Below are 55,843 nucleotides of genomic sequence, written 5' to 3' on the forward strand. Positions count from 1 at the left end.
CGGTACACCGCTTCCCAGCGCTGTGACCGAAAGACGGTGAGAGAATCCCCGATTGGGTTAGACGTGGCCGGTCCAGGGTTGCCCCACGCCCGTGCGCACCACGCTGCGCCCACACGGCAGGTCAAGAACATCGATCAGACTGGGATCCTCGTTGGCGGCATGGTGCAGGTGCCCGACTTTGCCGTTGCTGCCGCTCGCGTCGGAGGCCCCGATCAACTGCCAGACTCCGTCGTCCGCGTCGTGACTGACGAAAAGAACAGGCTCATGGCGTTCGAACACCTCGGGGGTCTGGATACAGACGGTGCCAAGCAGCCAGTGCCGCATCCACCAGGCTCGCCGATCGTGCTGCATGACGTGGTCGGTGACCCACCAAACGAACGGCAGATCCTCGTGGGCACGCGACTGCACCGCGGTCAGGTCCGGACCACCCTCCGGGACCCGCTCGAACGGCTCGTCGACGAGCGAGAACGCGTGAGCACCTTCATTCGCGAAGATGACGGCGTGGAAGGTGCCACCCCCGGGATTGCCGGCACCAATTCCCACGGACAGACGGGCGACGTGCGGGTCCGAGCCGGTGGTCCAGCCGAACGCGTATGAAGCCAGCTCACCGCGCGGCCCCACGAACTCGCCGAAAGCCCGCCGGTCCATGCCTCTTGCGTCGGCCGTCGGCGCTTCAACGAGCGCACCTTCCAGCACCTGGATCTCCACGGCGGCAACATATCTGAGCGAGAGAATCATGCCGCAGGCGCACGCCACCACCACCTAGCGCGCCGTCTCGGCGACGACCGCCGGCAGTGAACGGATCAAGCCCGGCCAACGGTGAATGATGGTGCGGCACCGGTCAGGGGCGGTCATGCAGGAACCATGCATCGCCCTGGGTAAGCGCGATAGCAAGTTGCCATTGTTCGCACTGGAAGCTGCCACCGATGGCCATCTGCTGCCCGGCGAGTTCCCACGCCTGTGTGCCCGGGCGCGGCCGGCGTTGGGCGGTGAACTGCAGCATGGTGCCCCAAGCCGCGATGAGGGCGGCGCCCCACCCCTGCTCCCACTGCCACATGGCCGCTGCCAACGTCGGAATACCGTTGACGCGGGTCGCTCCGAAGTAGGCACCCAGCCGGGGGCCAGCCACTGCGACGTCGTAGGCAGCAGCACCAGCTGCACCTCGGGCCAGGTGTTCCATCTGCTCGTGCCGACAAGGTATTCGGACACGCGGAAGTCCTGGAAGGCGAGTTCCGGATCGGCGAGTACGGGGTTCTCCTGGGCCAAGCGCAGCACCAGGTCAGGGATCTCATCGCTGATCCGTAGCCGTATCTGCTGGTTCGGGTAGGTCCAGCGTCGGCGGACCGGCCGGCGATGCCAGGGCAACAGAGTCGCCGGGTGACGATCCGGTGAGCCCTTCGCCGGGTTCGACCGGGTGAGGTAGCCGTTATCGGCGTTGGCTCTCGGTTCAGCGTAAGTCGATCTCGACCTGGTGCTCCGCGAGCAGGTCCAGCAGATACTCAAGGGTGGTGGCCGGATGCAGCCGACGGCGGTCGTAGCCAGCGACGAGGTGCTCGCGGGCGACGGCCGAGTTGTGCCACACCAGCAGAAACGGTGTCCGTGCGCCGAACCCTCCGCCAAGGCAGTCGTCGAGGGCGTCGAGGTTCCAACCGAAGTATCCGCCGGGGCCGTTGATCGCCTCGCCGATCGCGCAGTAGAACCCTTCAATGTCGGTGACGAACCGGCCGTCGAGGTCATACGTGGCGCAATGTGGACCGGCGAGTGGGCGGACCACCGGACCGTCGGCCACCAGTCAGCCCTTGAGCCATGACCCGGAGCACCCTCTTGTGACACGGGCACCGGTAGTACCAGCTCCTTGCCTATCCAGCAGGCCCCACTGGGGACCGCAAATCAGGCCACACAGCCGGTCGGTCATGGCGGGCTGAGCCAGACCCACCCGGCCTGCTCCCAATCTGCTCCCAATTGTAAGCCGCACATGCGGCAAAGCCCGTTACCGACCATCTCGGCAACGGGCTTCTGACCTGCAGAAACTAAGGGTGGGCGATGCTGGTATCGAACCAGCGACCTCTTCGGTGTGAACGAAGCGCTCTCCCACTGAGCTAATCGCCCTCAGCGACGATGACTCTACCCGATCGTGGAACCAGAACGGAAACCCGGGGTCACTGCGGCGCCAGCCGCTGCTTGACGATGGCGACCAGGTCGATGCCGAAGCTGTACTTGAGTGAGAGCCACACCACCGCGGCCACGAAGACCAGGCCGACGGAGCCGAGCACGATTCGCACCGGTAGCGACTGCCGCGTCACCCACTGCGTCCAACCGTGCACATGACGGCGGGTGAATTCGAGCAACTGTCGGGCCCAGTGGTATTCGACGGCCCAGATGCCCAGACCGGCGATGACCAGCAGCCAACCCGGCCCGGGCAGCGGGATGAGGGCGATGCCGATGGTCACCACCACCGCGCCGGCGATCGCGATGAAGATCTTGAGGGCGATCCGGCCGGTGGGGTTGGCGCGGATCAGGTCGAGGGTGGTGGCGATCCGTTCCCGCCAGCGGGGGCGTCGTGGGGGGTCGGCCACGACGATGAGGCCACCGGCACCACTGCCGGACCGGTCGGCACCGTTACCTCCGCCGGCCCGGTCGGCGCCGCCACGGCCGGAACGTCCGGCGTCCGGCGACGGTCGACCAGGCCGCTCGGGCTGCTCCATCGGCACTTCGTACCCCCGCTTTTCGGCTGCTCCGACCGCGACTTTCGGTGGGCCGGACGCCGCCGCCAGATCCAATGAGGATCGTTCCGTGACCATTTCACCCCCCAGTGTCGCCCGGGCCCGTCACTGCAACGGTCGACTGGACGTTACCGGAGTAAGTCGACGACTGAACCACCCGATGCCGGGCGGGATCACGCACTGGGCAGAACCGGAAATCCTACATGAATCCTCACATTCACGTGGCCTTTCCGTTCCCCTTCCCACCACTGGGTGAAGTCAGCGTATGGCGGAGCGTAGCCAGAGGTAGCACCTGAGTATGGGAAAAGCGGGACACGCGCGTTCCGCAGCGGTGCCGGGGGGAGAACGTCCATGAGTGTCATTCGACCGACGACCGTAGAGGTCGAGACGTCGCTAAGGCTCGTCGCGCCTGACGCCACCGCATTGCCGGTGCGTGCCAGTCTGCGTTACGACCCTGCTGACCCGTATGCGGTCCATGTCCTGTTCCACGCCGAATCGGCGGGTGGCGAGGCGGTGAGCTGGTCCTTCGCTCGCGAACTGCTGGTCACCGGCCTGGACGAGCCAGCCGGTATCGGGGATGTGCGGGTCTGGCCCTGGGCCACCCCGCGCGGCGACTTCGTCGCGCTGGCCCTCTCGTCACCGGACGGCAACGCCCTCTTCGAGGTGCCGCGCAGCGTCCTGGTGCGTTTCCTTCGACGGACCTACGTCGTCGTCCCGCGCGGCCGCGAGGCCGAACACCTGGACGTCGACACGGCGGTGAACCGGCTGCTCGCCGGTCGCTGAAACACCGGCCACGACCGGTGCCGCGCGGACCTGCCGAGTCCGCGCGGCTCCGGCACACCCGGGGGGTACGCGGACAGCGTCGCGCCCGGGGCGGTGCTCAGCCGTGCGTGGTGATGCCGCCGTCGACGGGGATGACCGCGCCGGTGAGGTACGCGCCGGCCCGCGAGGACAGGTAGATGGCCGTGCCGGCCATGTCGTCGGGGCGCCCGATGCGGCCCAGCGGCACCTGCTGCTCGATGGTGGCCCGGCTCGTCGGGTCGTCCAGCGCGAACGCCATCATCTTGCTCTCGAACGGGCCGGGCGCGATGGCGTTGACGGTGATCTGCTCGCCGGCCAGCTGGTGGGCCAGGCTGCGGGTGAGCATGTGCACGGCGGCCTTGGTGGCCGAGTACGCGTACACCTCCATCCACGGCACCCGTACGCCGTCGATCGAACCGATGTTGATCACGCGGGCCGGGTCGTCGGCGCTGGCGGCGGCGCGCAGGGCCGGCAGCAGCGCGGTCGTCAGCCGGAAGACGGCCTTGACGTTGACCGCCCAGAGCTTGTCGAACGCGGCCTCCGGGTAGTTCTCCAGCGGCGCGCCCCAGGTCGCACCGGCGTTGTTGACAAGCACGTCGAGGCGACCGACCCGCTCCCGCACGGCGGCGGCGAGCCCCTCGGCGCCGGCGTCGTCGCCGAGGTCGGCCGGGATGGCCTCGCAGCGACCCTCGGCGGAGAGCTCCTTGGCGACGGCCTCGCAGACATCCGCCTTCCGGGACGAGATGATCACTCGCGCGCCGGCCCGGACGAAGCCCTGGGCGATCATCAGACCGATGCCCCGTGATCCGCCGGTGACCAGGACCGTCTTGCCTTCGACCGAGAACAGCTGCGTCATGTCCATCCCATCGCGAGTCGGCGGGTCCGCCGGTCCGGCGGGCGGCGGGGCACCGGACGGATCGAACCCGGGCGGCGCTACCGCCGGGTAACGTAGCCCGGTTCTCGGGATCGCGACAAGCCCGCGAGGGCGCGCCGGGTCGGCTGCGACCGCAGCGGCGGCCAGGATGCGGTGACCTGCGGTTCGGGCTACCGTCGCAGGCGATGGCCTTCACCGATCCCTCCCCCGCGCCACCGATCGGAACAGCGCCACCCGCACCCGACGAGATCGCCACCTTCGCGCTGGCTGACCTGGCCAATGACCCGGGCTGGCGCCGACCGGTGCTCGTCGAACGGGAGTTGCTGATCCTCACCACGCGTGGCCACGGCGACGCCGAGCTGGACTTCCACCCGCTGTCGTGCCGGCCGGGCACGCTGCTGCGGGTCCGCGCCGGCCAGGTGCTGCGCTGCGCCGGCCCCCAGTTCGACGCGACGGTGGTCGGCTGGGATCCCGAGGCACTCCGCGGCTTCGACGTCGACCCGGACGCGCCGACCTGGCGGCAGCTGGCCGGTGAGGACGAGGACGCCGTGATCAGCGAGGTGAGTCAACTCTCGGTGGACTGCCAGCGGCACGGCCACCGCCCCTCCGCCCGCACCCTGCTCCGTCACCAGCTCGCCGTGCTGCTACTGCGCCTGGCCCTGCCCGACGAGGACCAACCCGCGTCGCGGCCCGAGGTGGAGACGTTCCAGCGGTTCTGCCGGGAGGTGGAGCACGGCTATCAGCACACCCGGCGGGTGGAGGACTACGCGGCCGACCTCGGCTGCTCGGTGCGGACCCTGACCCGGGCCTGCCTGGCCGTCACCGGGCGCAGCGCCAAACAGGTCATCGACGAGCGGGTCGCCCTGCAGGCCGGTCGGCTACTCGCCGCCACCGACGAGCCGATCGCCCGGATCGGCCGGAACCTCGGCTTCTCCGAGCCCACGAACTTCGGCCGCTTCTTCACCCGGGAGGTGGGGGTCAGCCCCGGAGCGTTCCGGGCCGCCCGGGACCAGCCGCCCGGTCGGGTCGTCCGGCCCCGAGCGCCCAGGGAGGCGACGAGCGCCAACGGCGGCAGATTCCGAGCCGGTGTTCCCGGCGAGCCCGCCAACGGTGGTCACGCCGCCCGACCCTGGTAGCCCACCGGCCAAGGGAGCGGCGGCAGCCGGGCATGATGGCAGTGTGCAGATCTCCGCGCGCGGCGACTACGCGGTACGGGCGGCGCTCAGCCTCGCCACCGCGTACCCCTCGCTGTTGTCCACCCAGGCCATCGCCGCGGAGCAGGACCTGCCCCGCAAGTTCCTCGAGGCGGTCCTGGCCGATCTGCGTCGGGCCGGCATCGTCCGCGCCCAGCGCGGCGCCGAGGGTGGCTACGCGCTCGCCCGTCCGCCGAGGGAGGTGACCGTCGGCGCGGTGCTGCGCGCCGTGGAGGGCCCACTGGCCGGGGTGCGGGGCCTGCGCCCGGAGGAGACCCGGTACGAGGGCTCGGCGGAGAACCTGCCCGGCCTGTGGGTGGCGGTGCGCGCCGCCGTGCGGCGAGTGGTCGACGAGGTGAGCCTCGCCGAGATCCTCAGTGGCCGACTGCCCGCCCACGTCCGCAAGCTCACCGCCCTGCCCGACGCCTGGGAGCCACGCTGACCCGGTGCCGCGTCACAGCGTCCGCACCACCTCCGAGGTGCTGAGCCGGGGCAGGCGGTCGCGCCAGGCGTCGGGGCCGGGGTGGCCGACGTTCATCAGCAGCAGCGTCTCGTACCGGCCGTCGGGAAAGAACTCCCGGGTCACGCCGGCGGCGTCGAACCCGGCCATCGGGCCGGCGGCGAGCCCGGCCGCGCGTACGCCCACCAGCAGGTAGCCGATCTGGAGGGTCGCGTTGAACCGGGCCTGCTCGGCTCGCGCCTCCCGGTCGGTCAACCAGTCCCGGGCCTGGGGGCGGTGCGGATACAGCTCGGGCAGCCGATCGTGGAAGTCGACGTCGGCGGCGAGCACCGCGACCAGCGGCGCGCTGGCCGTCTTCGCCCGGTTACCCGACGAGAGGTACGGCAGCAGCCGTTCCCGGGCCGGGGCCGAGCGCAGCAGCAGCACCCGCAGCGGCTGGCCGTTGAACGCGGTCGGCCCGTACCGGATCAGGTCGTGGATGGCCTCGACCTGAGCGTCGGTGACCGGCTCGTCGGTGAACGTGTTGGCCGTGCGGGCCGCCCGGAACAGCAGATCCTGGGCGGCCCGGTCCAACGCGAGCAGATCGGGTGTGGCGGACACGCTCATGCCGACACCGGGGCCGGCGCGGCGTACGCGCTTGCCGGTCGGGGCAGCCCGCAGTGCTCGCGCAGGGTGCGGCCGCCGTACGCGGCGGTGGCGAGGGTACGCAGGACGGCACGACGGGGTGGGGACATGGAGGTCTCCTGGTCTGTGCACGAGAGAGGTGCAGAACGCCCGGGTGCGGGGCGGGGGGCACGCTGCTCCGCGTTGAGCGCGGGCGGTGAGAGTGCGGCGGTGGAGCCGAGCCGGACGGACCGGTCAGCTCAACAGAGGGCGCTCGCGTGCCGGACCAGGTCGACGTGCACGCGAGCGGTAAGGAAAAGCTCATCCCGCTGCGACATGTACCCCATGCTGCCGGCGCTGGGATCGGCCGGTCAACGGACTTCCAGAAAGTGAGATCTATGTCGCTGATTATGTTGAGAGCCGCCTCCAGCACTGTTAACCGCCGCGCAACACCTACCTGCCTGGTAGGGATTGCCGCGCCGCGGCGAGCCACCGTCCACCCGGGACCGCGAGGGGGTTTCGGAATTCGCCGGTTCGGGCATGTTCGATCTCGACACGGCAGGGAACGGTGACGAGGGGAGTCCTCCGATGGGCCTCATGTTTCGCAAGCGCAAGAAGATCGGTCCGATCATCCTGAACTTCACCGAGAACGGCTTCTCCTCGTGGAGCATCAAGATCGGGCGCTGGTCCTGGAACTCCAAGGCGCGGGCGCACCGGGTCGACCTGCCGGGTCCGCTGTCCTGGAAGCAGAACAAGTCCCGGTCCTAGCGATCCGGGAGTCGAGCGGGGTGCCGGTGTATACACCGGCACCCCGCTCGGCGTCCGAGGGCGTACGAGCCGTCGACCCCGCCCGGACGGGTGGGCGGCTCTCGTAACCCATCGGTCAGCGCAACGGAGTGATGATCTCGTCGCCGGCCAACCTGCCGGACTCGCGTTCGCGGCGCACGTCACCCGCGTCGAGCAGGTCGGCCAGCGCCAGATTGGCGTCGGCGGCACGGTAGACGGTCCCGGTGAGTGTGTGCCGACGCAGCTCGGTGACCGGTCGTGGCCCACCCCGGCGCAGTTCGGCAAGCAACTCGCGGGCCAGCGGTTCCAGGTCCGGGTGCCCGGCCACGTCGACCGTCGCGCCCGCCGGGTCGCGGTAGCGCACGTCGAGGTCGGCGCCGACCGCCCAGAGCGCGTCGCGGACCGCCTCCAGGCTCCGGTCCGAGCGGCTGCCGAAGGAGATCACACCGGCTGCCCGGTCGCCCGGGAATACCGGCACGACCTCCGCGACCAGCGGGAACCCGGCAGCGTCGAGGGCGTCGCGGGCGCCGCTGCCGGCGTGCAGCAGCACCTCCCCCGTGCGGCCGTTGCTCGCGGCGGTGAGCAGCTCCGGGGTCACGGGGTCGGGCAGGTCCAGGAAGCAGAACAGCGGGGCGCCGGCCGCGCCGGCCGCCTTCAGCGCGACCGGCAGCCGGTCCGGAGTGCCGGGCAGCAGGTGGACGGTGACCTCGGCGGGCAACTCCGCCTCGACCCCGCCGAGCCGGGCCGGCAGGTCGGCCGCACCGTCGGCCAGCACCAGCACGGTCACCCGCCGGCCGCGCAACTGGTCGGCGTGGCCGGCAACCGCGCGCAGCGCGGCCTCCGCACCGCCGCCATCGGCACCGGCCCAACACAGCGCGAGGGTGGCCCGCCGGGAACGTTGCAGGGCCGCGGGCAGCCAGGTCGTCAACTGGCGGACCAGCAGCTCACGGAGAAGGTCGGTGGTCCGGTCGGTCGGCATCGTTCCGTTCTACCGTATGGCCTCCTCAGGCCGGGACGGAGATCCCCACCCCACCCCGGGTCTGCCCGCCGTAGCGCTGCCGCTCGGCGGCCAGATCGAGCCGGCCGATCTGCTTGCGGGCGGCCAGCGTCGCACCGTCGAGCAGGTCGGCCGGAACCAGCCAGACGATCTCGAACTCCAGACCGTCCGGGTCCTGCCCGTAGAGGCTCTTGGTCGTGCCGTGGTCGGAGGTGCCGACCAGCGCGCCGGCGGCGACGAGCCGCTCGGCGGTGGCGGCCAGCTCGTCGAGGGTGTCCACCTCCCAGGCGAGGTGGTAGAGCCCGACGGTGGCCCGGCCGGCGGTCGACCGCCCGGCGCCGGCGCCGATCTCGAACAGGCCGAGGTCGTGGTCGTTGGTGGAGTCGGGGGCCTGGAGGAAGGTGGCGCCCCGGAAGCCGTCCGGGGTCATCGCCACCGGGCGGAAGCCCAGCACGTCGCGGTAGAAGGCGACGCTGCGGGCGAGGTCACTGACGTACAGGACCGCGTGGTTGAGCCGGTGGATACCCATGACGCCAGGCTAGCGCGAATTAGTTGAGCTCTCAACCATTCGGGCTATGATGGCGGTCATGACCCGCTGGCTGGACTCCGACGAGCAATGCACCTGGCGCGCGTTCCTCACCGCCTCCCGCGGGCTGATGGACACGCTCGACCGCGAGCTGCAACGCGACGCGGGCATGCCGCACGCCTACTACGAGATCCTGGTCCGGCTCTCCGAGACCCCCGATCGTCAACTGCGGATGAGCGACCTGGCCGAGGCGACCGGGTCGTCGCGCAGCAGGCTCTCGCACGCGGTGGCCCGGCTGGAGTCCGCCGGCTGGGTGCGCCGCGAGGAGTGCCCCACCGACCGGCGTGGGCAGGTCGCGCTCCTCACCGACGCCGGCTTTGCCACCCTCGCGGCCGCCGCACCCGGCCACGTCGAGGGGGTACGCCGGCACCTGTTCGACGCGTTGAGCCCGGCTCAGGTCGACCAGTTACGCCGGATCAGCGAGACCCTGGCCGAGCACCTGACGAGATCCTGACCGATCGACACCGGCGCGGGTCTTGTACTTACCGTCGTCAGATGAGCACGATGGGGCGTGTCCTCCGGCTTCGGTGAACTGACTGATCAGGCGCACCAGCTCGTGTCCGCCGGCGATCTGCCCGGCGCGCAGCGACTGCTCTCCGACGCGCTCACCGACGCCGACCCTCGCCCGGCCAACGCCACCGGAGAGCTGGCCGAGGCGGCCAGCCTCCAGGCGCGGGTGCTGGTGGCCCTCGGCGAGCCCCACTCCGCCCGAGGCTGGGCCGCCTTCGCGTACGCGGCCACCAACCGGCTGCACGGCCGCTCCGACCCGCGCACGGTGGCCGCCGCCGCGACCCTGGCCGCGGTGCTGCACCGGGTCGGCAGCCACTCCCGCGCCGCCCGGCTCTATCAGGAAGTCATCATCGAGCTGACCGCACAGGACGGCCCCGAGTCGCTGCGGGTGCTCGCCGCCCACGCCGACCTGGCCACCGTCGAGTACGCCCGCGGCCAGTGCACGGTGGCCCGCGACCGGCTCCAGGACGCCTGGGAGCTGCACCGCGAGGTGTACGGCGACGGGCACCCCAGCGGCATCAAGATGCTGGCCCGGCTCGGCGCGATGCAGCGCGACTGTGGGCAGTTCGCGGAGGCGCACGACAACCTGGCGCTGGCCCGTGAGCTGTGCCGGCAGCACCTGCCCGCCGACGACCCGCTGGCCGCGCAGGTGGCGGCGCTGGCACGGGCGGCAGCCAACCCCGACCACGCCTGCGCCGACAACGCGCCCACCGCCCGGGACACTCCGACGGTGCCGGCCGCCCGCACCCCGCCGCACAGCGGTGGGCGCGTTGAGTCCGGCTACCACCCGTCGGAGCCCCCAGCGCACGGCGGCTCGGCGGCGGGCGCGGGTGGAGTTCTGGCCGGTGGCGGGCCTTTCGCCGGCGGCGGCGCCGTACCGAATCCGCGGGTGCCGGCCGACGAGCCAGGCGAATCGGCGAACTCGTGGTGGCCACCCGATCCGAGCGACGAGCCGTCGCCCCACCCCGACGAGCCGCCCGTGCCCCCGTCCGTGTTCGGCCTCGCCGGCGGCGGCACCGAGGAGGCGTCGGGGGTGTACCGGCTACACCCACCCGGTGCGCCGACCGAGCCCGACGCGCCGGGCGAGCCGTACACGCCGGGCGAGCCGTACAGCTCCGCCGAGCCGTACAGCTCCGCCGAGCCGTACACGCGAGGTGAGTCGTACACGCCAGGTGAGTCGTACACGTCGGTCGAGCCGTACACGCCGTCCCGGTTGTTGCCGGTGCCGGTACACCGGGCGCCGCCGGCGCAGCGTAGGCGGCTGGTGCCGGTGCTGGTGGGCGGCGTGATCGTGGTCCTGTTGGGTGCCGCGGCGGTGATCGCCGGGGTGGCGCGGGTCGGCGACCGCGACAACCAGGCACCCCCGCCGGCCACAAATTCCCCCGCCGTCGGCCCGACCGCCACGGGCGCGCCCGCCACCAGCAGCGCTGCCCGGCCCGGTGCGGCGTCGCCCGTCGCCGCGCCGCCGGCCGCGACACCCGGCACCCCGCCGGGCACGGTGACCCTGAGCGACAACCGGGACAACATCACCCTGCGCTGGGCCTACCCGGCCGGCGGTGAGGGACCGGTGGTCGTCTCCGGCGGTCGGGCCGGTCAGGGCAAGAGCGCCTTCGCCACCCTGCCCGCCGGCACCACCAGCTACGTCGTGTACGGGCTGGGCCGCACCAACGACTACTGCTTCACGGTGGCCGTCGTCTGGTCCACCGACACCGTCGCCAGCGCCAACGAGGTCTGCACCCGCCGCCGCTGAGCGTGCGAGCCGACTCGTCGCGGCCACTCGTCACCGCGCGTCAGCGGTCGGCTCGTGGCCTCCGTCGGTTGGCAGGACCGGCAGCAACAGCCGCACCCGCAGCCCTCGCTGGTCGTTGCCGTCGGTGAGGGTGATGCTGCCACCGGCGCGGCGCACCAGCTCCCAGACGATGGCCAGGCCCAGGCCGGCACCACCGTCGTTGCGGGCCCGCCCGTCGTCCAGACGGGTGAACCGGCCGAAGACCCGGTCCCGGTCGGCGACCGGAATCCCCGGGCCGTCGTCGGTCACCGTCACCAGGTGGTACGCCGCCTCGTGGGGTCTCGCGGGCGTCGCCTCGGCCGCCAGCAGGACGCTGCCGGTCGCGTGCCGGAGCGCGTTGTCGACCAGGTTGGCCAGCACCCGGCGCAGCTCATCGGCGTTCCCGACGGTCCACAGCGGGCCGGACGGCGGCACCACCCGCACCGGCGGCGACGGGTACCGGGCGGCCACCTCGGTCAGCAGGGCGCCCACCTCCACCGACCCGGTCCCCCGGCCCGGTGGCGTCTCGTCCAGCCGGGCCAGCAGCAGCAGGTCGTCGACCAGCCGGCTCAGCCGTTCGGTGTCGGCAAGCAGGTTGGTGGTCACGGCCGACCAGTCCGTCCGCCCGGCGAGGCGCTGAGCCACCTCCAGCTCGGTGCGGATGTTGGTCAACGGGCTGCGCAGCTCGTGCGCCGCATCGGAGACGAACGCCCGCTGCCGGACCCGGGCGGACTCCAAGCGGTCCAGCATGCCGTTGAGGGTGACCGCCAACCGATGGATCTCGTCGGCCGAGGCGGGCACCGGCAGGCGGCCGCTTCCGGCCCGCCCGGTGATCTCCTCGGCACCCTGCCGCAGCGCCTCCACCGGACGCAGGGTCGCACCGACCACCCGCCAGGCCACCCCGGCCAGCACGGCCACCAGCAGCGGGAACGCCACCAGCAGGATGGCCCGGACCACGTGCGTGCTGTGGCGCACGTCGGCCATCGAGCGGGCGACCAGCACCGTCAGCGGGTCAGCCGGGGTGCCGGCGGGTACGGCGACGACCCGGACCGGGCCGGCGAGCCCGACCCGCTCCGCCGGCACCTCCAGCCGCTGTCGGCCGTCACGGGTCAGCCGTTCTGGGCGGACCATCGACACCAGCCGATCCGCGTCGATCGAGGCGGCCCGGATCCGCCCGTCGGCGTCGATCACCTGGACGCGTACCTGTCCGCCGGCCACCGGCAGCGGATCGGGCAGCGCGTCCTCGGCGGCGAGCAGGGCGACCGCGTCGGCGGTACGGAACGCCTCGGTGTCCACGGTGCGTTGCAGCACGAAGCTCAGCGCGCCGAGCAGCACCACTCCCCCGAGGGCCAGCCCGACCGCCAGGCCGACCACCCCGATCGCCATGAGACGGCCGCGCAGCCCGAGCACCGGCGGCCGGCCGCGCAGCCCGAGCACCCGCGGCCGGCCGCGCCACAGACGGCGGGGGCGCACCGGACCAGCGGCGTCCGCCGCAGCCGACCTCGGAACTGTGACGGCGGCGGCAGAGTCGTCCGGCGCGGCCGGCTCGGCGGCGGCAGGCTCCACGGCGGCAGGCCCACCGGTGGTCGGTCCGGCCGGCGCGTCGGTGCTCACGTCGCCAACCGGTAGCCGGCGCCCCGCACGGTCTCCAACCGGTCCCGGCCGAGCTTGCGGCGCAGGTAGCCGACGTACACCTCGACCGCGTTCGGAGCGGTCTCGAGGCTCGCGTCCCAGACGTGGTCCAACAGCTCGATCTTGGAGACGACCTGACCGGGCCTGCGCATCAGATAGTCCAGCAGCGCGAACTCCCGCGCCGTCAGGGCAACCTCCGCGTCGGCCCGGGTGACCCGCCGCCGGGCCGGGTCCAGCCGCAGGTCACCGACCGCGAGCACCGCCGGGCGTTCCGGCGCCCCCCGGCGCAGCAACGCCCGCAGGCGAGCCAGCAGCACGACGTACGAGAAGGGCTTGGTGAGGTAGTCGTCGGCGCCACAGTCGAGGCCGTCCGCCTGGTCGTACTCGCCGTCCTTGGCGGAGAGCATCAGCACCGGCAGCCAGTGCTGCTCGGCGCGCAGCCGCCGGACCAGTTCGTAGCCGGACAGGCCGGGCAGCATCACGTCGAGGATCATGGCGTCGTACCCGCCGTGCCGGGCGGCGTCCAGGCCGGCCGGGCCGGTCGCGGCGACATCCACCACGAACCCCTCCGCCTGCAGACCGCGTTGCAGGGCAGCCGCCAACCGCGCCTCGTCCTCCACCACCAGCAACCGCACGATCCAAGGGTGCCACCTGGGTCAATCGAGGCAACCCGGTGTCCTCAGCACGTTCACAGCGATGACCGGGCAGGATGGTCGCAGGAGGTGCCACCATGTCCGTTCTGAGAAGCCGTCCCATCCTGCGCTGGCTGGTCCCGGCGACCGCCGCCGTAGCCGTGATCGGTGGGGGCGCGGCCATCGGCACGTTCGCCGCCGAGGCAGAGCCGAGCCTGCCACCGCGTACCGCCGCACAGCTCCTGGTCGACCTGCAGACCTCCCGCCTGGAGGGGCTGTCCGGCACCGTCGTGCAGCGAGCCGACCTCGGTCTGCCGCCGGTGGTCGGGCTGGTCGGCGGCAACGACCTGACCACCCTGCTGACCGGTACGCACACCCTGCGGGTCTGGTACTCCGGGCCGGAGCGGCAGCGGGTCGCGCTGCTGGACACCCTCGGCGAGCGGGACCTGATCCGCAACGGCCGCGATCTCTGGACGTGGGAGAGCCGCACCAACACCGCCAGCCATCGCACGCTCGGCGACGCCGAGGCGGGCAAGCCGGCACCGGAGGCCCAGCCGCATTTGCCGGCCACCCCGCAGGAGGCCGCCGACCTGGCTCTCGGCGCGATCGACCCGAGCACCCAGGTCACCGTCGGCCGTTCGGCCACCGTCGCCGGCCGGGACGCGTACGAGCTGGTGCTCCAGCCGCGCGACAAGGACTCGCTGGTGCACCAGCTGCGCATCGCGATCGACGCCAAGCAGCACGTGCCGTTGCGTTTCGAGGTGCTCGCCGAGGGCAGTGACCAGCCGGCGTTCGAGGTGGCCTTCACCCAGGTCGACTACCGGCGTCCCGACGCCGACCAGTTCACCTTCAACCCGCCGCCCGGGGTGACCGTCAGCGAGGAGACCGCCGAGCGGCCAGGGGCGGCCGGGCCGCGCCACTCCGCGCCGGCCGGTGATCCGCAGGTACGCGCCGTCGGCGCCGGCTGGACCACCGTGCTGGTCGCCCGCGTCGGCGGCGCCACCGCCGGCAAGCCGGCCGGCGCCCCGGCCGAGGCGCCGGACGCGGCCGTGTCGAAGCTGCTCGGCGGGCTGCCGGCGGTCAGCGGGAACTGGGGCAGCGGCCGTCTGTTGACCGGCAAGCTCTTCAGCGTGCTGCTCACCGACGACGGCCGGATCCTCGCCGGCGCGGTGACGCCGGAGCGGCTCTACCAGGCCGCCCGCAGCTGACCTACGGCCGTCGCGCCGGCTCGACCCCACGGGTCGGGCCGGCGCGGTCGTCGCGCTCAGGGAGCGGCGGTCACTCCGAGGGCGGTGAGGAACGCGTCGGCGAGCACCGCGTGACCGGGCAGGTGGGGATGCACGCGGTCGTCGGCCCAGCGCTTCGCCGGGCTGACGGCCAGCACCCGGTCGAACGCCGCCTGGGTGGGCACGTGCACCGCGTCGAACTCGGCGGCCAGCGCGGCCACCACGGCGGCGTACCGGTCGGTGTCGGCGCGTTGCGGGTCGCCGCGGTCGGGCTCGATGAAGAACGGGTCGCCGAGGATCAGCCGGCAGCCTGTGGCGTCCACCGCCTGTCGGAGCAGGTCGCGCAGGGTGCGCTCGTACTCGTCGATGCCGACCGCGTCGTCCGGCCAGCCGTCGTAACGTCGCCAGATGTCGTTGATGCCGACCATCACGGAGAGCCAGTCCGGGTGCTGGCCGATCGCGTCGTCCGCCCAGCGGGCGGCCAGGCGCCGGACGGTGTCCCCGCTGACACCCCGGTTGACCCACTGCAGCTCCGCCTCGGGGTGGCGGGCGTCGACCAGGGCGCGGACCAGGCTGACGTAGCCGTCGCCGTACGGCGCGGCCACGTCCCGCCGCCCGCAGTCGGTGATGCTGTCGCCGATGAAGACCACCCGTTGCCCGGTCCGCAGGATCATCCGCCGCCACCTCGCGATCACCGGGCGCGTCGGCCCGTCCGGCTTGGTCCGAGCCGCTCAGACGCGCTATCTTCAACAGTTCGAGGACACAAAAAAGAACGGCTGATAGCCGTTCCTGCAAGCGATTCTAATCTATGGGGAGACGGCTTGTCAAGGCACTCCGGCGGTTCCGGCGAATTGCCGCTCGACGACGAGATCGGTCGCGAGCAGGAGTACGTCTCGATGCTCTACGACCGGCTGGACGGTCTGCGTGAGCAGGCCGCCCACCGGCTCACCGACGAGCTGCGCAGCACCGGCGGCACCCTGCAGGACCGCTCCCAGCGAGACAGCTCCGTGGCGATGTACGCCGACCAGGTCGAGCAGTTCTCCGCCGTGGAGAACGGGCTCTGCTTCGGCCGCCTCGACGGCGATGACGACACCCGCCACTACATCGGCCGGATCGGCATCTTCGACACCACGGGCGACTACGACCCCCTGCTGATGGACTGGCGGGCACCCGCCGCCCGCCCGTTCTATCTCGCGACCGCCGCCAACCCGCAGGGGGTACGCCGCCGCCGGCACCTGCGTACCCGGCAGCGCAAGGTGACCGGGCTCAACGACGAGGTCCTCGACATCGACAGCGCCGCTCCCGACGCCCACGAGGAGCTGACCGGCGAGGCGTCGCTGTTCGCCGCGCTCAACGCCGGCCGCACCGGTCGGATGCGCGACATCGTGGAGACCATCCAGGCCGAACAGGACCGGATCATCCGCGCCGAGCTGCCCGGGGTAATGGTGGTCCAGGGCGGCCCGGGCACCGGCAAGACCGCGGTGGCGCTGCACCGGGCGGCGTACCTGCTCTACACACACCGGCGGGAGCTGTCCAGCCGGGGCGTGCTGCTGGTCGGCCCGAACGCGACCTTCCTGCGCTACATCTCCCAGGTGCTGCCGACGCTGGCCGAGACCGGCGTGCTGCTGCGTACCCAGGGCGACCTGTTTCCCGGGGTCAGCGCGCAGCGGACCGAGCCGGCCGAGGCCGCCGCGCTCAAGGGTCGGGCGGTCCTGACCGAGGTGCTGGCGCTGGCCGTGCGGGACCGGCAGTGGGTGCCGGACGAGCCGCTGGAGATCGAGGTGGAGCGCGAGGCGCTGACCCTCGACCCGGGGACCGTGCGCACCGCGCGGGACCGGGTGCGCCGGGTCGGCCGCCCACACAACCTGGCCCGGGCGCTGTTCGACGTGGAGGTCATCCACGCGCTCGCCGAGCAGGTGGCCGAGCGGATCGGCGCCGACCCGCTGGGCGGGGACAACCTGCTCGACGAGGCCGACCGCGCCGAGATCCGCCGGGAACTGCGGGACGAACCGGAGATCACGGCCGTCCTCGACCGGCTCTGGCCGGTGCTCACCCCGCAGCGCCTGCTCGCCGACCTCTACGCCGATCCGGAGCGCATCGCCACCGCCGCGCCGATGCTCGACGACGAGGAGCGGGCCCTGCTGCACCGCGAGCCGGGTGGCTGGACGCCGGCCGACGTGCCGCTGCTGGACGAGGCCGCCGAACTGCTCGGCGAGGACGAGCGAGCCGCCGCCGCCCGCCGGGACCGCATCCGCCTGATGGAACGGGAGTACGCCGAGGGCGTACTGGAGATCGCCCGGGGTTCCCGTTCGATCGACGTCGAGGACGAGGCCGAGGGCGGTGAGATCCTCGGCGTGACCGACCTGATCGACGCCGACCGGCTGCTGGAGCGGCAGGAGGAGACCGATCGGCTCACCACCGCCCAGCGCGCGGCCGCCGACCGGACCTGGGCGTTCGGTCACGTCATCGTGGACGAGGCGCAGGAGCTCTCGCCGATGGCGTGGCGGCTGCTCATGCGCCGGTGCCCGAGCCGGTCGATGACGATCGTCGGGGACGTGGCGCAGACCGGTGCGCTCACCGGCACGCCCTCCTGGGGCAACGCCCTCGCCCCCTACGTCGCGCGGCGGTGGCGGTTGACCGAGCTGACGGTCAGCTACCGCACCCCCGCCGAGATCATGGCGGTCGCCGCCGACGTGCTCGCCGAGATCGACCCCGCGCTGCGGCCGCCGCGCTCGGTACGGGAGAGCGGCGTACCCCCGTGGGACCGGGCGGTGCCCGAGGAGCAGTTGGCGGCCGAGCTGGTGACGGCGGCCACCCGGGAGGCGGCCGGGCTGGCCGAGGGCCGACTCGGCGTGATCGTGCCGGCCAGCCGGGTGGACGCGTTGGGCGCCTCGGTGACCGCCGCGCTGCCGGAGGCCGCCGTGGGCGAGCATCCGGAGCTGGAGAGCCGCGTGGTGGTGCTGACCGTCGCACAGGCCAAGGGGCTGGAGTTCGACTCGGTGCTGGTGGTCGACCCGGAGCTGATGGTCGCCGAGTCACCGCGCGGACGCAGCGACCTGTACGTAGCCCTCACCCGCGCCACCCAACGCCTGGGCATCCTGCGCCGATCCCGAACCACCGCCTCGTAGCCGCCGCTCTCCGGGCGTGGCTCTACTGGGGACTGTCGGATAGCCGCGTCCGCGGGTGCACCCTCCGGACGGAGGATGTTTCGGGTTGCCGTCGTCGATATCGTCCACCCCGAGCGGCGTCTGTCGGGGGAGGGCGGTGAGCGATGCGATGCGTCATCTGCGGGGCCGACACTGACGCGGCGCTGCCCACCTGCCAGCGTTGCGGGTCGGCCCTGCCCGGCGCAACGGCCGTACCGCGGGCTCCGACGACCAGCGCGACAGCCGCAACCGCCCGGCCACCGAAGCCGGCGGTCGCAGCGTCGGCCCCGGCAGAGCCCGCGGTCGCAGCGTCCGCCGTGCCAGAGCCCGCGGTCGCAGCGTCCGCCGTGCCAGAGCCCGCGGTCTCAGCGTCCGCCGTGCCAGAGCCCGCGGTCGCAGCGTCCGCCGTGCCAGAGCCCGCGGTCTCAGCGTCCGCCCCGGCAGAGCAATCGGCGGTGGCGTCCCCCTCGGGCGCGGCCGGGGCGATGTCGGTACGGGTGTGGGACGTGATGCTGTGCGCGGCCCTGCTCGCCGGGTGGTTGCTGGTCGTGCTCCTCATCGCTCTCGCCCGGGGCGCGCGGGACGTTTCCCTGGTGCCGGGTCGGCTGGCGCCGTGGCACTACCTGCTCGCCACGCTCGCCGTCGCCGTCTACGTGGTGACCGCCGTCCTGGGCGTACCCGAGACTCCGGGGCACATCTGGGCCCGCGCCACCCGGGTCGGGCACCGTCACGGGGACCTGTCACGGGTGGTCCAGCTTCTGGTCCCGACCCTGGTGGTAACCGTCGTGGTAGCGCTCATCGCGGGGGTGACCGTGCCGCTCCCGCCATCGGCGGCCACGTCGGCGGCGCCGCGCGGCGACGAAGTGCCCCCGGCGCGAACGGCACCGACGACCGAGGCGGCATCGACGCCGTCCGAGGTCGAACGACCGACGGCGACGGAGGTCCTGACGCCGACACCAGGCGACGATCCGGACACCGCGCGGCGCGCGCAGGCCGAGGTGGTGAACACCCTGCTGGAGGAGTCGGTCGCCTCACGCGGCGACCTGGCCACCGCCATCGCGGCGGTCGGCGAGTGCCGTGACCTGAGCCGGGCGGTCGCGCTGCTGGAGGGGGTCACACGGCAGCGGCTGGCCCAACGCGATCAGGCCCAGGCATTGACGATTGACGCCTTCGCGGACGGACCGGCAATGCGCGGTTATCTGGTGTCCGCCTTCGCCTACTCGGGTGACGCCGACGCCGCGTACGCCGCCTGGGCGCGACACTCCATCAGCTCCGGCTGCTCGCTCGACGCCAACTGGCGCCGCGGCAACCAGCTCTCCGAGCGGTCGCAGACGGCCAAGGGCGAGTTCCTGCGTCGATGGAACCCGATCGCCAGCTCGTGTGGACTACCCGTCCGCACGACGAAGGACATCTAGTGGGACGGGGAGACGGCGACGTGACGGTGACCGACCGGCCGCAGGCCGACCATTTCGACTTCCCGCCCTACCAGGTGCCGCTCCGGTTGTCCGACACGACCCGGCAGATCTGCGGGGCGGCCTACATCGACGAAGAACTCGCCGACACGGTGATCAGGGAGGTGGTCGAGGACGAACGCCGGGCCGTCGCCCTCTCGTTCGGTTTCGACCTCAACGCGGTCGTGCGGCACTGCTTCCGGGCGCGACGTCGCTATCTGACCCGCGACGGCCTCCTGTTGGGCCTGCTCGCCATCGGCCTGGTCACCTCGACGATCCCCACCATCGCCTGGGTACTGCTCGGGGTGGCCGTGCTGGCCGCCCGGTCGCGGGAGGTACGCCTACTCCCGTTGCGGGTCCGCGTGCTGCTGTTCGGGTCACTCTTCGTCGTGGTTCTCTGCGGCGGCGGAACACTCCTGTTGCCGCTGCTGTTCCTGCCAACGATGATGTCCGACGCGAGCCAACTCGGCGGTGACGCCGACATCTCCGTCAGCTCGCTGGTCGCCGCGCTACAGAGTCAGGTCGCGGTCGGGGCCTTCGGGCTCCTGGCCTGGATGCCCATCCTGCTCGGCGTCGCCACCCTGGTCGTGCTGATCCATTTCGAGCGCACCACCCACCAGATCCTGACCGACGAGCTGCGGCCCGGCGTGCCGCCGGTGCTGCCGCCCGTGCCCGACGAGAGGGTGGCCCGTCGGCTCGCCACGGTGGCTCGTGCCCAGTACGGCAACATCACCGTGCAGGAGCGGGACGCCTTCCTGGGTTGCGGCAAGGCCGAGCTGGGCTGGGCGTACGCCATCGCGGTGCGTCCAGCCGGCAAGCGGACCACCGTCGCTGACGACGCCACCAGCGCCGACACGACGAACCAGGAGGAGTTGGGGCCGGCCCTGACCGCGCACGTGCGGGCGGCGATCAAGCGGATGCGTGAGGAACCGCTGCCGCACGCCGTCCGGATACCCGGCCTCTACCTGGTGCCCCACATCGTGGCTGACGGGGTGCGGCAACAGGGTGATCCGTTGCTCGACCCGACGACAGGCATTCCCCGTAGCCGGGCGTCCGACGAGGTGATCGAGGCGATCATCCGGCATCCACAGGGAGGGTTGCGCTACTACGACCGGATCGTGGTCGGCGACGCCGGCAAGCCGTTGCACACGCCCGACGGACGGCTGGTGCTGCCGGAGCAGAACCTGGGCATCGACATCTCCGCCTTCGTCCACGTCGCCGTCGAGGGCGGGCTGCTCTACGTCGAGTTCGTCACCACCGTGATGCCTCCCATCCGGGCCCGGTACGCGCTGGTCGACCGGCTGCACCCGGAGCAGTCCACGGCCCGGCTCCTGCGGAGCGCCGTGTCGAGCATGCTGACCGACTCGGTGCTCAGCGGCTGGCGGCTGGCCCGCAGACTCGGACACCACTGGCGCATGAGGACCCGGATGGCCGATGCGCTCGCGGCCAGCGCACAGTTCCGGACCCACGACTACGGAGCCCGGATCAGTGTGCGGCAACTCGTCGCGGAGCCGGCCCCGTTCAAACACCTGCAACTACTGGACGAGTGGAAGTACGCCAAGCTGTTGGAACGGGCCGTGTTGGAGGCGGTCGTCGCGTTCCTGAACGAGCGCGGCCTCGACACCGGCGCCCTCGCCCAACGCGCTGCCGAGGTGCAGAACATCTTCGGCAACGTCAACACCATCTTCGGCGGCCAGCAGGCCTTCGCCAGCTCCAACGTCAGCTTTGGACAGCACAACTAGGAGAGCCCCATGGCAGACCCGCAGCCACCGACGCGCTCGACCGTCATCCACAACACGATCACCGGCGGCCAGCAGGCAATGGCCAGCGAGAACGTCAGCTTCGTGCAGTACAACGGCACGACCGATCCCGCGCAGAGACTCGACGAGTTGCTGCGCATCCTCAAGGAACGCGTCAGCGACTTCGATGACCCGGCGCGGGCCGACCGCGAGGTGGCGACGATCGAGGCGGTCCGGGCAGCGCGGCAGCAAGACCGCCAACCGGTGCTGACCTCGTTGGAGACGCTCGCCGCGCTGGCCACGGTGGGCGGGGTGTTGTCGGACACCATCGGCAGGGCGATCGACCTGGTCTCCCAGCACTGGCCGCTCTGAAACCCGACCTCAGGACTCCGGCGACCCTCTCAGACTCGGTCCGCCGATCACGAGGTTGGCGTGGACTGTGATCTCTGACAGCCACGCCAACCTCATGATCACGCAGGGCAATCAGTCGTCGATGGACTTGGCTGGCCCGGTCGCGGACGTGGACTGGTCGCTGGTGCCGCCGCCGGTCGGCGTGCTCAGGCCGCCGGTGGTGGCGTCGCCGGTTGTCGTCGGGGCGACTGTGCCCCGGTGGCGTTCCGGTTGACGGGCCACCCGGCGCACGCTGGCCGGGCCCGCGGTGCCACCCGTGGTGGTCACCGCACCCTGCCCGCCGACGGGACCGCCGTCGCGCAGCACCTGCGGGTCGATCCGCTCGTGCGCCGGGTCGAACGGGTCGTCGCGCTGGATCTGGCTATCCACATCGGTGCGGGGCAGCGTCACCTCGTCGAGGGCGCCCTCGCCGTACACGCCGCCGGCGATCCGGTTCTCGGCCCGGCGGGCGGCGTCCTGCCGCATGTCGTCCTCACGCACGTCCATCACCTCACAGAAGCTGTGGAACCGACTGCGTGCCCGACCACCCGCCCGGCAAACCCACCGTCGCCCCGGGAGGTCGTCCACCCCGGTTCACCGACGCGCCGCCCGCTGGCCGCCTGCCCGCCGCCGGAGGTGTCCATGCTCGTCGGCGACCGGTGGGAGACACCCGCCGGCAGGAGGGGATGACAGCGTGCGCACAGTACGGTGTACCGCCGTCGCGGCCCTGGTGGCCGCGACGGTGACGACCGGGCTCGCGGTGCCCGCCCAGGCGAAGCCGCGGCCGGACCGGACATTCGACGTGCAGGCCCACCGTGGCGGCCTCGGGCTGCGGGTGGAGAACACCCTCGCCTCCTTCGGCAACGCCCTTCAACTCGGGGTGAGCACCCTCGAACTCGACGTGCAGATCACCGAGGACGGCCAGGCCGTGGTGACCCACGACCGGAAGGTCACCGGCTCCAAGTGCGTCGACACCGCCCCGGTGACCGCCGGCGACCCGGAGTTCCCGTACGTCGGGAAGTACGTCAACACGCTCTCCGTGGCCCAGGTGCGCACCCTCGACTGCGGATCGAAGACGCTGCCGGACAAGCCCGGTCAGCTAGCCGTGCCGGGTGCGCGGATGCCGCTGCTGCGTGAGGTCTTCGCGTTGGTGAACCGCTACCAGGCGAGGGGCGTCACGCTCAACGTCGAGACCAAGGTGGAGGCCGGCGCGCCGACCGAGACCGCGCCGCGTGAGCAGTTCGTCCGGGTCACCGCGGCCGAGGTCCGCGCCGCCGGGCTGCTCAGGCAGGTCACCGTGCAGAGCTTCGACTGGGGTTCCCTGATGCGGATGCGTCAGGTCGAGCCGAAACTGCCGCTGGTCGCCCTGACCAACTACGACTTCCTGCAGACCGGCCAACCGGGCGCCTCGCCGTGGCTCGGCGGGCTGGACATCGACGACTTCGGCGGCGACCCGATCCGGGCGATCCGCAGCTTCGGCGCCAGCGCCTTCTCGCCGGTGCACGGCTTCCCGCAGAACGGCACGGTCACCGATCCCGGCTACAAGCCGTACGTCACCAGCACGATGGTGGCCGAGGCGTACCGGTACGGGATCAAGGTGATCCCGTGGACGGTCGACGACGTGCCGACCATGACCAAGCTGATCGACGACGGTGTGGACGGCATCATCACCGACTACCCGGACCGGCTGCGCGGCCTGCTGGCCCAGCGTGGCTACCGCCTGCCGAAGGCGTACGCGGCGCCGTTCGACATCCAGGCGCACCGGGGCGGTCGGGCCACCCGACCGGAGAACACCCTGCCGGCGTTCTCCAACGCGCTGGCCAACAAGGCCATCTCCACACTGGAGCTGGACACCGGTGTGACCGCCGACGGCGAGCTCGTGGTGCTGCACGACCGCACCGTCAACGGGTCGCACTGCGTCGACACCGCCCCGGTGCGACCCGGTGACCCGACGTTCCCGTACGTGGGCAAGCCGGTGCACGAGCTGACCCTGGCGCAGCTCAAGACCGTGGACTGCGGCACGAAGACGCTGCCCGAGCTGCCGGCGCAGGTGCCCGCGCCGGGCGCCCGGATTCCTACCCTGGACGAGGTCTTCGCCCTGGTGAGGGCGAGTGGTCGCAGCGACGTCGGGATGAACATCGAGACGAAGATAAACCCGCTGGTGAACGACACCGAGCCGTACCGCAGCTTCACCCGCAAGCTGGTGGGCGCGATCCAGAGGGCCGGCTTCACCAAGCGGGCCACCATCCAGTCGTTCGACTGGCGCACCATCACCTACGCCCGCCAGCTCGACCGGCGGATCGGCACGGTCGCCCTGGTGTGGCAGTACGGCCCGGCCGAGTGCGCCACCCTCGCCGACGAGTGCTCGTTGCAGGCGGCGTACGGCGACCCGTCGGTGAAGAGCCCGTGGACCGGTGGGCTGGACTGGTGGAGGTACCAGGACCTGGGCAGGCTGACCTGGGCCGCGGGTGCCGGCACCGTGTCGGCGAACTGGCAGGTGCACGACCCGCGTCAGGGGACGGTCGCCTCGGCCGACTGGTACCTGCGCGAGAACCCGGCGTACTTCCACGGACCGGACGTGCGGACCCTTCAGACGCGGTACGACCTGAAGGTGATTCCGTACACCGTCGATGACGCGCGGGTGATGCAGCGGGTCATCGACCTGGGCGTCGACGGCATCATCACCGACGACCCGGAGCTGTTGGTGAGCGTCGCGGTCCGCAACGGCCTGCGCTGATCTGCGCTGACGCGCCGAACACCTGGACGCCGGCCGGGCTTTTCCGGCCGGCGTTCGGTGTTACCTGCTCCGGGGCCTCGGGTAGTCGGGGGTTGTCCCCGCCACGTACGCGAACCCTGCCGTGGCCGAAACGCGGTAGCGGGGCGAGGGAGTGCAGGTACGACTCATCGCATCCTGAGGAGGACCAGATGAGCACGCAGGCTGCTTCCACCAGGCCCATGAACCGGCCGATGTCGGACGCGCAGAACCCCGCGTCGATGCAGAACACGTCGACCCGGCAGATGCCGGTCATGCAGGACGGGCGTCGCAACGACATGCAGGCACCCGGTACGGAGACCAAGCAGGCGTTCAAGACCACCGAGTTCTGGGTCTACATCGCCGCCGTCATCGCCGTGCTGGGCGCGTCGCAGGTCGTTGGTAGGAACTCCACCGGAGTGGACATCTTCCGGGCCGACAATGCCTGGTTCCTGATCACCCTGCTGACGCTGGGCTACCTCGGTAGCCGAGGCCTGGCCAAGGCCGGCAGCAACCATCGCAGCAGCGAGGAGCGCAAGGCCCGGCACTGATCGGGGTACGCGGCCGCACGCCGCACGGTGGCCTCCGGGAGAATCTCCCGGAGGCCACCGTGGCATGTGGACGACTATTCGTCGAAGCCGCCGAAGTCCCCACCCATGTCGCCGTCGAAGGCGTCATCGATCATCTCGCCGGCGATCATGCCGCCAGCGACGCCGAGAGCCGCGCCGGCGACCATCCCGCCCATGCCGTGCCCCCGGCCGTGGCCGTGCCCATGACCATGGCCCGCGCCGTACTGCGAACGAACGCTGCCGTAGCGGGAGGTCGTCTCGCGCAACCAGCCGTCGACGACCTGCGCCCAGTCCACCCGGTCGACGTCGGCGTGCGACACCTGGTAGCGGCCGACCGTGTCATGGCCGGCGCTGAGGAAGCCACCCCGCTTGTCGCACTCAAGGATCACATCGACGGCACGCTGGCTGGTCACGAAGGTCAACTCGACCTCCCTGACGGTGTTCGCGTACTGCGGCGCGGCGAAGAACTCGATCTCCTGGTAGAACGGCAGCGTCTGCTGGACGCCGCGGATGTGGCCGCGCTCCAGGTCGGCGTGCTTGAACCGGAAGCCGAGCCGCTGGAACGCCTCCAGGATCCGCTCGTGCACCGGCAACGGGTGCACCGCCACCTGGTCGAGGTCGCTCTTGTCCACCGCGCGGGCCACCGCCAGTTCGGTGCGCAAACCCATCGTCATGCCGTGCAGGCGCTGGCCGTACACGTCGGTGATCGGGGTCTCCCACGGCACCGGCAGCTGGAACGGAATCGAGAGCTGCTGCTTGGGCGCGAGCTGGAGCGGGCCGCTGACGGCCATCCGGTGGAACTCCAACGTGCCCGCGTACTCGGTGTCGTGTCCCTCGACCTCGACGCGGGTGACCAGGCCGATCACCACCTGCTCGATGGCCGCCGGGCCGTCCCCGCCGACGAGGTTGACCTGCCCGTCGAGGGTCAGGCCGGGCCGGGTGTTGGGGTTGGTCAGTACGGTGTCCACGCTGGGACCGCCGACACCGAACGCGCTCAACATCTTCTTGAAGACCATCGGAACTCCCGTGCAACAGGCGTCCGCTCCAGGATGGCGTCGGACGTCGACTCGAACGGCACCCTATCCAGCACCCCTGTGAGGTGGCTGTGAAGCGGCGAACCAGAGTCGATCAGCCCTGGCCTTCGCCGGTCACGCCGGCGCGGAGCCGCTCGGCCACCTCGTCGGGTGACGACATCGCGGCAACCTCGACGCTGATCCGGCGCGCCTCGGCGGCGAACGCCGGTTCATCCAGCAGCCGGCGCAGCGCCGCCGCGATCGCCTCCGGACCGGCCTGCCCGGGCATCAGCGCGAGGCCCGCCCCGGACGCCGCGACGCGGTCCGCCTGGAAGAACTGGTCGGCACCCTGCGGCACGACCACCATCGGGATGCCCCGGGCCAACGTGCCGAGGGTGGTGCCGGCGCCACCGTGCGAGACGACCGCGGTGACGTTCTCCAGCAACTGGGCCAGCGGCACGAAGGGGCTGAACTCCACCCGGTCGGAGTCGAGCTGGTAGTCCTCCGGCTTGCCGTCAAGGCCGAGCGTGGCCACCACGTCGACGTCGAGGGCGGTGAGCGCGCCGAGCAGCGGGCCGACCACGGCCGGGTCGGCGAAGACCGTACCGAAGCTCACCAGCACGCGCGGGCGTCCGCCGGTCGGCGCGGCGTCGATTCCGGCAGGGGCGTCAAGCGCCTGGTGGGGTTCGGGCCGCAGCGCGATCCGCTCCACGGTCGGTGGTACGGCGAAGTCTTCGAACTGGAGCCCGGGCGGGCAGGTGTCCAGCAGCCACCGACCGGACGGCGTACCCGTCGGGGCGACCAACCCCCGCTCCTCGTAGCGGGAGCGGACCACCGCGGTCAGCGCACCGGTGAAGTCGGCCGGCACCGATGGCCCGAACGCGAGGGTGGCCAGTGGTACACCGAGGCTGGCGGCGACCAACGGCCCCACGAAGTCGACCAATTCGTTGATGACCAGGTCGGGCTGCCAGCTCTTCGCCTGCGCCAACGCCTCGTCGGCGGTCAGGTCGACCCGGACCCCGGCGAAGAACTCGGCGACGGCCTCCGGGGTGGGCTCGGTCGCGGGGTTGATGCCCAGCCTGCGCCCCACCTCGGCGAAGAGCACGTCCGGCATGGGACCGGCCGGCAGCAGCTCGATGCCCTCGGGTGCGATGAGCGGGACCATGCCCTCGGCGGTGACGACGGCGACGTCGTCGCCCTGCCGGCAAAACGCACGGGCCAGCGGCAACAGGGGCAGGAAGTGGCCGAAAGCGGGCACTGTTGAGAAGAGGATTCGCATGGTCATCAGAATACTCCTCTGACGAAGTGCGCCGTATAGTGCCCGGGTGGCTGCTACTCGACCCCGCGCCAACCGGCGCCAGGAGAGCGCCGAGCAAACCCGGCAGTTGATCTTGAATGCGGCCCAGGACCTGTTCCTCTCCCAGGGCTACGCGACCACGACGATCAACGACATCGCCGCGCGCGCCCGGGTGGCCGTGGCGACCGTCTACACCAGCGTCGGCGGCAAGCAGGACCTGCTACGGGTACTGATTGCGGCGGGTGTGAAAGACCCGGAGACGGCGCACACCGTGGCGGTCACCGCGGCCGCCACCGACCCCCGGGAGGTCCTGCGCCTGCTCGGCGCCGGCACCCGGCACGGCCACGACCACCACAATGAGCGAATCCGGCTGGTGCGGGCCGCAGCAGCCATGACATCGAGCGCGGCAGCCGTGGCACGGGATGCGGCGGCGGCCTACCGGCAGGCGCTACGGGTAGGCGCGGTACGCCTAGACGAGCTCTCCGCCCTGCGCCCCGGCCTCACCGTCGAGCAGGCCACCCAGGTGCTGTGGTTCTACTTCGGACTGCATTCCTGGCCGCAGCTCGTCGACGAGGGCGGCTGGTCGTACGACGAGGCGGAACGGTGGCTTGTCGACCGGGCCACCGAGGCCCTGCTTCTTCCGAGCTGACGATCGCGCCGGACGGCCGTCAGCCGGCCTCGACGATGACAAGCTCGCCGACCTGCTCGCCGATGGCGGTACGCGCCTCCGCCGGCAACCCGGCGTCGGTGATCAGCACGTCGGCGGCCTCCAGCGGAGCGATGGTGGCGATGCCGATGGTCTCCCACTTGGTGTGGTCGGCGAGCACCACCAGCCTGCGCGCCGCGCCGATCAGGCACCGGTTCACCCCGGCCTCCAGCAGGTTCGGCGTGGTGAAGCCGGTCCGTGGGCTGAGCCCGTGTACGCCGAGAAACAGCAGGTCGACGTTGAGCGCGCTGATCGCCGCCTCGGCCACCGGCCCGGTGAGCGCGTCCGACGGCGTACGGATGCCGCCGGTGAGCACGACCGTCTGGTCGGCGCGCGGATTCTGGTAGAGCGCGTCGGCCACCGGGATCGAGTTGGTCACCACGGTCAGCCCCCGTACGTCGGAGAGCAGCGTGGCCAGCGCGGCGGTGGTGGTCCCGGCGGAGAGCGCGATGGCCATGCCCGGCTCCACCATGGTCGCCGCCCGCTCGGCGATGGCGCGCTTCTCCGCCTGCTGGCGGATCGACTTCGCGGCGAAGCCGGGCTCCTCCGCCGAACCCGGCCCGGCCAGTGTCGCGCCGCCGTGCACCTTGTCCACCAGGCCGCGTTCGGCCAGCACCTCCAGGTCACGCCGGATCGTCATGTCGGACACGCCGAACCGGCTGACCAGGTGGCTGACCCGTACGCCGCCACGCTGACGGATCAGATCGAGAATGGCGGTCTGCCGCTGCTGGGCGAGCACCTGGACAACCTCCTTCGCGCCGTCGCTGTTGCCGGGTCAGGCCGAGTCGGTGGCCGGGTCCTCACGGATGACGGCCACCTCACCGGCCGGCACCGTCAGGACACCGGCACACCGCGCGCCGGTCAACAGGTCGGTGCCGGTGGCCGAGAGCCGTACCTCTGCCTCGGTGTGGTTGATCACGAAGAGCCAGGTCCGCTCGCCGTCGCGCCGTCGGACCACCTCCACGCCGGTCGGCGCCTGCGCCGCCGGGGCGACGCCGGCCTCGTCGAGCAGCCGGGCGACCAGCCGGTCGGTGGCCGGCTCGTCCAGCCGGGTGCCGACGTACCAGGCGGTGCCCGCGCCGACCGGATGCCGGGTCAGCGCCGGCACGCCCGGCAAGGGCCCGTCGGTGTACGACGCGAGCACCTCGGCGCCGTCGGTGTGCAACCACTCGGTCCACACGTCGGCAGTGCTGCCGTCGTCCAACCGGACCTGCTCGCCCTCCCGCAACGGAAAGAACTCCTCGGTGTGAATGCCGAGCAACTCGCGGAACGCGCCCGGGTAACCACCCAACCGGATGTGGTCGTCGGAATCCACGATGCCGCTGAAGTAGGTGACCGCCGCCGTGCCGCCGGCCTCGACGAACCTGCGCAGCGCGTCGGCGTCGGCGTCGCGGACCAGGTAGAGCGTGGGCGCCAGGACCAGACGGTAGCCGGTGAGGTCGGCCGACGGGTGGACGATGTCCGCGGTCACGCCGGCCCGCCACAGCGCGCCGTACAGGGCGGTCAGCCGGTCGGCGTAGCGGACGTCGACGCTCGGGTGCGAGTCCAGCTCGACGCCCCACCACGCCTCCCAGTCGAACAGGATCGCCACGTCGGCGTCCACCCGGCTGCCGCGCACCTCGGCGAGCGCCTTGAGGTCGGCGCCGAGCTGGCAGACCTCGCGGAACACCTTGGTGTCGGCCCCGGCATGCGGCACCAGCGCGGAGTGGAACTTCTCGGCGCCGGCCCGCGCGGCCCGCCACTGGAAGAACAGCACCCCGTCGGCGCCCCGGGCGACGTGCGCGAGGCTGTTGCGGCGCAGCTGCCCCGGCAGCTTGGCCACGTTGCGCGGCTGCCAGTTCACCGCGCTGGTGGAGTGCTCCATGAGCAGCCACGGATCACCGCCGGCGACGCCGCGGGTGTGATCGGCGGAGAGCGCCAGCCCGAGGTGCGCCTGCGGGTCGGCGGCGGTCAGGTAGTGGTCGTTGGAGACGAGGTCCACGTCGCCGGCCCAGGAGTAGTAGTCCATGTGCTTGATCCCGGTGCCGATCATGAAGTTGGTCGTCACCGGCTGGCTGACCAACGTCTTCAGCAGTTTCCGCTCGGCACGCAACTGGGCGCGCTGCTCATCGGAGGAGAAGCGCAGGAAGTCCAGCTGCTGCGTGGGGTTGGCGAACGTCGGCGCGGTCCGCGGCGGGTTGATCTCGGCCCAGTCTCCGTAGCGCTGGCTCCAGAACGCGGTGCCCCATGCGTCGTTGAGCCGGTCCAGGTCGCCGTAGCGCTCGCGCAGCCAGTCGCGGAACGCCTCCGCGCTGACGTCGCAGTAGCAGTGCACGTTGTGGCAGCCCAGCTCGTTGGAGACGTGCCACATCACCACCGCCGGGTGCTCGGCGTACCGGCCGGCGACCGCCCGGACGAGGTCCAACGACCGCTCGCGGAACACCGGGGAACTGGGGCAGTACGCCTGTCGCCCTCCCGGCCAGAGGATCGCGCCGTCGGCCCGCCGGGGCAGCGTCTCCGGGTGTGCGCGGGCCAGCCACGGTGGCGGGCTGGCGGTGGCGGTGGCCAGGTCGACCTGGATCCCGCCGCCGTGCAGGAGGTCCAGCACGCGGTCCAGCCAATCGAACTCGAACCGGCCGGGGGTGGGCTCCAGCAGTGCCCAGGAGAAGATGCCGACGGAGACCAGGTTGACCCCGGCCCGACGCATCAGCTCGACGTCCTCCGACCAGGTCCGCTCGGGCCACTGCTCCGGGTTGTAGTCGCCACCGAAATAGATGCCATCGCCCTGCCATCGCCGCATGAGAGCTGAGGGTGCACCTGCCACCGGACGGAAGTCAACACTTTTCAACACCGGTCTGCTTTCCAACGTTTACCGGGTAACAGCCAGGTTACGACTGCGTGTCGGGACGCGATCTGCCCTCTTGACAGTGCGCCAAGGAGCGGTAGCTTGAGGCCCCGATGGCCGGGTCGTGTTTGCCAATGTGGATTCTCGGTGGAACCCGATGGTTCATGACGGCAGCGATCCACACCCCCGCACTGACGGCCCTTGGGCGAAGCACCTCTTCATCCGCAGGAGGCACAGATGTCCCGTCCCCGATCCCAAGCCGAGTACCTGGCTCGGCTCGTACCGCCCTCCGTCGCCGGCATCAACCGACGGTCGCTGCTGGCCGGCGCGGCCGGCACGGGCGCGCTGCTCGGCACCGGTCTGCTCGCCGGCTGCGGCGACGACTCCGGCTCCGGCTCCGGCGGGTCCGACTCGAAGAACATCTCGGTCGGCTCCAACCAGTCCGACCCGAAGCCGAAGGACGTCATCGCCAAGGTCATGGACGGGTTCAAGACCTCGTCCGGCATCACGCCCGCGATCAACACGGTCGACCACAACACGTACCAGGAGAACATCAACAACTACCTGCAGGGCAAGCCGGACGACGTGTACATGTGGTTCGCCGGCTACCGGATGCGCTTCTTCGCCGCCAAGGGTCTGGCCGGCGACGTCAGCGACGTGTGGGGCAAACTCTCCGGCTTCTCCGACGCGTTCAAGAAGGCATCCACCGGCGACGACGGCAAGCAGTACTTCGTGCCGGCGTCCTACTATCCGTGGGCCGTGTTCTACCGCAAGTCGGTCTGGAAGCAGTACGGCTACGAGGTGCCCACCACTCTGGACCAGCTCACCTCGCTGAGCGGCCAGATGAAGAAGGACGGCCTCACGCCCATCGCCTTCGCCGACAAGGACGGCTGGCCGGCGATGGGCACCTTCGACATCCTCAACCTGCGGATCAACGGTTACCAGTTCCACGTCGACCTGATGGCCGGCAAGGAGGCCTGGACCTCGGACAAGGTCAAGAAGGTGTTCGACACCTGGGCGGGTCTGCTGCCGGTGCACCAACCGGACAGCCTGGGTCGCACCTGGCAGGAGGCGGCGCAGTCGCTGCAGCAGAAGAAGAGCGGCATGTACCTGCTCGGCCTCTTCGTCGCGCAGCAGTTCAGCAACGAGGAGCAGGCCGACCTCGACTTCTTCACCTTCCCCGAGATCGACCCGTCGATCGGCGCGAAGGCCCTCGACGCCCCGATCGACGGCTACATGATGGCCCGCAAGCCGAAGTCCGAGGCCAACGCCAAGAAGCTGCTGGAGTACGTGGGTGGCAAGGCCGCCGCGGACATCACGGTGAAGAACGACCCGAGCACCCTGGTCGCCAACACCGGCGGGGACACCAGCGGCTACACCGCCCTGCAGAAGAAGGCGGCCGAACTGGTCGGCTCGGCCACCGAGATCGCCCAGTTCCTGGACCGGGACACCCGGCCGGACTTCGCCTCGACGGTGATCATCCCGGCGATCCAGCAGTTCATCAAGAACCCCAAGGACATCGGCGGGCTCACGTCGTCCATCGAGAACCAGAAGAAGTCGATCTTCACCGACTGACGGCGGAAAGGGGAGGACATCATGTCCGACCTACCCCTGATCCAAGCGGATCGCGCCGTGCCGTCGCCGGCCGCGGCCACCCCCACGGGTGGCCGTCGCCGGCGGCTACGGCTCCTGTCCCGCACCGACCGCGTGGTCATCACGCTGATGGTGCTCGTCCCGCTGCTGCTCGTCACCGGGCTCGTCTGGCTGCCGGCGGTGGCCACCGTGCTGCTCTCCGGCACCGACTGGGACGGCATCGGCCCACTGAAGGACATCGACTTCGTCGGCGCTCGCAACTACAGCGACGTGGTCAACATCTACCCGCCGTTCGTTCCCGCGATCCAGCACAACCTGCTCTGGTTGGCCGTCCTCTTCGGCGTTGCCAGCCCGTTCGGCATGTTCCTGGCCGTCCTGCTGGACAAGGAGCTGCGCGGCAGCCGCTTCTACCAGACGGCGCTGTACATGCCGGTGGTGCTCTCGCTCGCGCTCATCGGTTTTGTGTGGCAACTGCTCTACTCCCGCGACCAGGGTCTGATCAACGCGGTGTTCGGCAGCAACGTCGACTGGTACGGCGACTCCAGCGTCAACATCTGGGCGGTCATGATCGCCTCCGGATGGCGGCACGTCGGCTACATCATGCTGCTCTACCTGGCCGGGTTGAAGGGCGTCGACCCGTCGCTGCGCGAGGCGGCCGCGGTGGACGGCGCCTCGGAGAGCAAGGCGTTCTTCCGGGTGGTCTTCCCGGTGATGCGGCCCATCAACATCATCGTGCTGGTGGTGACGGTGATCGAGTCGTTGCGGGCGTTCGACCTGGTCTGGGTGGTCAACAAGGGCCGCAACGGCCTGGAGCTGATCAGCGCGCTGGTCACCCAGAACGTGGTGGGCGAGGCGAGCCGGATCGGCTTCGGCTCGGCGTTGGCGACCATCATGCTGCTCGTCTCGCTGGTGTTCATCGGCATCTACCTGGGCACCGTGATGAGGGAGGACCGGCGATGACCGCGACCCTGACCCGGCGGCCGGACCGCGCCGCCGGGGCGCCGCCGAAGCGCCGCAAACTCACTCCGCTGCGGCTCCTGCTGCACGCCTTCCTCATCGTCGTCTCGCTGGCGTGGCTCTTCCCGATCGCCTGGGCGGTGCTGAGCTCGCTGCGCTCGTACCAGTACACCGCCACCAACGGCTACGCCTCGTTCGGCGGCTGGACCCTCGACAACTACGTCACCGCCTGGAAGACGGCCGAGTTCGGCAAGCACTTCCTCAACTCCGTCTACATCACGGTGCCGGCCGTGCTGCTGACGCTCTTCCTCGCCTCGTGCGTGGCGTTCGTCATCGCCCGGTTCAGCTGGAAGCTCAACATCGTCCTGCTGGGGCTCTTCACCGCGGCCAACCTGCTCCCCCAGCAGGCGCTGCTGATCCCGCTCTTCCGGCTCTTCACCGAGGTGCCCCTGCCGGAGTTCATGAGCGACTCGGAGCTGCTCTACGACAGCTACTGGGGGCTGATCCTGATCAACGTCGCCTTCCAGTGTGGCTTCTGTGTCTTCGTGCTCAGCAACTACATGAAGGCGCTGCCACACGAGCTCTACGAGGCGGCGATGGTCGACGGGGCCAGCGTGTGGCGGCAGTACTGGCAGGTCACCATGCCACTGTGCCGTCCGGCCCTGGCCGCCCTGGCGACGCTGGAGGTGACCTGGATCTACAACGAGTTCTTCTGGGCCACCGTGCTCATGCGTACCGGGGACAAGTTCCCGGTCACCAGCTCGCTGAACAACCTGCGCGGCGAGTTCTTCACCGACAACAACCTGGTCTCGGCGGGCAGCGTGCTCGTCGCGATCCCCACCCTGGTGATCTTCTTTATGCTCCAGCGGCACTTCGTCCGGGGCCTGACCTTGGGAGCCTCCAAAGGATGACGATCCTGCACCTGCGCCGCGCGCGGACCAGCCTGGTGCTCGACGCGCGCGGCCCGGGGCTGCCCCGGGTCGTGCACTGGGGTGGCGACGTCGGCCACCCCGACGACGACGGTCTGCGCCAGCTCGCCGACGCGACCGTACCGCCGGTGGTGCCGAGCAGCTTCGACGCGCCAACCGTGCTCTCCCTGCTGCCGGAGCAGAGCGCCGGCTGGAGCGGCCGGCCGGGACTGGCCGGGCACCGCGACGGACGGGACTGGTCCACCGCCTTCCGCCTCGACGGGTTGGACGTGGACGACGACGGGCCCGGCGCCGCGCGGGTGACCGTGCGGGCGTCGGACCCGGGCGCCGGTCTGGCCCTGACCATCGAGGTCGCGCTGGATCCGTACGGCCTGCTGACCATCGGACACCGGCTGCGCAACGACGGCGACAGCGGGTACGAGCTGCGGGAGCTGACCCCCGTGCTGCCCGTGCCGGCGGTCGCCACCGAACTGCTGGACCTGACCGGCCGGTGGTGCCGCGAGCGCTCCCCGCAGCGGCACTCGTGGCAGCAGGGCACCTGGGTCCGTGAGGGCCGGCACGGGCGCACCGGGCACGACGCCACCCTGCTGCTCGTGGCCGGCACCGCCGGGTTCGGCTTCGGCCACGGCGAGGTCTGGGCGGTGCACACGGCGTGGAGTGGCGACCACGTCACCTTCGCCGAGCGCCGGCCCACCGGCGAGTCGACCCTGGGCGGTGGCGAGTTGCTGGCCCCCGGCGAGGTCCGGCTCGGTCCCGGTGAGTCGTACGCCAGTCCCCTGCTCTACGCGGTCTGGTCCGACGCCGGGCTGGACGGGCTCAGCGACGTCCTGCACACGCATTTGCGTGCCCGGCCCGAGCACCCACGTACCGCCCGCCCGGTGACCCTCAACGTCTGGGAGGCGGTCTACTTCGACCACGACCTGGACCGGCTTCGGTCGCTCGCCGACCAGGCCGCGCTGATCGGCGTCGAGCGGTTCGTCCTGGACGACGGCTGGTTCCGCGGCCGGCGCGACGACACCGCCGGGCTCGGTGACTGGTTCGTCGACGAGGACGTCTGGCCCGACGGCCTGCAACCACTGATCGACCACGTGACCGGCCTTGGCCTGGAGTTCGGCCTCTGGGTCGAGCCGGAGATGGTCAACCCCGAATCCGACCTGTTCCGCGCACACGCCGACTGGCTGCTGGCCGTACCGGGGCGTCTGCCCCCGCTCTGGCGCAAGCAGCAGGTGCTCGACGTCGGCCGGGCGGAGGCGTACGACTATCTGCTGGAACGGCTCGACAAGCTGCTCACCGAGCATCCCGGCATCAGCTACCTGAAGTGGGACCACAACCGGGACCTCACCGAGGCCGGGCACGACGGCCGGCCCGGCGTGCACCGGCAGACGCTGGCGGTCTATCGGCTCCTCGACGAACTGCGCAGCCGCCATCCCGATCTGGAGATCGAAAGCTGCGCGTCCGGCGGGGCCCGGGTCGACCTGGCCATACTGGCGCGCACCGACCGGGTGTGGGCCAGTGACTGCAACGACGCCCTGGAACGGCTCAGCATCCAGCGCTGGACCGGGCTGCTGCTGCCACCGGAGCTGGTCGGCACGCACGTCGGACCGGAGCGTTCGCACACCACCAGTCGGGTGCACGACCTCGGTTTCCGGGCGGCCACCGCGCTCTTCGGCCACCACGGCATCGAGTGGGACATCGCGTCGATCAGCTCCGCCGAGCAGGCCGAGCTGGCCGCCTGGGTGGCACTGCACAAGCGGCTGCGACCGCTGCTGCACACCGGCCGGGTGGTCCGGATCGACCATCCGGACCCGGCCGTGTGGGCGCACGGCGTGGTCGACCACAACAAGACCCGAGCGGTGTACGCGGTGGCCCGGCTGGTCACCTCGGCGACGCAGACCCCGGGCGCGCTCCGGCTGCCCGGCCTGGACCCCGGCCGGCGTTACCTGGTGCGGCCGGTGTCGGACGTGCCGGCACCGGCGACCATCGACCGGCTCGCGCCGCGGTGGCTGGCCGCCGGCGTCTCGCTCACCGGGGCGGCGCTGGCCCGGGTGGGGGTACAAATGCCCGCGCTGCATCCGGAGCAGAGCCTGGTCCTGGAGGTCACCGCCGTCGACTAGAAAGAATCCCGGAATCTTTGGCCGGGGTGTCGAGAACGGTGCCGCCTGCTTCTACCTGAGGGTGAGAGCACCGAAGATGGTGCGCAGGCGTGAGGAGCGGAACAATGAAGTACATGCTGCTGATGCAGTTCAGCGCCGCCGGGACCGACTTCCCGGGCATCGACACCTGGAGCCCGGAGGAGATCCGGGCGCACATCGGCTTCATGCAGGAGGTCGACGGCAAACTCACCGGCGACGGTGAGCTGGTCGACGCGCAGGGGCTGGGTGGCCCGGCGCAGGCCCGGATCGTCCGCGCCGGGTCCGACGGCGCGCCGGTGGTCACCGAGGGACCGTTCGCCGAGACCAAGGAGTTCCTCGCCGGCTGGTGGATCGTCGACTGCGAGACGCCCCAGCGGGCGGTCGAGATCGCCGCGTACATCTCCACCGCACCCGGCCCCGGCGGCCGGCCGCTGAACATGCCGATCGAGGTGCACCCGGTGATGTCCGCCCCGCCCCAGGAGCTCTGAGGGCTGACAACCGATCCCCGCATCGAGGACCTGCTGCGCGAGTTGGCGCCGCAGGTCCTCGGCGTGCTCACCAGGCGGTTCGGTGACTTCACCACCGCCGAGGACGCGGTGCAGGAGGCCCTGCTGGCGGCCGCCACCCAGTGGCCGGCGGAGGGCGTGCCGGCGAACCCGCGCGGTTGGCTGATCCAGGTCGGCTACCGCCGGATGGTCGAGCTGATCCGCGGCGAGCAGGCCCGGCGCCGCCGGGAGGACCTGGTCGCCCGCCGGGAGCCGGACGACCGACAGCACGCCCAGAGTGCGGACGAGGAGCTGACCGCCGAGCGCGACGACACCCTGGTCCTGCTGTTCCTCTGCTGCCACCCTGCTCTCGCCCCGGCGTCGGCCGTCGCACTGACCCTGCGCGCGGTCGGTGGGTTGAGCACCGCCGAGATCGCCCGTGCGTTCCTGGTGCCGGAGACGACCATGGCGCAGCGGATCAGCCGGGCCAAGCAGCGCATCCGCTCTTCCGGGCTGCCGTTTCGGATGCCCGAGGCAGCGCAGCGGGCGGACCGGCTCACCGCCGTACGGCAGGTGTTGTACCTGATCTTCACCGAGGGGCACACCAGCAGCGCCGGTGCGGACCTGCGCCGGGTCGACCTCGCCGTCGAGGCGATCCGGCTGACCCGCGCGCTGCACGCGCGGCTGCCCGCCGACAGCGAGTCGGCCGGGCTGCTGGCGTTGATGCTGCTCACCGAGGCACGCAGCGCCGCCAGGACCGGCCCAGCCGGTGAGCTGATCTCGCTGGCCGACCAGGACCGCAGCCGCTGGGATGTTGCGGCGATCGCCGAGGGCGTCGCGCTGGTCACCCGGGTGCTGCCGCGCGGCCCGGTCGGCCCCTACCAGGTGCAGGCCGCCATTGCCGCGCTGCACGACGAGGCGCCCAGCACCGGGGCGACGGACTGGCCGCAGATCCTGGCGCTCTACGGGGTGCTGGAACGAATGTCCGGCAGCCCTGTGGTGTCGCTCAACCGGGCCGTGGCGACCGCGATGGTGCACGGACCGGAAGCCGGACTGGCAGCCCTCGACACGTTGGCCGACGATCCGCGGCTGGCCGGACACCACCGGCTGTCCGCCGCCCGCGCGCACCTGCACGAGATGGCCGGCGACCGGGCCCGGGCGATCGCTGACTACCGGGCCGCCGCCGGACGCACGAGCAGCCTGCCCGAGCACCGCTACCTCACCATGCGGGCGGCCCGACTCGCGACCGACGTCGCGCCGCCCACCACCAACGCCGCGCCGCCCACCACCAACGCCGCGCCGCCCACGGCCGTCGTCGCGCCGCCCACGGCCAATGTCGCACCGCCCGCGGCCGACGTCGCACCACCCACGGCCGCCGGCACACCGCCCGCGGCCGACGTCGCACCACCCACGGCCGCCGGCACACCGCCCGCGGCCGACGTCGCGCCGCCCACGGCCGCCGGCACACCGCCCGCTGCTGGGCAAGGACGCCCGACCGGGGCCGGACCGAACACGAGCTGACGTCGCGCCGGACCGGACCGAGGCCAACCGGTCGGGCAGGCAGCTGAACCGCAAGGCCGAGCAAGCCCCTGGCCTTCCTATGGAGCTGATGTCGTAGACGATTCAGCGACGGAGACCCACAAATGCCAACAACGTCGACCGGGTGTGACCAGCCCAGGCACGAGTGGAACGCCATGGGCGTCACAGCGAGCCGATGACAGCAATGGTGTTTCACCCGTCCCACGCTCGGGCGACTCAGCCAGGGCGACTCAGCCAGGGCGACCGGGGCAGGGCGACCGGGGCAGGGCGACCGGGGCAGGGCGACCGGGGCAGGGCATGAATCGTTTGTGACATCAGCTCCAAAGGGCCCGGATGACACATGCACCCCGGCGCGCCGGCGTCACCGCTGGGGTGATCCGCGCGCCGTGCCGACCCGCCTTGACCGTCGCAGCGGCGGATCCCGCCCGTCGGCGACGTTAGCCTGACCAGCGACGACCTTCCCACCGAGCACCCAGGACTGAGGACCGCATGGCGTACGTGTTGCTGGGGATCGCCATCGCCGCGGAGGTGTTGGCGACCAGCCTGATCAAGGCCACCGCCGGCTTCAGCCGGATCGGGCCGACGGTGGCCTGCCTCGGCGGCTACCTGTTGGCGTTCATTCTGCTGGCCCAGGCGGTGAAGGTGATCCCCGTCGGCGTCGCGTATGCCGTCTGGTCAGGTCTGGGCACCGCCACCATCGTGGCGATCGGGGCGGTGTTCCTGGATGAGCCGGTCGGACTGGCCAAGCTGGTCGGCATCGCGCTGATCATCGGTGGTGTGGTCATCGTGAACCTGGCCGGCAAGCACTGAGCAGGGTCCAGGTGGCCGGACCTGGCGACGGGCCGGCCACCTGGACGTCGGTCAGCTCACGGTGCAACTCACCTCGGGCCTGGCGTTGCTGCCGGTCCAGCTGCCGATGAAGCCGAAGCTGGTGCTGGAGCGGGCGGCGAGCCTGCCGTTGTAGGCCACGTTGCGCGCGGTCACCACGGCGCCACTCGTGCTCAGCGTCGTGTTCCAGGACTGGCTGATGCTCTGGCCGTTGGCGAAGGTCCACCGAACGCTCCAGCCGGTGATCGCGGTCGCGCCGGCGGTCACCCGCACCTCACCCTGGAAACCGCCCTGCCACTGGTTGACGACCGTGTAGGTCGCGGCGCAACCACCGACCGGCGCGGGCGTCGACGGCGCGGGCGGCGGAGGCGTCGACGGTGGAGGGGTCGTCGGCGGGGGCGTGGTCGGGGGTGTCGTCGGCGGGGGCGTACCGCTGAAGACCGTTGCCTCCCGGGCGGTCTGCCGGATGCCGTTGGCCCCGTTGAAGATCCGCTGACCCCAACTCGTCAGGCTGGCCGGGTTGAAGGAGGTGGCCATGTCGAGATACTCCACGCCACCACCGTTGCCGCTCCACGACCAGCCGAGCCAGCCGATTCTGTTGGCCTGGCTGTAGGCGAGGATGGTGTCCTCGTCCGGGTTGCCGTCGGAGTGGTTGAAGCCGAACTCGCCGACCACGATGGGCAGCCCCGCGGAACGGAACCGGCCCAGATAGTCACTGATCTCGGCAGCGGTGTCGAAGACGCCGTACATGTGGATGGAGAAGACGGTGTTACGGGCCGGGTCGGCGGCGAACACCGACGCGGCGTTGTCGCGCATGGTGAACGACCAGTCCTGCCCCCAGTTCGGGGCGTCCACCATGATCGTGTGGGTCAGCCCGCCGGCGCGCAGTCGCTTGATCGCGTTGGCGCTGTCGGTGGCCCAGGAGGCATAGCCCTGGTTGCCGTACGGCTCGTTACCGATGTTGACGATGACGTACTTCTCCTCGCCGGCGAGGACGTCGGCGATGCTGAGCCAGTAGTCGACCGCCCGAGCGAGAGTGATCGCGCTGGCCTGCTCGCCGTAGCCGGTGGTGTCGTGCACCTCCAGCACACAGATCAGCCGGTTGGCCCTGCACGTCGAGATGATGTTGGCGACGTCGGCGTTGCTGTTGCGGGTCCACTGGTCGCCGCTGGAGAGCACCACCCGGACGGTGTTCGCGCCGAGTGCCTTGACGTTGGCGAACGTGCTGGTCTGCTGCGGGTACCAGGTGTGCGCGTGGTTGACCCCGCGCATGATGAATTCGGCGCCGTTGGCGTCGTACAGCTTGCCGCCCGCGACAGAGAAACCAGCCGCGGCGTGCGCCGGCTGGCCGAACGCCAGTACGGCGACGAGTAGTGCGAGCAGGGCCGCGCCGGCGGCAGAGAGTCGAGTCTTCATGGCCTTCCTCAGGGAGGACCCCCGGTGCCCGACAGGGGTGGGACGTGACAGGGGAAGGCGGCTGCAGCCCGACAGCCGCCGCCCGGATCCCGGCGGCGCAGGCATCAGCGTAAGCCGATGGATTGGTCGGCGCAACCGGTTCAGTGGCCGGACCCGGCTGGCAGACAGCCGTGACGGCCCACGCGGACGTGGGCCGTCACGGGGCGGTCATCCCCACCACAGGATGTGCGCCACACCGGAACTAAACCGGTTAAGAGCGACCGTAGGCAGACCGTCGTCATCCGTCAAGCGTCACCCGTTCGAACCGGACGGGAGGGTTGGCTGGTGCGGACCTGGGTATCTCGGGACGATCTGTCGGTGGAAGGGGATATCGGGATGGTCAGCGTCGGCTACACCCTGATGGGTGAGCAGTCCGGTCCGAAACAGTTGATCGACTATGCGGTGCGGGCCGAGGCGGCCGGTTTCGACCAGCTGGTGATGTCCGACCACTACTACCCCTGGCTGGACGCCCAGGGCCACTCCCCGTACGCCTGGTCGGTGCTCGGCGCGGTCGCCCACGCCACCTCCCGCGCGGAGCTGATGTCCTTCGTGACCTGCCCGATCCGTCGCTACCACCCGGCCGTCGTGGCGCAGAAGGCCAGCACGATCGGTGCGCTCTCGGACGGCCGGTTCACCCTCGGCCTGGGTGCCGGGGAGAACCTCAACGAGCACGTGGTCGGCAGTTGGCCACACGTGCAGCAGCGGCACGAGATGTTCGAGGAGGCGTTGCAGATCATCCGACCGCTGCTCAACGGCGAGACGCTGACCTTCTCCGGCAACCACTTCGACGTGCCCGACGCCTACGTCTGGGACCGCCCGGAGCGGCCGGTGCCGATGGCCATCGCCGCCTCCGGCCGGCAGTCCGCCACCCTGGCCGCCGAGTACGGCAATGGCATCGTGGCCACCGAGCCCGACCGGCACATCATCGAGATGTACGACGACGCCGGCGGCGCCGGCCAACCCCGCTTCGGGCAGGTGGCGATCTGCTACGGCCCGGACGAGGCGGAGTGCCGCAAGATCGTGCACGACCAGTTCCGCTGGTTCGGGCTGGGCTGGAAGGTCAACGCCGACCTGCCCGGTCCGGACTCCTTCGCCGCCGCCACGCAGTTCGTGCGGGAGGAGGACGTCGCCCAGGGCGTTCCCTGCGGTCCGGACGTGGACGCGCACGTCGAGGCGTTCCGAAAGTTCGTCGACGCCGGCTTCACCCACGTGGCGATCGTCCAGGTCGGCGGGGAGAGCCAGCCGATGTTCCTGGACTGGGCTCAGGAGCAGCTGCTGCCCCGGCTGCGCGAGCTGTGAAGCCGGGTGCCGTCCCTCGGCCGCGCCAGCCGACCCGAGTCGATCCCGCCGGTCGGTTCGGGCGGGCCGAGCTGCGGCTCGCCATGGCCGCCCCCCGACCAGCCTCCGGGCTGACCAGCGAGTGGCGGCTCGTCGACGGTCTGCGCACCCACACCCGGCGCAGCGCGGACCCGGGGACCGGGGCGCCTCCCGTGGTGCTGGTGCACGGTCTGGCGGTGTCGCACCGCTATCTCACCCCGCTGGCCGTCGCGCTCGCCGCAACCCATCCGGTGTACGTGCCGGACCTACCCGGCTTCGGGCTGAGCGAGCGCCCCCGCGGTGCGTACGACGTGCGCAGGCACGCCGATCACCTGGCCGCCTGGTTGGCCGCGTACCGGCTGCCGCCGGTCTGCCTGCTGGGGCACTCGTTCGGCGCCGAGGTGGCCGCGGCGCTCGCCGCGGCCCACCCGGGCGCGGTTCGCGCGCTGGTGTTGGCCGGACCGACCAGCGATCCGAGCGCCCGGTCCCGCCGTGCCCTGTTCGGCCGGTGGTTGGTGGACACGACACGCGAGGCTCCGCTGCAGGCACCCGTCCTGAGCCGGGACATGTGGAACGCGCGGCCTTGGCGGGTGCTCGCGACGCTGTCGCACTCCGTCCACAACGCTATCGAGGCGGACCTGGTCCGGATCACCGCGCCGACCCTGGTCCTCGTCGGCGACCGCGACCCGATCGCGCCGACACACTGGCGGGACCAGGTGGCCCGGCTGGTGCCGGACGGCGACCTGGTGGTCGTCCCCGGCGCCTCGCACAACGTGGTCACGACCGCCCCGACGGCGGTCGCGGGCGCGATCCGCCGTCTGCTCGACCCCCCAATCCCGCACTCACGGACAGGTGAACCAGATGCGCTTCGGCAACGTTGAGATCCGGCCGCTCGGCGGCGGCCTCGGCTGCCTCCTCATGATCCTCTTCTCGATCCTCGCCTCGGTGGTGCTCACCGTCCTGATCAACGTGGTGCTCTGAGGTCTGCGCGGCGTGCGGGCGCCGCGCACGCACCGGATACCCGCGGTCAGTCGGCGGTCAGGTCCAAATCGACCAGTACGGGATAGTGGTCGGACGCCGTGTCCGCCGCCCCGCCACGGATCACCCGGCAGTTCCGTACCCGCTCCGCCAGCTCTCGGGTGCCGAAGAGGTAGTCCAGTCGCATGCCGGCGAACTCGGCCCCGCCGAGCCGGGTGGGCACGGTGAGGCCCTCGGCCTCGGGCGCTCCGGCGGCGGCCGCCGGCCAGAGGTCGACCAGACCGGCGGCCAGCAGCCGGGCGACGACGCGGGTGTCCACGGTGCCGCCGCCGCGCCGCAGGTGGCGACGCCGGTAGAGGGCCGGCATCCCGGCGAGCCGCGCGGTGTGGTCGACGGTCGGGTCGAGCGAGTTGAGGTCGCCGGTGACCAGCGCCAGAGGCCCCTGGGCGCGTCGCAGCGCGGCCACCAGCCAGTCGACCTCCACCCGCCGGCGGCCCCCGGAGTATGGATAGAGGTGGGTGCCCAGCACGGTCAGCGGACCGGCCGAGGTGGCCACCACGACGCGGGCGGCGGCGTGGTGGAACGGTCGGCGCAGCACCCCCGCGGCGACGACCCGCAGCGGCGGCCGGACCAGCACCGCCACCGGCTGCCCGAAACAGGACCGGGCCAGGTGGGGTGCCATCCCCACCCGATCGGCCACCTCGGCCATGAGCCCGCCCCGGTCGAAGTCGCGCAACTCCTGTAGGGCCAGCACGTCCGGCGCCTGCGCGGTGATCACCTCGACCACCCGATCCAGGCGGTCGGGGCCACCCCGGTCCCTACCGCCGGTCCGGATGTTCCAGGTCATCACCCGCAGCACGGCGGTGCTCAGTCGGCCCGGCCGGCCCGGGCCAGCTCGTCGTCGAGGGTGTGCACGTCCTCCGACTCGATGGCCGGCCGGTTGCCTTCCTTCAGGTCCGCGTTGGGCCGGATGATCAGGTAGAGCAGGCCGATCCACAGCGCGGAGAGCAGGATCGCGCCCATGAAGTCGGTCGGGTGGTGCATCCCGCGGTACATCCGGGAGGTAGCCACCCCGACCGGCATGATCACCGCCAGGGCCACGAAGATCCAACGCCACCACCGATCGGTACGCGGCAGCACGATGACGGTGATGGCCAGCCAGATGCAGATCGTCGCCGCGATGTGCCCGGACGGGAACGAGGACGTCGGCATCTGCCCGTCCAGGTTCTCCACCGACGGGCGCGGCCGTTCGACCACCCTGGCGGAGGCGAGGAAGAGAGTCAGCTCGCCGACCATCGCCAGCGCCACGAACAGCACCGGTCGCCAACGCCGCCACACCGCCAGCACCAGCGGGCAGAACACCAGTGAGATGAGCAGGATCGCATGGGTGTCACCGAACTTGCTCCACCACCAGCTCACCTCGGTGAGCACCTCGGTGTGCCGGTCGGCGAACCAGCGCGGAACCTCGGTGTCGAGGGTGTCGAAGAAGGTGCCCTTGGCGTGGTAGCTGACGTACATGCCGAAGGCGTACAGCGCCCCGAACACCAGCACCCAGCCGACCAGCAGCTCGGCCACCGCCGAGCGGGGATGGGCCAGCACGTGCTCCTCGGCCGGGGCGGGGGCGATGTCGTGCCCGGCCTCGGGCTCCAGCCCCTCGGTCAACGGGGCCACCGGACGGCCCCGCTCACGCCGCCACAGCCGGAACGCGTACGCGGTGACGCCGAGCCAGGCGGCGCCGAGCAGCCAGCCGGCCAGCACGTCGGAGATGAAGTGCACGCCCAACGCGATCCGGGTCAGCCCGATCAGGGTCACCAGTACGCCGACCGCGACGATCGCCGGCTTGCGCCAGCGGGGTGCCATGGCCGGCAGGAACACCAGCAGCAGCGCCCCGTACGCGACGAAGGAGCCCAGTGCGTGCCCGCTCGGGAAGCTGTTGCCCGGAGCGCTGGCGATCGGCACGTCCACCACCGGTCGGAGCCGGCCGACCAGCGCCTTCAACGACGGGTCGAGGATCAGACCGCCGACCCCGGTGATGATCAGGTAGACGGCCAGCCGCGGTTGCCGCCGGATCAGCAGCCCCACCACGGCGATGGTGACCAGCCAGATGAGGATCGGCCGGCCGCCCAGGTCGGTCACCGCCTGGAGCACGGTGATCAGCGCGTGGTGCGGGGCGACGAGCGAGTTGAACCATTCGGCGGCGGCGTGGTCGGCGTCCTGCAACGGGCTCCACCGCACCCGGACGAGCAACAACAGCAGCCCGAAGGCCACCCCGGCGCCGGTGACGGCGACCAGACCGGCGATGCTCCGCTCGGCGAAATGACCGATCGGACGCCGCGCCACCTCTTTGACCGCGGTCAACCCGCACCTCCCTTGTCGTCTCTGGCGAGGCGCTGTACCCGATCCGCGGCGCGCGTACACGCGGGTGTCGCTACAGCGCTGTCCTGTCGCCGGTGTCGAGGAGCTCGGCGCGTTCGGCCTCGGGCTCCCACAGATCCGGCTGGGCGGGTTCCCGGACGCCGATGCGCAGTGCCTCCAGTTGGGCGGCGAAGGCCAGCCCGCCGAAGAGCGCCATCCCGGTGAGGTTGGCCCAGAGCAGCAGCGCCATCATCCCGGTCAGCGCACCGTAGGTCTGGCCGAATCCGTCGCTGAACCGCACGTACGCGGCGAGCAGGAGGCTGGCCAGCCACCACAGCGCCGTGGCGATGCCGGCGCCGAAGAACAGCCAGGATAGGCCGGGCTGGTTGCGGCGCGGCGCGTGCCGGAAGAGCACGGCGACGGCGAGCACGGTCAGCCCGAGGCTCAGCGGGAACCGGACCACGTTCCAGATGCCGTTGGCGAGCACACCCCAGTCGTAGTGCTCCCGTACCGAGTCGCCCATGGCGCCACCGCCGACCAGGATCAGGAAACCGACCAGCGCGGGCAGACCGGCGGTGACGGCCAGCACCGCTGCGCGGAGGTATTTCCGCAGCGCCGGGCGGTCCCGTTCCACGCCGTAGATGCGGTTGGCCCCCCGCTCGATCTGCGCCATCGTGGTGGTCAGCGCGATCAGACCGGTCAGCAGACCGAGTGTGAGCGCCAGCTCTCCGGCGTCCTCGACGCGTTCGCCCTCACCGAGCAGTTCGGCGACCATCTGCGCGCTCTGACCGGGGGTGAGCGCCAGCACGGTGTCGGCGACCACCCGGCCGCCCTCCTCGACGCCCAGCTCGCTGATCAGGCCGGTGAGGGCGATCATGAACGGCACCACGGCGAGGCAGAGCTGCAGCGCGAAGGCCCGGGAGTGGCTGAACCCGTCGCCGTAGCGGAACCGGATGAAGGCGTCCCGCAGCAGGTGCCAGCCGCCCTGGCGGCGCAGGGTGCGCCAAGCGTCGTCGGCGGAGAGTTCCTCGTCGGCCATCAGCCGGGTCTCCGGCACCATCCGGGTGCTACTCACGGCGCGCTTCCTCGATCAGCCGCTCGCCCCGCTCCCCGGCGCTTCGCGCATCGTCGGCCAGGTCGGGGGCGTCCTCAGGCTGTGGCACGCAGAGCCAGAGCGCCCGGTGTCGGACGTCGACCTGCAGCTGCCGGCTCGGAGCGATGAGGTCTCCGTCCAGCTGCCGGGGCTGGTCCCGGTTACTGGTGACCACCACACGTCGGCCGCGGAACACCTCCATCCGTGGCACCTGCCCGCTGCGGCGGATCACCGCCCAGCCGAGCGCGAGCCAGTGCCGCAGGCTGTGCGGGGTGAGCACCGCGACATCGAGCCATCCGTCGTCCGGCTCGGCCTCGGTGAGCAGGTGCATCCCGCCCTGGAGCCGGCCCACGTTGGCGATCAGCACCGAGCGGGCGCGGCGGCGCACCGCTGGGCGGTCGTCGATGCGGATCTTCACCCGCATCGGCCGGTCCCGCAGGTGCCGGACGGCGCCGACCACGTAGGCGGGCCAGCCGATCCGCGCCTTGGTGGTCTCGGAGGTGGCGGCCAGCATCTGGGCGTCGAAGCCCATGCCGGCCATCACGGCGAAGTACTGATTCTCGACCTCGCCGACGTCGAGCAGCCGCCGACCCCGCTCGATGGCGACCTGCAGCCCGGCGGCCAGGTCGGTGGAGAGGCCCAGGTTGGCGGCGAGCAGGTTGCCGGTGCCCTGGGGCAGCACGGCCAGCGCCACGTCGGTGCCGACCAGGCCGCTGATGCAGGACATCACGGTGCCGTCACCGCCGCAGGCGAAGACCAGGTCGATGCCCTTCTTGACGGCCTGCTCGGTCTGGCCGCGGCCGGGGTCGTCGACGGTGGTCTCGAACCACTCGGGCTCGGGCCAGCCCGCGGTGGCGAGGGCGTCGTTCACGGTGCGGCGCAGCTCGTCGACGTCGCCGACCTTGACCGGGTTGACCACCACCGCAGAACGCAGCCCACCGTCGCCGCCCGAGGGCCGCCGTTCCTCTCCAACATCCACGGGGCCAGTGTGCAGCACCGGAACGGCTTCAGCGAGCCCTCGGGCGGCCGGCGTCGGAAGTGCCACAGACAGGTTTCGGCGGGACCGCGACCCTCAGGCCGCCGCCCGGAGGGCGCTCTCCACCCGTCGGCGCAGATCATCCAGGTCGACCCCGGCCTCGGTGAGCACCAGCGCGCCCAGCCCCTGGCCCTCCCTGAGCACCCCGAGCAGGATGTGCTCGGTGCCGATGTGGCGGTGGTGCAGCCGCAGCGCCTCGCGCAGCGACAACTCCAGTGCCTTCTTCGAGCGGGGCGAGAGCGGCCCGCCGAGGTACCGCCGGCGGCCCCAGCGACGGCGCGGTGCCGGCACGGCCTCGCGCAGCGCGTCCGGGCCGAAGGACTGCTCGATCCGAGCCACGATCGCGGCCAGGTCGATGCCGATCTCGCGCAGCGCCGCGGCGTCCGCGTCGCCGAGGCCGGCGCCACCGCTGGCGGTGTGCTGACGGACCCGTTCGCGCAGGTCGTCGGCGCGCACCCCGGCATCGGCCAGCACCCGGCTGGCCAGGCCGCCCTCGTCGGTGAGCAGGGCGAGCAGCAGGTGCTCGGTGCCGACCGGCCGTTGCCCCTCGGCCCGTGCCTCCTCCAGCGCCCGTCGCACCACGCCGCGCGCACGGTCGGTGAACCGTTCGAACATCACGCCTCCCAGGATGGATTGACCGCCGGTCGCCCGGCGTGCTTCTTGTGCACGGCCTGCCGGCTGACCTCGAGCGCGTCGGCGATCTCCTGCCAGGACCAGCCCTGTCGTCGGGCGTTGTCGACCTGGACCACCTCGAGCCGCTCGAGCAACCGGCTCAGCGCGCGGACGGCGCGCAGCCCGACCCGGGGGTCGGTGCTGCCGGCTGCCGCCGCGAGTTCCGTCGCCTGACTCATGCCGTCAACATACGTTGACACCACCGACCGTGTCAACCCTAGTTGACGGCACAGCTCCACACCTGTCCGATCCAGCCCGCCGTCGTGACCACCCGACTACGCTCGGTCAGGGACAGCGTGGTCGTGCCGGGCGCGACGCTCGGGAGGTGATGTCCGATGGCCGCAACCGCCGACGCAGCGGTGCTGGTCGGCCTCGGCTCGGACCGTGACCTTCCGGTCGTCCGGCTGGCCGCACAGGAGGCCGCCGAACACAGCCGGCCGCTGCACGTGCTGCACACCTTCAGCTGGCAGGCTGCCTTCGCGGCGGACACCGTCGCCGCCCCCCGGGACGAGGCCGAGGACCTGATCACCCGAGCCACCCAACTCGCCCACGAGGTCGAGCCGGGGTTGACCGTCCGTGGCGAGATCGTCGAGAGCGCCGCGCTGCCCACGCTGATCCGTCGGTCCGAGGCGGCCTTCCTGCTCGCGGTCGGCGACAGCGGAATGGCCGGCAGCGGCGAGTGCGTCCCGTCCGACACGATCGCCGTGCAGCTCGCCGCGCGGGCGGGCTGCCCGCTGCTGGTGGTGCGCGGCGAACAGGCGCCGGAGGGCCCGGTGCTGGTCGGAGTGGACGGCTCACCCAGTTCGAACCTCGCCCTGGAGTGGGCCCTCGAGTGCGCCGCTCGGCGCCGCGCGCGGGTATTGGCGCTGCGGGTGGTCGAACCCGACGAGGACACCGACGCCATCACCGACGCACTCACCGACGTGCTGGCCCGGTACACCGCCCGTCACGCCGAGATACCGGCCGAGTGCCGCGTCGTCAGGGGCGACCCCGGCCAGGTGCTGGTCGACACGTCCCGCTCGGCGCAGGTGGTGCTCGTCGCCGCCCGTGGCGACGAGCCGGGGCGCGGGATGCTGGGCGCGGTCGCCCAGTCGCTGCTGTACCACTCCCCGGCCCCCGTGATCGTCGTCCGCGGGCTGGCCGAGGCGCCGCTGGCCGGCCCGGAACCAACCGCGCGGCCCTGACCGGAGCGGCCGGCAGCCGCGAGGCCGACGTCGGATGCCCCGCTCCCCTACCTGCGAGAGGCTCAGCATCATGGACACCGCTCTCGGCGCGAACCGTTCGCTGGCCGACACCGAGCTGCGTCGACTGGACGCCTACTGGCGAGCTGCGAACTACCTCACCGTCGGGCAGATCTACCTGCTGGGCAACCCGCTGCTGCGCGAGCCGCTGACCCCCGACGACATCAAGCCTCGGCTGCTCGGTCACTGGGGCACCAGCCCCGGGCTCAACCTCATCTACGCCCACCTCAACCGGGTGATCGTGGCGCGCGACCTGAACGCCATGCTGGTCACCGGCCCCGGGCACGGCGGCCCGGCCATCGTGGCCAACACCTGGCTGGAGGGCACCTGGTCGGAGCGCTACCACGACGTGTCGCGCGACGAGGCCGGCATGGCCCGGCTGTTCCGGCAGTTCTCGTTCCCCGGCGGCATCCCCAGCCACGTGGCGGCGGACGTGCCGGGCTCGATCCACGAGGGCGGCGAGCTGGGGTACGCGTTGAGCCACGCCTACGGCGCCGCCTTCGACCACCCCGACCTGGTGGTGGCCTGCGTGATCGGCGACGGCGAGGCGGAGACCGGGCCACTGGCCGGCAGTTGGCTCTCCACGGTGTTCCTCAACCCGGCCCGGGACGGCGCGGTGCTGCCCATCCTGCACCTCAACGGTTACAAGATCGCCAACCCGACCGTGCTGGCCCGGATCCCCGAGGCGGATCTGCTCGAGATCCTGCACGGCTCGGGCTACCAGCCGTACGTGGTGGCCGGCGACGATCCGACGCAGGTGCACCGCGCCCTCGCCGCGACGCTGGACCGGGCACTGGACGAGATCACCGCGATCCAGCTCGGGGCCCGCTCCGGCGGCGTTGTCGAACGCCCCCGCTGGCCCATGATCGTCCTGCGGACGCCGAAGGGTTGGACCGGCCCGCGCGAGGTCGACGGCACGCGGGTGGAGGGCACCTACCGCGCCCACCAGGTGCCGCTGTCGCAGGTGCGTTCCAACCCCGCGCACCTCGCCGAGCTGGAGCGCTGGCTGCGCAGCTACCGCCCGGAGGAGCTGTTCGATGCCACCGGCGCTCCGGTGGACGAGCTGTGCATGCTGCCGCCGCACGGCGATCGGAGGATGAGCGCCAACCCGGTCACCAACGGCGGGACGGTGCTCCGCGACCTCACCCTTCCCGACTTCCGCGCGTACGGCGTGGACGTCGAGGAGCCGGGCGAGCCGATGGCCGGCGCGACCGGGGTGCTGGGCCCGTGGATCCGGGACGTCATTGCCGCCAACCCGCAGACGTTCCGGCTCTTCGGCCCGGACGAGGTCGCCTCCAACCGGCTGGACGCCGCCTTCGAGGTCACCGACCGGGCCTGGGTGGCCGAGAGGGTGCCCGGTGACGACCACCTCGGACCCGACGGACGGGTGATGGAGGTGCTCTCCGAGCACCTGTGCCAGGGCTGGTTGGAGGGCTACCTACTGACCGGCCGGCACGGCGTCTTCACCAGTTACGAGGCGTTCATCCACATCGTCGACTCGATGCTCAACCAGCATGCCAAGTGGCTGAAGGTGACCCGTGCCATCCCGTGGCGACAGCCCCTCGCCTCGCTGAACTACCTGCTCTCCAGCCACGTCTGGCGGCAGGACCACAACGGCTTCTCCCACCAGGACCCGGGCTTCATCGACCACGTCGTCAACAAGAAGGCAGAGGTGGTCCGGGTCTACCTGCCGCCGGACGCCAACACCCTGCTCGCCACGATGGACCACTGCCTGCGCAGCCGGCAGTACATCAACGTGGTGGTCGCCGGCAAGCAGCCGGCGCCGAACTGGCTGTCGATGACCGAGGCGATCCAACACACACGGCGCGGCCTGGGCATCTGGGAATGGGCCAGCAGCGACGCCGGCAGCGAGCCGGACGTGGTGCTCGCCTGCTGCGGGGACGTGCCCACGCTGGAGGCGCTGGCCGCCGCCGACCTGCTGCGGCGGCACCTGCCGGACCTGCGGGTGCGGCTGGTCAACGTGGTGGACCTGATGCGCCTCCAGCCGGCCAGCGAGCACCCGCACGGCCTGCCCGACAACGAGTTCGACACCATCTTCACCACGGACCGGACGGTCATCTTCGCGTACCACGGCTACCCGTGGCTGATCCACCGACTCACCTACCGCCGCACCAACCACGAGAATCTGCACGTGCGCGGCTACAAGGAGGAGGGCACCACCACCACCCCGTTCGACATGGTGATGCTCAACGACCTGGACCGCTTCCACCTGGTCATCGACGTCATCGACCGGGTGCCCGGCCTGGCGGCCCGCGCCGCGCACCTGCGCCAGCAGATGGTCGACGCCCGGCAGTCGGCACGCGACTACACCCGCCGGTACGGCGAGGACGACCCACAGGTCGCGGAGTGGCGCTGGATCCGGGAAACCGCTCCGACCAACCCCTGAGGAGTACGACGTGCGTGACGCGGAGATCCTGGTCGGCTACGACGGCTCCATCGACGCGTCCGTGGCTCTGGACTGGGCGCTGGACGAGGCCCGGCACAGCGGGCAACCGGTGCGGCTGGCGTACGTCTTCGAATGGTTGACCGTGGCCAGCTGGGTCGGACCGGGCGTGGCGCCCGGCATCTGGCCGGACGACACCGCCCGCCGCCAGGTGGAGGACCTGGTCCGGGACGCCACGGCGCAGGCCGCGGCCGCGCATCCCGGGCTCACCGTCACCGGCGAGGTGTACGACGGGCCACCCGCCCTGATCCTGCAGGAACGATCGGCCGAGGCCGGGCTGCTGGTGCTCGGCAGCCGTGGCCACGGCGGGTTCGGTGGGCTACTGGTCGGATCGACGGCGGTGGCCGTCGCCGCGCACGCGCACTGCCCGGTCGTGGTGGTCCGGGACACGACCGACGGGACCGGGCCGGCTCCCGGCGGGACGACGGCGGCTCCCGGCGGGCGGAGCGGTCCGGTCGCCGTCGGGGTGGACGGCTCCGAGCCGTCGCTGGTGGCGCTCGGCTTCGCGGCCGAACGAGCGGCCGAGCGGCGGGTGCCGCTGCGCGTACTGCACGCGTGGACGCCGGGTCCCGGCGGAGCCGCCGGCGTGCCGGACGAGCGGGCCGCCGTGGAACAGGCGCTGGAGCCGTGGCGCCGGACGTTCCCGGAACTGGCGGTGACCGTCGACCTGGTGGCGGGCAGCCCGGCGGCGATGCTCATCGACGCCGGCCAGGACGCGGCCCTCGTCGTGGTCGGCAGCCGGGGCCGGGGCGGGCTCGCCGGGATGCTGCTCGGCTCGGTCAGCCAACAGCTCATCCAGCACACGCGGTGCCCGGTCGCCGTGGTCCGGGAACGCTGACGCCCACGCCGACCCGGTCGGCGCTCGACGAACCGTCTCAGGCAGCGAGCAGTGCCGCCTCCCGCGCGGGGTCGAGCCCCACCGACCCACGGGCCGGCCGGCCGGCGCGCGGCGGCACCGACCCCACCGAGCGCAGCCAACGCCAGGTGTCGGCGACGGTGTCGGCCACCGGGCGGCAGGTCAGCCCCGCCGCGTACGCCTTCTGCACGCCGCGCTCCTGCAACCACCGGAACTCGTGACCCTCCGGGATCCAGACGGGCAGGTCGTTCCAGGGGACCACGCCAGCGGCAAGGATCGCTTCCGGGTCGGTCCAGTGCAGACGGGCGTCGGAGCCGGTCACCTCGACGACGGTGTCCAGCAGTTCACCCATCGTGGTGTGCCCCGGTCGGCTGATCACGTTGAAGGCGCCACCGACCCCCTCGGCGGCCCGGTCCAGCGTCCACCCGGCCACGTCGCGGACGTCGATGTACTGCACCGGCAGGTCGGCGGGACCGGGTGCGAGCACGTCCCCGCCGCGGGCCATCCGCTCCAGCCACCAGGGCAGCCGACCGATGTCCTCCCCCGGCCCGAGGATCAACCCGGCGCGCACCAGCAACGCCCGCTCGCCGAAGACCTCCGTCGCGGCCGCCTCGCCGCCGGCCTTGCACTCCGCGTAGTCACCCTCGGTGGCGTCGGCGATCCCCTCCACGATGGACGCGTCCTCGCCGGCGTGCGCCGGCACCGGTGGGGCGTAGACCGATCCGCTGGAGATGTAGGCGTAGTGCCGTACCCCACCAACCAGCGCGCGGGCCGCGTCCCGTACCGCCCTAGGCGCGCTGTCCCAGGTGTCGACCACCAGGTCCCACTCGCCGCCCGCCAGCGCCGCCAGGCCGTCGGGCGCGGTCCGGTCACCCCGCAACCGGTGTACGCCGGGCGGAACCGTGCCGTGCATCCCACGGTTGAAAACGGTCACCGACCAGCCCCGGCGTACCGCCTCGGCCACCGTCGCCCCGCCCACGAAACCCGTCCCGCCCAACACCAGCAGTCTCATGCGGTCCACCCTGCCCGGTGGCGGCCATCGGCGGCACCCATGTTCACCAGTAGCGGATCTCCCCACAGCAGAACCGACGCTCCGACGTGACGGGGATCGTCGCGTACCGAGCAGAGGCCGGCATTGCAGGTGTGCACGCTCAGCTCGGGAAGCGCATTGATCTACACGGTGCGTAACCGCGTTGGAAGGAAGAGAAACACAATCCGTGAGGAATGGAGGTGCGGCATCTGCTGACGTCAACCGTTGCTCGCCGCCGTATCGGGCACGGATCGGGCATGCTCGGACGTTGTGTCAGCCACGCCGTCACCGGCGACGGTTCGCCCTCGCAGCCTGGACGGCCCAGACGTTGGCGAGAAGAAGGCCGCCCACTAGTCCAGCAAAGAGTGCGCCTCCCCCACCAGTCATACCGGTCACCTTGAAAAAGATCCAGGCGGCCACGGCAACGACTGCCGAAGTGAAGCCGAGCCCTGCCGGAATCCCCCTGCCGGAAAGCCACCGCTGCATCGCGACGACTATCAATGACAATCCGATCAGCAGACCCGCAAGCAGACACAGCGCCGAGGTGAGGGCATGTGCAGAGCTTGCGGTCACCGCGACCCCGGAAGCGATCACGGTCGGCCTCGCGGTGCTGACCGCTGAGGCGCTGGTCATGGAAGCCCATGCCCACGCCGCCGCGCGCGACGAACGCGCCTGCACCACCTCACTACACCAAGCGGAACAGGCCCTCGACCAGGCCGACCGCAGCAGCGACCCGCAATGGCTCGGCTACTTCGACGAGGCGTACCTGTCAGCCAAGTTCGGCCACTGCTTCCACGCTCTCGGCCACCACCAGCAGGCCGAACGCTTCACCCTCCGCTCGCTGCACATGGACGAGCGCTACGTACGCGGCAAGGCCTTCAACCTCGCCCTGCTCGCCGCCATCCACGCCCACCACGGCGAGCCCGACCGCGCCAGCGCGATCGGTGCCACGGCGCTCACGCTGACCGCCCAACTACGGTCAGCCCGAGCCGTCCGCTACCTACGCGACCTGCAAACCCAGCTCACAGTGCATCGCCGCCGGCCAGCCGTACGTCAGTTCATCACCCGCGTCGACGTGACCCTCGGGCAACGCCGCTGACTAGAGCTCACCCCGGGCTTTACGCGCGACCAGCTCCAACACCGCGATCACCGTGCCGGCCCCCACGATCTCACCCCGGAACACGAGGTCACGCGCTTCCGCCAACGGCATCCAGGCCACCCGCTCGGCCTCGTTGACGTCCACCGGCGATCCGATATGTGTCGCGTCGCGCGCGAGGAACAGCAGATTCTCCGCGTCCGCGGCCGCCACCCAGGGCTGGAACGACAGCAAAGGTTCCACCGCACCCGGACGCCAGCCGGTCTCCTCCTCGACCTCCCGGACCGCACAACTCGCCGGCTGCTCACCGTCGTCGACGTAACCCCCAGGCAGCTCCCACACCCACCGGTCGAACACGAACCGGTGCCGCCACATCAGCAGCAGACGCTCCTGATCGTCAAGCACCGCGACCATGGCTGACCGGGGCGCCCGGATCACGTACTGCGCGAAGCGGACCCCATCCGGCAGTTCCACGTCGGCGATGCTCAACCGCGCCCGCCGGCTGCCGTCCACGACCCGCTCACCATGGATCGTCCACCGCGTCGACCCGGTAACCCACTCCTCCGTCACCCGCCCAGTATCCGACCACTGGCGCGGACCCATTGCCGCGCCGCATCACGACGATTCGGCTCCACCCGCCACCGAACCTCGCCCGGAGATCGGAACCACACGGATGTGCGGCTGCCCGTGTCAGGACCTGCCAACGCGGTTGTGCAACGATGATCGGCATGTCGACTCCACGAAAGGGCAATGCCGCGTAGGCGCCCTGCGCAACTGCGCCGCGACTCCGTCTACCGGCAGCCGCTCGACTCGTCAACCTCGGTCATTCCCTGGCTTTCGACCCGAGGCCTGCAGGCCATCGCCCATCTCGAACGCACCCGCCTCGGGAACCAGGCCGTGTCTGAGGCACTGTGGACCTGGTCCTGGTTCGTCCGCCACCCCTGGCATCGCCTGTGGGACCCGACAACCGGCTGCGGGGTGATGGAGTGCTGCCCGAACCCGCCCGAGCTGCGCTGGATCCTGGACGCTGCCGTCGCGGTCCTACCGTCGCGGGACTCCCGCACCTTCCGTAGGAAGATCGCCGCCCTCGACGAGCTGTGGTGATGCGC

General features: G+C 71.4%; 54 protein-coding genes, 1 tRNA gene and 1 pseudogene. 28 read left to right on the forward strand and 28 right to left on the reverse strand.

Annotated elements, in window-relative coordinates; genetic code table 11:
* Positions 1–57: 57 nt before the first annotated feature.
* The 5 genes from ACLJN9_RS16640 to ACLJN9_RS16660 all read right to left on the reverse strand — a co-directional run bounded on the left by ACLJN9_RS16640 (position 58) and on the right by ACLJN9_RS16660 (position 2,780).
* Positions 58–708, reverse strand: a complete 651-nt coding sequence (locus ACLJN9_RS16640) for a hypothetical protein (RefSeq protein WP_410812258.1) — start codon at positions 706–708, stop codon at positions 58–60.
* A 133-nt stretch (positions 709–841) separates the two neighbouring features.
* Positions 842–1,180 (reverse strand): hypothetical protein, encoded by a 339-nt coding sequence (locus ACLJN9_RS16645; RefSeq protein ID WP_410812259.1) that lies wholly within the window; start codon positions 1,178–1,180, stop codon positions 842–844.
* Between the two features lie 267 nt (positions 1,181–1,447).
* Positions 1,448–1,789, reverse strand: coding sequence for a barstar family protein (locus ACLJN9_RS16650; RefSeq protein WP_410812260.1), 342 nt, complete (start codon positions 1,787–1,789; stop codon positions 1,448–1,450).
* A gap of 248 nt (positions 1,790–2,037) precedes the next feature.
* A tRNA-Val gene (locus ACLJN9_RS16655) sits at positions 2,038–2,109 on the reverse strand.
* A gap of 50 nt (positions 2,110–2,159) precedes the next feature.
* Positions 2,160–2,780: a TIGR02611 family protein gene (locus ACLJN9_RS16660; protein ID WP_410812474.1), complete on the reverse strand. Its 621-nt coding sequence runs from the start codon at positions 2,778–2,780 to the stop codon at positions 2,160–2,162.
* A gap of 294 nt (positions 2,781–3,074) precedes the next feature.
* Between ACLJN9_RS16660 and ACLJN9_RS16665 the strand changes: the two genes are divergently transcribed.
* Positions 3,075–3,506, forward strand: coding sequence for an SsgA family sporulation/cell division regulator (locus ACLJN9_RS16665; protein ID WP_007457244.1), 432 nt, complete (start codon positions 3,075–3,077; stop codon positions 3,504–3,506).
* A 97-nt stretch (positions 3,507–3,603) separates the two neighbouring features.
* Here the strand turns inward: ACLJN9_RS16665 and ACLJN9_RS16670 are convergent, their stop codons facing one another.
* Complete coding sequence (locus tag ACLJN9_RS16670) at positions 3,604–4,380, reverse strand: glucose 1-dehydrogenase (protein WP_410812261.1); 777 nt, start codon at positions 4,378–4,380, stop codon at positions 3,604–3,606.
* A 203-nt stretch (positions 4,381–4,583) separates the two neighbouring features.
* Between ACLJN9_RS16670 and ACLJN9_RS16675 the strand changes: the two genes are divergently transcribed.
* A complete protein-coding gene (locus ACLJN9_RS16675) occupies positions 4,584–5,534 on the forward strand; it encodes a helix-turn-helix transcriptional regulator (protein WP_410812262.1) in 951 nt (316 codons plus the stop codon).
* A 43-nt stretch (positions 5,535–5,577) separates the two neighbouring features.
* On the forward strand, positions 5,578–6,033 hold the full coding sequence (locus ACLJN9_RS16680) for an RrF2 family transcriptional regulator (protein ID WP_410812263.1): 456 nt from the start codon (positions 5,578–5,580) through the stop codon (positions 6,031–6,033).
* Between the two features lie 12 nt (positions 6,034–6,045).
* Here the strand turns inward: ACLJN9_RS16680 and ACLJN9_RS16685 are convergent, their stop codons facing one another.
* The 3 genes from ACLJN9_RS16685 to ACLJN9_RS16695 form a co-directional block, all read right to left on the reverse strand.
* The gene (locus ACLJN9_RS16685) at positions 6,046–6,657 is read right to left on the reverse strand and encodes a malonic semialdehyde reductase (RefSeq protein WP_410812264.1); all 612 of its coding nucleotides are present in this window, start codon (positions 6,655–6,657) and stop codon (positions 6,046–6,048) included.
* Positions 6,654–6,785, reverse strand: a complete 132-nt coding sequence (locus tag ACLJN9_RS16690) for a hypothetical protein (RefSeq protein ID WP_410812265.1) — start codon at positions 6,783–6,785, stop codon at positions 6,654–6,656. The genes ACLJN9_RS16685 and ACLJN9_RS16690 overlap by 4 nt, the downstream gene beginning before the upstream one ends.
* A 129-nt stretch (positions 6,786–6,914) precedes the next feature.
* Positions 6,915–7,001: a putative leader peptide gene (locus ACLJN9_RS16695; protein WP_410812475.1), complete on the reverse strand. Its 87-nt coding sequence runs from the start codon at positions 6,999–7,001 to the stop codon at positions 6,915–6,917.
* Between the two features lie 241 nt (positions 7,002–7,242).
* Here ACLJN9_RS16695 and ACLJN9_RS16700 point away from each other — a divergent pair, with 241 nt between their 5' ends.
* Entirely contained in the window at positions 7,243–7,422 is a 180-nt protein-coding gene (locus ACLJN9_RS16700; protein WP_410812266.1) for a DUF4236 domain-containing protein, read from the forward strand.
* A 115-nt stretch (positions 7,423–7,537) separates the two neighbouring features.
* Here the strand turns inward: ACLJN9_RS16700 and ACLJN9_RS16705 are convergent, their stop codons facing one another.
* Both ACLJN9_RS16705 and ACLJN9_RS16710 read right to left on the reverse strand, forming a co-directional pair.
* Positions 7,538–8,419 carry a hypothetical protein gene (locus tag ACLJN9_RS16705; RefSeq protein ID WP_410812267.1) on the reverse strand — a complete coding sequence of 294 codons (882 nt, stop codon included), beginning with the start codon at positions 8,417–8,419 and terminating at the stop codon, positions 7,538–7,540.
* 25 nt (positions 8,420–8,444) lie between these two features.
* Positions 8,445–8,966, reverse strand: coding sequence for a VOC family protein (locus ACLJN9_RS16710; protein ID WP_410812268.1), 522 nt, complete (start codon positions 8,964–8,966; stop codon positions 8,445–8,447).
* A 49-nt stretch (positions 8,967–9,015) separates the two neighbouring features.
* On the opposite strand from ACLJN9_RS16710, the gene ACLJN9_RS16715 reads away from it, so the two are divergent.
* On the forward strand, positions 9,016–9,477 hold the full coding sequence (locus ACLJN9_RS16715) for a MarR family winged helix-turn-helix transcriptional regulator (protein ID WP_410812476.1): 462 nt from the start codon (positions 9,016–9,018) through the stop codon (positions 9,475–9,477).
* Between the two features lie 57 nt (positions 9,478–9,534).
* Positions 9,535–11,283, forward strand: a complete 1,749-nt coding sequence (locus tag ACLJN9_RS16720) for a tetratricopeptide repeat protein (protein ID WP_410812269.1) — start codon at positions 9,535–9,537, stop codon at positions 11,281–11,283.
* Positions 11,284–11,313: 30 nt separating this feature from the next.
* On the opposite strand, the gene ACLJN9_RS16725 is transcribed toward ACLJN9_RS16720, so the two are convergent.
* Entirely contained in the window at positions 11,314–12,687 is a 1,374-nt protein-coding gene (locus ACLJN9_RS16725) for an ATP-binding protein (protein WP_410812477.1), read from the reverse strand.
* Between the two features lie 224 nt (positions 12,688–12,911).
* A complete protein-coding gene (locus ACLJN9_RS16730) occupies positions 12,912–13,568 on the reverse strand; it encodes a response regulator transcription factor (protein WP_410812270.1) in 657 nt (218 codons plus the stop codon).
* Positions 13,569–13,663: 95 nt separating this feature from the next.
* Between ACLJN9_RS16730 and ACLJN9_RS16735 the strand changes: the two genes are divergently transcribed.
* A complete protein-coding gene (locus ACLJN9_RS16735; RefSeq protein WP_410812271.1) occupies positions 13,664–14,773 on the forward strand; it encodes a LolA family protein in 1,110 nt (369 codons plus the stop codon).
* 56 nt (positions 14,774–14,829) lie between these two features.
* On the opposite strand, the gene ACLJN9_RS16740 is transcribed toward ACLJN9_RS16735, so the two are convergent.
* Positions 14,830–15,465 (reverse strand): SGNH/GDSL hydrolase family protein, encoded by a 636-nt coding sequence (locus ACLJN9_RS16740; RefSeq protein ID WP_410812273.1) that lies wholly within the window; start codon positions 15,463–15,465, stop codon positions 14,830–14,832.
* Positions 15,466–15,687: 222 nt separating this feature from the next.
* Between ACLJN9_RS16740 and ACLJN9_RS16745 the strand changes: the two genes are divergently transcribed.
* The 4 genes from ACLJN9_RS16745 to ACLJN9_RS16760 all read left to right on the forward strand — a co-directional run bounded on the left by ACLJN9_RS16745 (position 15,688) and on the right by ACLJN9_RS16760 (position 21,499).
* Positions 15,688–17,919, forward strand: a complete 2,232-nt coding sequence (locus tag ACLJN9_RS16745; protein ID WP_410812478.1) for a HelD family protein — start codon at positions 15,688–15,690, stop codon at positions 17,917–17,919.
* A 473-nt stretch (positions 17,920–18,392) separates the two neighbouring features.
* The gene (locus tag ACLJN9_RS16750; RefSeq protein WP_410812274.1) at positions 18,393–19,352 is read left to right on the forward strand and encodes a hypothetical protein; all 960 of its coding nucleotides are present in this window, start codon (positions 18,393–18,395) and stop codon (positions 19,350–19,352) included.
* Between the two features lie 20 nt (positions 19,353–19,372).
* Positions 19,373–21,130 (forward strand): hypothetical protein, encoded by a 1,758-nt coding sequence (locus ACLJN9_RS16755; protein ID WP_410812275.1) that lies wholly within the window; start codon positions 19,373–19,375, stop codon positions 21,128–21,130.
* Between the two features lie 9 nt (positions 21,131–21,139).
* Complete coding sequence (locus ACLJN9_RS16760) at positions 21,140–21,499, forward strand: hypothetical protein (protein ID WP_410812276.1); 360 nt, start codon at positions 21,140–21,142, stop codon at positions 21,497–21,499.
* Between the two features lie 111 nt (positions 21,500–21,610).
* Here ACLJN9_RS16760 and ACLJN9_RS16765 read toward each other — a convergent pair whose 3' ends face one another.
* Positions 21,611–22,018, reverse strand: coding sequence for a hypothetical protein (locus ACLJN9_RS16765; protein WP_410812277.1), 408 nt, complete (start codon positions 22,016–22,018; stop codon positions 21,611–21,613).
* Between the two features lie 193 nt (positions 22,019–22,211).
* On the opposite strand from ACLJN9_RS16765, the gene ACLJN9_RS16770 reads away from it, so the two are divergent.
* Both ACLJN9_RS16770 and ACLJN9_RS16775 read left to right on the forward strand, forming a co-directional pair.
* Positions 22,212–24,254, forward strand: coding sequence for a glycerophosphodiester phosphodiesterase family protein (locus tag ACLJN9_RS16770; RefSeq protein ID WP_410812278.1), 2,043 nt, complete (start codon positions 22,212–22,214; stop codon positions 24,252–24,254).
* 188 nt (positions 24,255–24,442) lie between these two features.
* Positions 24,443–24,820: a hypothetical protein gene (locus ACLJN9_RS16775; protein WP_410812279.1), complete on the forward strand. Its 378-nt coding sequence runs from the start codon at positions 24,443–24,445 to the stop codon at positions 24,818–24,820.
* Positions 24,821–24,894: 74 nt separating this feature from the next.
* Here the strand turns inward: ACLJN9_RS16775 and ACLJN9_RS16780 are convergent, their stop codons facing one another.
* Complete coding sequence (locus ACLJN9_RS16780) at positions 24,895–25,854, reverse strand: sporulation protein (RefSeq protein WP_410812280.1); 960 nt, start codon at positions 25,852–25,854, stop codon at positions 24,895–24,897.
* A gap of 112 nt (positions 25,855–25,966) precedes the next feature.
* Positions 25,967–27,136 carry a glycosyltransferase gene (locus tag ACLJN9_RS16785; protein WP_410812281.1) on the reverse strand — a complete coding sequence of 390 codons (1,170 nt, stop codon included), beginning with the start codon at positions 27,134–27,136 and terminating at the stop codon, positions 25,967–25,969.
* A gap of 40 nt (positions 27,137–27,176) precedes the next feature.
* Here ACLJN9_RS16785 and ACLJN9_RS16790 point away from each other — a divergent pair, with 40 nt between their 5' ends.
* Positions 27,177–27,797: a TetR/AcrR family transcriptional regulator gene (locus ACLJN9_RS16790; protein WP_410812282.1), complete on the forward strand. Its 621-nt coding sequence runs from the start codon at positions 27,177–27,179 to the stop codon at positions 27,795–27,797.
* Between the two features lie 19 nt (positions 27,798–27,816).
* Here the strand turns inward: ACLJN9_RS16790 and ACLJN9_RS16795 are convergent, their stop codons facing one another.
* Both ACLJN9_RS16795 and ACLJN9_RS16800 read right to left on the reverse strand, forming a co-directional pair.
* Positions 27,817–28,593, reverse strand: coding sequence for a DeoR/GlpR family DNA-binding transcription regulator (locus ACLJN9_RS16795; RefSeq protein ID WP_410812283.1), 777 nt, complete (start codon positions 28,591–28,593; stop codon positions 27,817–27,819).
* A 36-nt stretch (positions 28,594–28,629) separates the two neighbouring features.
* Positions 28,630–30,633, reverse strand: coding sequence for a beta-galactosidase (locus ACLJN9_RS16800; protein ID WP_410812285.1), 2,004 nt, complete (start codon positions 30,631–30,633; stop codon positions 28,630–28,632).
* Positions 30,634–30,915: 282 nt separating this feature from the next.
* On the opposite strand from ACLJN9_RS16800, the gene ACLJN9_RS16805 reads away from it, so the two are divergent.
* The 7 genes from ACLJN9_RS16805 to ACLJN9_RS16835 all read left to right on the forward strand — a co-directional run bounded on the left by ACLJN9_RS16805 (position 30,916) and on the right by ACLJN9_RS16835 (position 39,123).
* Entirely contained in the window at positions 30,916–32,253 is a 1,338-nt protein-coding gene (locus ACLJN9_RS16805; RefSeq protein ID WP_410812286.1) for an ABC transporter substrate-binding protein, read from the forward strand.
* Positions 32,254–32,274: 21 nt separating this feature from the next.
* Positions 32,275–33,231 carry a carbohydrate ABC transporter permease gene (locus ACLJN9_RS16810; protein ID WP_410812287.1) on the forward strand — a complete coding sequence of 319 codons (957 nt, stop codon included), beginning with the start codon at positions 32,275–32,277 and terminating at the stop codon, positions 33,229–33,231.
* Entirely contained in the window at positions 33,228–34,139 is a 912-nt protein-coding gene (locus tag ACLJN9_RS16815; protein ID WP_410812288.1) for a carbohydrate ABC transporter permease, read from the forward strand. The genes ACLJN9_RS16810 and ACLJN9_RS16815 overlap by 4 nt, the downstream gene beginning before the upstream one ends.
* Entirely contained in the window at positions 34,136–36,271 is a 2,136-nt protein-coding gene (locus tag ACLJN9_RS16820; protein WP_410812289.1) for an alpha-galactosidase, read from the forward strand. Before ACLJN9_RS16815 ends, ACLJN9_RS16820 begins: the two co-directional genes overlap by 4 nt.
* A 104-nt stretch (positions 36,272–36,375) precedes the next feature.
* Positions 36,376–36,777 carry a YciI family protein gene (locus ACLJN9_RS16825; RefSeq protein ID WP_410812290.1) on the forward strand — a complete coding sequence of 134 codons (402 nt, stop codon included), beginning with the start codon at positions 36,376–36,378 and terminating at the stop codon, positions 36,775–36,777.
* A 33-nt stretch (positions 36,778–36,810) separates the two neighbouring features.
* On the forward strand, positions 36,811–38,295 hold the full coding sequence (locus ACLJN9_RS16830) for a sigma-70 family RNA polymerase sigma factor (protein WP_410812480.1): 1,485 nt from the start codon (positions 36,811–36,813) through the stop codon (positions 38,293–38,295).
* Positions 38,296–38,802: 507 nt separating this feature from the next.
* Positions 38,803–39,123, forward strand: a complete 321-nt coding sequence (locus ACLJN9_RS16835; protein WP_410812291.1) for a DMT family transporter — start codon at positions 38,803–38,805, stop codon at positions 39,121–39,123.
* A gap of 51 nt (positions 39,124–39,174) precedes the next feature.
* Here ACLJN9_RS16835 and ACLJN9_RS16840 read toward each other — a convergent pair whose 3' ends face one another.
* Positions 39,175–40,557: a cellulase family glycosylhydrolase gene (locus ACLJN9_RS16840; protein ID WP_410812292.1), complete on the reverse strand. Its 1,383-nt coding sequence runs from the start codon at positions 40,555–40,557 to the stop codon at positions 39,175–39,177.
* Positions 40,558–40,932: 375 nt separating this feature from the next.
* Here ACLJN9_RS16840 and ACLJN9_RS16845 point away from each other — a divergent pair, with 375 nt between their 5' ends.
* Positions 40,933–41,895, forward strand: a complete 963-nt coding sequence (locus ACLJN9_RS16845; RefSeq protein WP_410812481.1) for a TIGR03557 family F420-dependent LLM class oxidoreductase — start codon at positions 40,933–40,935, stop codon at positions 41,893–41,895.
* Between the two features lie 83 nt (positions 41,896–41,978).
* Positions 41,979–42,794, forward strand: a complete 816-nt coding sequence (locus ACLJN9_RS16850; protein WP_410812293.1) for an alpha/beta fold hydrolase — start codon at positions 41,979–41,981, stop codon at positions 42,792–42,794.
* Positions 42,795–42,940: 146 nt separating this feature from the next.
* Here the strand turns inward: ACLJN9_RS16850 and ACLJN9_RS16855 are convergent, their stop codons facing one another.
* From ACLJN9_RS16855 to ACLJN9_RS16880, 6 genes are all read right to left on the reverse strand, one after another.
* Entirely contained in the window at positions 42,941–43,750 is an 810-nt protein-coding gene (locus tag ACLJN9_RS16855; RefSeq protein ID WP_410812294.1) for an endonuclease/exonuclease/phosphatase family protein, read from the reverse strand.
* Between the two features lie 8 nt (positions 43,751–43,758).
* Positions 43,759–45,249 (reverse strand): phosphatase PAP2 family protein, encoded by a 1,491-nt coding sequence (locus tag ACLJN9_RS16860; protein WP_410812295.1) that lies wholly within the window; start codon positions 45,247–45,249, stop codon positions 43,759–43,761.
* A gap of 70 nt (positions 45,250–45,319) precedes the next feature.
* The gene (locus tag ACLJN9_RS16865) at positions 45,320–46,321 is read right to left on the reverse strand and encodes a YihY/virulence factor BrkB family protein (RefSeq protein WP_410812296.1); all 1,002 of its coding nucleotides are present in this window, start codon (positions 46,319–46,321) and stop codon (positions 45,320–45,322) included.
* Positions 46,314–47,318, reverse strand: a complete 1,005-nt coding sequence (locus ACLJN9_RS16870; RefSeq protein WP_410812297.1) for a diacylglycerol/lipid kinase family protein — start codon at positions 47,316–47,318, stop codon at positions 46,314–46,316. Before ACLJN9_RS16870 ends, ACLJN9_RS16865 begins: the two co-directional genes overlap by 8 nt.
* A gap of 93 nt (positions 47,319–47,411) precedes the next feature.
* Entirely contained in the window at positions 47,412–47,990 is a 579-nt protein-coding gene (locus ACLJN9_RS16875) for a Clp protease N-terminal domain-containing protein (protein ID WP_410812482.1), read from the reverse strand.
* A complete protein-coding gene (locus tag ACLJN9_RS16880; protein ID WP_410812298.1) occupies positions 47,990–48,226 on the reverse strand; it encodes a helix-turn-helix domain-containing protein in 237 nt (78 codons plus the stop codon). Before ACLJN9_RS16880 ends, ACLJN9_RS16875 begins: the two co-directional genes overlap by 1 nt.
* Before the next feature lie 156 nt (positions 48,227–48,382).
* Between ACLJN9_RS16880 and ACLJN9_RS16885 the strand changes: the two genes are divergently transcribed.
* The 3 genes from ACLJN9_RS16885 to ACLJN9_RS16895 all read left to right on the forward strand — a co-directional run bounded on the left by ACLJN9_RS16885 (position 48,383) and on the right by ACLJN9_RS16895 (position 52,590).
* Positions 48,383–49,231, forward strand: coding sequence for a universal stress protein (locus tag ACLJN9_RS16885; RefSeq protein WP_410812299.1), 849 nt, complete (start codon positions 48,383–48,385; stop codon positions 49,229–49,231).
* 70 nt (positions 49,232–49,301) lie between these two features.
* Entirely contained in the window at positions 49,302–51,695 is a 2,394-nt protein-coding gene (locus tag ACLJN9_RS16890; protein WP_410812300.1) for a phosphoketolase, read from the forward strand.
* Between the two features lie 10 nt (positions 51,696–51,705).
* A complete protein-coding gene (locus tag ACLJN9_RS16895) occupies positions 51,706–52,590 on the forward strand; it encodes a universal stress protein (protein WP_410812301.1) in 885 nt (294 codons plus the stop codon).
* A 37-nt stretch (positions 52,591–52,627) separates the two neighbouring features.
* Here ACLJN9_RS16895 and ACLJN9_RS16900 read toward each other — a convergent pair whose 3' ends face one another.
* On the reverse strand, positions 52,628–53,620 hold the full coding sequence (locus ACLJN9_RS16900; protein WP_410812302.1) for an NAD-dependent epimerase/dehydratase family protein: 993 nt from the start codon (positions 53,618–53,620) through the stop codon (positions 52,628–52,630).
* A 610-nt stretch (positions 53,621–54,230) separates the two neighbouring features.
* Between ACLJN9_RS16900 and ACLJN9_RS16905 the strand changes: the two are divergent.
* Positions 54,231–54,737, forward strand: a pseudogene (locus ACLJN9_RS16905) (XRE family transcriptional regulator); the annotation flags it as partial.
* Here the strand turns inward: ACLJN9_RS16905 and ACLJN9_RS16910 are convergent.
* On the reverse strand, positions 54,738–55,304 hold the full coding sequence (locus ACLJN9_RS16910; protein WP_410812303.1) for an NUDIX hydrolase: 567 nt from the start codon (positions 55,302–55,304) through the stop codon (positions 54,738–54,740).
* A 327-nt stretch (positions 55,305–55,631) separates the two neighbouring features.
* On the opposite strand from ACLJN9_RS16910, the gene ACLJN9_RS16915 reads away from it, so the two are divergent.
* Positions 55,632–55,838, forward strand: a complete 207-nt coding sequence (locus ACLJN9_RS16915; RefSeq protein WP_410812304.1) for a hypothetical protein — start codon at positions 55,632–55,634, stop codon at positions 55,836–55,838.
* The last annotated feature ends 5 nt before the right edge of the window (positions 55,839–55,843 follow it).

Origin of the sequence: Micromonospora sp. 067-2 (assembly GCF_046549295.1) — a bacterium.
GTDB lineage: Bacteria > Actinomycetota > Actinomycetes > Mycobacteriales > Micromonosporaceae > Micromonospora.

Bases quoted from the DNA above. Each gene is read 5' to 3' on its own strand.
- ACLJN9_RS16800 (WP_410812285.1), bottom strand. From the start codon at position 30,633: ATGCGGCGATGGCAGGGCGATGGCATCTATTTCGGTGGCGACTACAAC.
- ACLJN9_RS16885 (WP_410812299.1), top strand. From the start codon at position 48,383: ATGGCCGCAACCGCCGACGCAGCGGTGCTGGTCGGCCTCGGCTCGGAC.
- ACLJN9_RS16900 (WP_410812302.1), bottom strand. From the start codon at position 53,620: ATGAGACTGCTGGTGTTGGGCGGGACGGGTTTCGTGGGCGGGGCGACG.
- ACLJN9_RS16705 (WP_410812267.1), bottom strand. From the start codon at position 8,419: ATGCCGACCGACCGGACCACCGACCTTCTCCGTGAGCTGCTGGTCCGC.
- ACLJN9_RS16735 (WP_410812271.1), top strand. From the start codon at position 13,664: ATGTCCGTTCTGAGAAGCCGTCCCATCCTGCGCTGGCTGGTCCCGGCG.
- ACLJN9_RS16745 (WP_410812478.1), top strand. From the start codon at position 15,688: ATGCTCTACGACCGGCTGGACGGTCTGCGTGAGCAGGCCGCCCACCGG.
- ACLJN9_RS16710 (WP_410812268.1), bottom strand. From the start codon at position 8,966: ATGGGTATCCACCGGCTCAACCACGCGGTCCTGTACGTCAGTGACCTC.
- ACLJN9_RS16695 (WP_410812475.1), bottom strand. From the start codon at position 7,001: ATGGGGTACATGTCGCAGCGGGATGAGCTTTTCCTTACCGCTCGCGTG.
- ACLJN9_RS16845 (WP_410812481.1), top strand. From the start codon at position 40,933: ATGGTCAGCGTCGGCTACACCCTGATGGGTGAGCAGTCCGGTCCGAAA.
- ACLJN9_RS16715 (WP_410812476.1), top strand. From the start codon at position 9,016: ATGGCGGTCATGACCCGCTGGCTGGACTCCGACGAGCAATGCACCTGG.
- ACLJN9_RS16675 (WP_410812262.1), top strand. From the start codon at position 4,584: ATGGCCTTCACCGATCCCTCCCCCGCGCCACCGATCGGAACAGCGCCA.
- ACLJN9_RS16775 (WP_410812279.1), top strand. From the start codon at position 24,443: ATGAGCACGCAGGCTGCTTCCACCAGGCCCATGAACCGGCCGATGTCG.
- ACLJN9_RS16665 (WP_007457244.1), top strand. From the start codon at position 3,075: ATGAGTGTCATTCGACCGACGACCGTAGAGGTCGAGACGTCGCTAAGG.
- ACLJN9_RS16875 (WP_410812482.1), bottom strand. From the start codon at position 47,990: ATGTTCGAACGGTTCACCGACCGTGCGCGCGGCGTGGTGCGACGGGCG.
- ACLJN9_RS16645 (WP_410812259.1), bottom strand. From the start codon at position 1,180: ATGGAACACCTGGCCCGAGGTGCAGCTGGTGCTGCTGCCTACGACGTC.
- ACLJN9_RS16760 (WP_410812276.1), top strand. From the start codon at position 21,140: ATGGCAGACCCGCAGCCACCGACGCGCTCGACCGTCATCCACAACACG.
- ACLJN9_RS16670 (WP_410812261.1), bottom strand. From the start codon at position 4,380: ATGACGCAGCTGTTCTCGGTCGAAGGCAAGACGGTCCTGGTCACCGGC.
- ACLJN9_RS16815 (WP_410812288.1), top strand. From the start codon at position 33,228: ATGACCGCGACCCTGACCCGGCGGCCGGACCGCGCCGCCGGGGCGCCG.
- ACLJN9_RS16835 (WP_410812291.1), top strand. From the start codon at position 38,803: ATGGCGTACGTGTTGCTGGGGATCGCCATCGCCGCGGAGGTGTTGGCG.
- ACLJN9_RS16785 (WP_410812281.1), bottom strand. From the start codon at position 27,136: ATGACCATGCGAATCCTCTTCTCAACAGTGCCCGCTTTCGGCCACTTC.
- ACLJN9_RS16880 (WP_410812298.1), bottom strand. From the start codon at position 48,226: ATGAGTCAGGCGACGGAACTCGCGGCGGCAGCCGGCAGCACCGACCCC.
- ACLJN9_RS16820 (WP_410812289.1), top strand. From the start codon at position 34,136: ATGACGATCCTGCACCTGCGCCGCGCGCGGACCAGCCTGGTGCTCGAC.
- ACLJN9_RS16810 (WP_410812287.1), top strand. From the start codon at position 32,275: ATGTCCGACCTACCCCTGATCCAAGCGGATCGCGCCGTGCCGTCGCCG.
- ACLJN9_RS16890 (WP_410812300.1), top strand. From the start codon at position 49,302: ATGGACACCGCTCTCGGCGCGAACCGTTCGCTGGCCGACACCGAGCTG.
- ACLJN9_RS16700 (WP_410812266.1), top strand. From the start codon at position 7,243: ATGGGCCTCATGTTTCGCAAGCGCAAGAAGATCGGTCCGATCATCCTG.
- ACLJN9_RS16850 (WP_410812293.1), top strand. From the start codon at position 41,979: ATGGCCGCCCCCCGACCAGCCTCCGGGCTGACCAGCGAGTGGCGGCTC.
- ACLJN9_RS16805 (WP_410812286.1), top strand. From the start codon at position 30,916: ATGTCCCGTCCCCGATCCCAAGCCGAGTACCTGGCTCGGCTCGTACCG.
- ACLJN9_RS16825 (WP_410812290.1), top strand. From the start codon at position 36,376: ATGAAGTACATGCTGCTGATGCAGTTCAGCGCCGCCGGGACCGACTTC.
- ACLJN9_RS16725 (WP_410812477.1), bottom strand. From the start codon at position 12,687: ATGGCGATCGGGGTGGTCGGCCTGGCGGTCGGGCTGGCCCTCGGGGGA.
- ACLJN9_RS16780 (WP_410812280.1), bottom strand. From the start codon at position 25,854: ATGGTCTTCAAGAAGATGTTGAGCGCGTTCGGTGTCGGCGGTCCCAGC.
- ACLJN9_RS16840 (WP_410812292.1), bottom strand. From the start codon at position 40,557: ATGAAGACTCGACTCTCTGCCGCCGGCGCGGCCCTGCTCGCACTACTC.
- ACLJN9_RS16740 (WP_410812273.1), bottom strand. From the start codon at position 15,465: ATGATCCTGCGGACCGGGCAACGGGTGGTCTTCATCGGCGACAGCATC.
- ACLJN9_RS16690 (WP_410812265.1), bottom strand. From the start codon at position 6,785: ATGTCCCCACCCCGTCGTGCCGTCCTGCGTACCCTCGCCACCGCCGCG.
- ACLJN9_RS16685 (WP_410812264.1), bottom strand. From the start codon at position 6,657: ATGAGCGTGTCCGCCACACCCGATCTGCTCGCGTTGGACCGGGCCGCC.